The following is a 57,671-nucleotide window of genomic DNA, read 5'->3' on the forward strand; positions in this document are numbered from 1 at the left end:
CTTGTAAATTGCTGGTTAGGCGTTCGGTAAAAACTCGTCTAGCTTCAGGTATTCCATCAATATAAAAGTAATTACCATTACCTTTATTAGCAAACTGTTCCATCATTGAATCTTTATAGTTGCCCATTCCAAAGCCCATTGTAGTAACTGTAATACCTTTTTTAACATAATCTTGAATTTGGGTTAGTATTTGTGTTGGGCTAGTATTACCAATATTAGCATCACCATCAGAGCAAATAATTACACGATTAATGTCACCTCGCTTTGACTGATTTAATTGTGCTAAAGCTTGTTGGTAAGCAAGCTGAATACCTGATTCCATTGCTGTCCCACCACCTCCTGTTAATTGATATAAAGATTTGATAATTAACTCTTTATTGGCTGCACTTGTTGGAGGTAGCACAACGCTTACACTACCTGCATAAGTTGTAATAGCTACGGTATCTGTTGGACGTAAATTTTCTACTAGCATTCTTAAACTGTCTTTTACAAGGCCAATTTTGTCTGCTGACTGCATAGAGCCGCTAGTATCAACTAAAAATGTTAAGTGTGCGTTTGGGCGTTGTTGTGCTTCTACTGTTTTTCCTTTAATTCCAATTCTTAGCAAATGCCGATTTTGATTAAATGGAGATGCAGACGCTTCCATAGAAACAGAAAAAGGATGTTCTGTTGCAGGTTGAGGATATTTATATTGGAAATAGTTAATAAATTCTTCCACTCTTACAGATTGTGCTGGAGGCAAATAACCTTCATTTAGTTTACGGCGTGCAATTGTGTAAGAACCTGTATCAACATCAATTGAAAATGTAGATAAATTATCTTTTTTTGTATCAGTCATCTTATTAATGCTGTATTTGGTGTAATCTTCTGAGCCTGCATATTCTTGTTCTGGAACAGCTTGCGGTTGCGGTCTAGCTACTGAACTTGCGGCGGGGCTAGCAGCCATATTGACACTACTTGGGGAAGGAAGGCTTTTAGTTACATTTGATGAATATTCTGCTGGCGGTGGAGGTGGTGGATCTGCTGCTGGGCCTGTGCCACCAATCACGCCACCAATTACACCACCAGCAACGCCACCAACTACCTCACCTTCAACACCTGCATCTAAAGTGCTTTTTGATTTATCACGTTTAGCAACTGCTACTTTTTCATTCTTTGGAGTTTCCATGCTTAAAGTTTGTGGTTTAGGGGCTTCCATTTCTACAGGTTTGTTATCTTCTTTAGCAGGTTCGTTACTTGTTGGAGTGGTTGAGTTGGTTGTTTGTTGTGGGTTAGTTTTGGTGTCAGCAACATTTGGTGCTGATTGATTGCTACAAGCAATTTGTAAAAAAACTAAACTTAGAATTAAAGAGATAATAAAAAACACACGTCTTCCTTGCAACATATCTAATGCCTCCAATAATTTACGTTAATGTCTATTTGCAGGGGTTAGACGCTACTAATTTAGATTGGTTCCCAAAATCGGAAAAATATTCAGGAAAAATTTATTTACTTATATTGTCCAGTCTTAGGGGCTTTTTGTTTAGTATTTGTTTCTTGAATATTTGCGATTAGTTGTTGATTTCCATGCTTTTTAAGAAAATGCTTTTTCTAAAATTGACCTGAATTTTTAATTGTTTCTATCACATTCGATCTTCTTGGCTCTTTCTTCTATAGCAGTTTCTTAATTTCTTACTCCGTCTTTGCCTTCTGTAACGCTTTCAATTAATTGTTTATCTGTGCGGCTAGCGTGGAATTTTGGGTCTGTAAAATCTGGTGTGCTAGCATTTCTTGGCTCGCCGTCCGTGCCATGACAACCTCCACAGCGTTTAATATAAAGTTCTTCTACCTCGCTATCATCTGTTAAACTAGAGGTTAAATTAGAGTTAGTTGCATTAGAACGATTTGCAACACAACCAAAAACAACTAAAAACAATGGGACTAATTTCCAGTATCTTTTCACAACCTTCTCCCGATATAAATATTTTTTAGATTATTGGAATTTTAGGAAAATTTTTAGGAAAAACTTAAAAAATTTTAAGACTAAAATATAGCTTTGAAAAGTCTAATAAACTAAACAAGCTAAAAAGTATCATTAGAGTGCTAACAAAGCTAATAAAATCTTATATTTATGGTGGGAAAAACTTATGGATAAGTGTCTTTATATTAAGCGATTGTCTCAGGTTATATTTACTATTATTGTAGGGATTACCCTTATAGCCAATCCTATAGTTAGTTATTCACTAGAAAAAAATAAAAAAGCTACTGCCAAATATAACAATAACTTAAGCGCAAATGAAAAGGCATTGCATGTACTTAATCGTTTAGGATATGGCCCACGTCCCGGAGATTTAGAAAAAGTGCAACGTATGGGCATAGAAAAATATATTGAATGGCAATTAAACCCAGAAAAAATTGATGATCAGATGGTAGAAGCAAGACTTAAAGGTCTTACAACTTTATCAATGGATCCCCAAGAACTTGCCCGCGCTTATCCACCTCCAGCACTTCTTAAAGCTAAAAAAGAAGCAGAACTAAAAAATACTGGTGATGAAACAGTTGATAAAGCTAAAGCAGATAAATTAGCTCGTAAAAGATCCCGTATGGAAATTAACGAAGAAGATGTGATGGGTAGGCCTGGAGAAATTTTGATGGAACTCGCCCAACAACAAATCATTCGCTCAGTTTATAGCGAACGTCAACTTCAAGAAGTAATGGTAGATTTTTGGACAAATCACTTTAATATTTTTTGGGCTAAGGGTGCAAATAAATACTTGCTAACAGAGTATATTCAAGAAACCATTCGCCCTAATGCAATGGGAAGTTTTGAAAAAATGCTTGCTGCTACTGCCCATAGTCCTGCTATGTTGATTTACTTAGATAATTGGCTAAGTGTTGATCCTGATGCAGCAGAAAGAATTGACAAGCAAAGACAAGAGAGAAAAGAACGTCTTGAAGAATTTCGTAACCGCAGAAATCGTTTAGGTAATGGTCAAAATAATTCACCATTTGGAAAACGTCGTAATTTGGAACTTAATCCACAAACTAACACTATTCAGGTTGAAAACGGACAACCAAACAAAGCTAATAAAAAGCGAGGACTTAATGAAAATTACGCTCGTGAACTTATGGAACTTCACACCTTGGGTGTAGATGGTGGTTATTCACAAAAAGATGTTACCGAAGTTGCCCGCTGTTTAACGGGCTGGACAATTAAACGTGATGGAGAAACAGCTACGTTTTTCTTTAATGAGCGAATGCATGACAATGGGGAAAAAGTTGTTTTAGGTAATAAAATCCCTGCTAATGGTGGTCAAAAAGATGGGGAAAAAGTCTTGGAAATCTTGATGAAACACCCTTCAACAGCCCAATTTGTTGCTACAAAGTTAGTACGTCGGTTTGTTTCTGATACACCGCCGCAAGATTTAGTAAAGCGTGTTGCTAGCACTTTTACAAAAACCAATGGTGACATTAAATCTATGTTGCGTACAATTTTTACATCTTCAGAGTTTTTTGATAAAGAAAACTATCAAGCTAAAGTAAAAAGCCCTCTAGGGTTAGTAGTAAGTGCTTTACGTACAGCAGATGCAGACACAAATGTTGGGCCACAAATCCTACTGTCATTAAATAAAATGGGTCAACCACTATTTTTATGTCAACCTCCTACAGGCTATGGAGATACAGCAGATAAATGGGTTAACACTGCTTCACTTGTTGAACGTCTTAACTTTGGAATTGCTCTTTCGCAAGGACAAATTCGAGGGACTACCGCTAATTTACTGCGCAATAATACAGTTAATTCTGTAAATGAGTTAATTCAACTTGTTATTAATGGTCAAGTAGCTGAACCAACAATTAGAGCTTTAGAACAAGAGCTAGCAGGTCAAGAATTTACTAAAGATAAAAGTGCTAAATTAATGGGATTACTGCTTGGTTCACCAGAATTTCAAAAAATGTAAGAACTTGTCCACAGTAAAATAAATTAAGGAGACTATAAAGTTTATGATTACACGAAGATTTTTTCTTAAATCCGGTGCTTTGGCTGTGGCTAGTTTAGGAGCAGGTTTAGTTCTACCTTCTTTTTTACAAAGAACTGCTTTAGCAAGTCCACAAAATCGCAACAAAACCTTTATTGTAATTTTTCAACGTGGGGCTGTTGATGGGTTAAATACTGTGGTTCCTTTTGGTGATGCGGCTTATTATCGGGCCCGGCCAACACTTGCAATTGCTAAACCTAATTATAGCGATGATCAATCAGCAATTGATTTAGATGGATTTTTTGGACTTCACCCAGCTTTAAGTCCATTTAAGCCGCTTTATGATGCTAAGACATTAGCAATTGTCCATGCTGCTGGTTCGCCAGACTCTACACGCTCACATTTTGACGCTCAAGATTATATGGAAATAGGCACACCAGGAAAAAAATCTACTCCTGATGGCTGGTTAAATCGCTATTTGCAAGCTAATACAAATAGCAATAGTAAAAATGAAGCTTTACGCGCCATTGCAATAGGTAACAAGCAGCCTAGAGTGATGTCTGGCATAAGTCCTAATTTAACAATTGCAAATCTAAATAGCTTTGACCTACGCGGTGGAGCAAAAACTAGTAGCGCGTTTGAAACAATGTATGGAAAAAGTAGCGATGATATTATTGCTCCTGCCGGAACCGAAGCATTAGAAGCAATGGGAACAATTAGAAAAATCCGCTCATCTTTTTATAGCCCTGCTAATGGGGCTGTTTATCCAAGAGGTCAATTTGGCAATAGCCTAAAACAAATTGCCCAATTAATTAAATCTGATATTGGCTTAGAAGTTGCTTTTGCTGATATTGGCGGATGGGATACGCACACAGCACAAAAACCACGTCTTAATCAATTATTAAAAGAGTTTGGCGGAGGTATTTCAGCACTTGTTAAAGATCTAGGCGATAAAATGAATGATGTTGTTATAGTTACAATGTCAGAATTTGGGCGTACTGTCCGCGAAAATGGCACAGCAGGCACCGACCACGGACACGCAAATTGTATGTTTGTAATTGGTGGTAGTGTTAAAGGTGGTAAAATTTATGGCAAATGGCCCGGTCTTGAACGTGAACAACTTTATGAAAACCGAGATTTAGCTATTACTACAGATTTTCGTACTGTTTGTAGTGAAGTTATTACTAAACATTGTAAAGCCAAGGATTTAACAAAAATCTTTCCTAATTTCCAAGCTAAAACTGATTTATCCCTACTTGCTTAATAATTAGCATTTTGTAGCGTAAGCAATTGAAACGCGTTTAATTACTTACGCTATATTTTAATCATTTCTTAAAAGTCTAGAGTAGTTTTTCAAAAAGCATTACATCCCAAATTTGACCGCGTGCGTCTGAAAGTTGCCATAAACCTAGATCTTGATAGCCTAGTTTTTTATAAAATGCTAATAATTTAGGGTGATTTATAGCATCAAAGCGCAGTGCTTTACATCCAGCTTGACAAGCAATAGCTTCTATTTGCTCCATACACCAATTACCCAGTCCATTACCTTGCATCCTAGGCAAAATCGCTAAGCGGTTATGATACATTACTTTACTAACGGGATTTTGCCAGCGTGTTAAGTCATAATTTGCTACTGGAGTTATGCCAAGTGTAAAAGTTCCAATTATTTCTTCATTTTTATAAACTAAGTAAACATCTCGCTCAAGAATGTTTTTTTCTATAGATTCCTTTGGATATGGTGGAAACCAATGTGTTAGCCCAAGGTTTGTTGCTAAATGTTCTCCACAAAGTGACAAGATTTTGTAAATTGCTGCTAAGTCAAGGACTTCTGCTTTTTTAATTTTTAATGTCATAGATTTTATTTACGCTAGTAAACTTATAGTAATTTTTAAATTTATAAATATTATGTTTTTAGAATCTGGAAAAAATGATAAGGAATAAAATTTAACTCTTTAGACATTAATTCTCCTAAAATGGTTATTTGACAGCGCAAGACCAAATTAGTATGATTTGAGGAAACTGCTTTGTAAAGTCGCTAAATCCTCAAAAAATAGCTAGTTTCTTAAATTTATCGGTAGTAAATTTTAGTTATTTTGTCATATGCTGGTAAAATACTTTTTATTTTCTGTTGGGAGAAAATATGTCTGTTCAGATAGATGAGTTGTTAATGATTGCTTGTTCAAAAGGTGCTTCAGATTTACATATTAAAGCTGGTAGTTATCCTTTTATCCGAATTAATGGAGAATTACAGCCTATTATTGAGTCCCAACGCTTAACCCAAGAAGATACTTTAGCAATGGCTTTCTCAATGATGTCAAATCGTCAAAAACAACGATTTAAGGAACATTACGAGGTAGATATTGCTTATGGAGTATCTGGATTAGGCCGCTTTCGCTGTAATATTTTCCAGCAACGTGGAACTGTGGGGATGGTGCTACGTGTTATTCCTACAGCAGTTCAAACAGTTGAAGAGTTAAGGCTACCAAAAATAATAGAGACTATATCAGAAGAGCGACGAGGCTTGGTTTTAGTTACAGGCACTACGGGATCAGGTAAGTCAACTACTTTAGCGGCAATGATTGATTATATTAACTCTACTAGAACTAGTCATGTTATCACAGTAGAAGATCCTATAGAATTTCTTCATAGAGACAAAAAAAGCTATATTAATCAAAGAGAAGTAGATGTAGACACTAGAAGTTTTTCTGAAGCCTTACGTGGGGCATTGCGCCAAGATCCAGATGTAATATTAGTTGGAGAAATGCGAGATTATGAAACAATAGAAACGGCTTTAACCGCAGCAGAAACAGGACATTTAGTAATGTCTACACTTCATACTTTAGATGCTACAGAAACTATTACTCGGATAGTTTCTATTTTCCCTCCCCATCAACAAAAGGCTATTCGTCTTCAATTAGCTTCTGTACTAAAGGCTGTAATTTCAATGCGGCTAATTCGTTGTGCTGATATGACAGCACGGGTTCCAGCAGCAGAAGTTTTAATTTCCACTCCTTATATTCGTGACTGCATTTGCAACCAAGAAAAAACTAGTTTGGTTAGAGATGCAATTGCTCAAGGGACTTCACAATATGGTATGCAAACCTTTGATCAATCTTTACATGAGCTTTATGCTAAGGGTTATATTGGTTTTGAAGAAGCTTTAGCAGGTGCTACTAACCGAGATGAGTTTATTCTGCGTATTCGAGGTGTTCAATCTTCAGCCGATCAAGCACGTGAAGAACTTGCTCGCTCTTTTCGTGCAGATGATCAAGTCAACAGATATTAAATAAATATTTTTAGGGTAAATAATTTATAAAATTGGGATTTTTTTGATCCTAATGGGTAAGTTTTTTCGTTGCTGATATCAGACTCTCCAAAAAAATAAAATAAACTATATAGCCTGATAAATTTATAAGAGGTAAGATCATGGGAGCAGAAATTATTGCTATAACTAGTGGATTGGATTATGAAACAAATAACTCAGAACATGGTCTAAGTGTCTTGATTGTTGGTGATATAGAAACGGTTAGAAAACAATTGGTTAAGGCACTTGAGAAACTAGATTACCAAGTAACAGATGAACAACCTCTTACTGCCCGTAGAAATGCTAGCAATGAAGCAAAAAACTATACATCAACTAATATTTTAGATTATCCAATTAAGCTCACTGTTGGATTAAAGACTATAGATGATAATACAAAAGCTAGTTTTAATTATGAGATTAAGTATCCTTGGGTAGGTAAAGCAGAAAAACATTTAATCCTTCTAGAGGTTAAATCTATTTGTGCATTGGCAAATCAAGGAGATGCTACTAATACTTGCCTTTCTTGTGGGACATTGGCAACTACAGATTCTCGCTTTTGTCGTCGTTGTGGGACATTGTTAGCACTACCTGAACCCGCAGAACTAGAAGTTTTGGTTTTAACTGCAAAGGTAAAAAACGCTTATGATTACTTAATGTTTGGTACTATTTGTCTTGTTATAGCTTTAATTTGTTTACTAATAGTAACTTTTGTTCCTGTAGCTAGTCCAAAATTATTAAAACTATTTAAGGTATTAAAAGTTTTTGGAGTGATAGCTTCAGGTGGAATTATCTTTGATCTATTTTGGACATATAAGCTAAGAGAGCTAATTCGTGGGAAAGTTAGCATTAAGCAAAATAAAAAATTACCTGTTAAAGAAGTAATCATGCTGCCTGTTAAAAGGACACTAGAGCCTACATACAGACTTGATCCTAAAAATAACAAAATAGGGCGTACTACAGGAGAATTGGTTTATCGCCAACCACCTCCATCAGTTACTGAACATACTACAGACTTGTTGCCAGCAGAAAGGACTAATATTAGTAATAATTACTGATATAAATGATATTTTTACAAAAATTTATTAAATTTTTGTAAATTTTATTTGAAAACCTATCAAAATAAGTGTTACTATCCTTAAACACTAAGATAATGTTCCTAAGTAGTATGAAATCCTTGCCCGTTACTTAGTTTATAATACTGGTTTTATTTTTAATATATAACCTCTATTTCTAATTTTAATCTCTTTCCCCTCAAAATAATTATAAGTAAATAAAATTGCTAATATTTTGTATGTATTTTGGAAACAAATACGTCTTGATTAACAAAACTAAAATCTACTTAAAAGAGAGGGTAACGAGTATGAGTAGTGTTTATCAAAAAATTGGTGGTAAAAAAACAATAGATATAATTGTAAATAAATTCTTTGAGAAAAATTTACGTGATAGTAGGGTATCAACTTTACTAAACAAAGTTGATTTAGAAAGTCAAAAATTTAGGACAACTGTTTTTTTAGGGTTGCTAATGGGTGAGCGATTTTCTCATAAAAACAGTAGTGTTCATGGTAAATATTTACATCTTCAAGATTTAACAGAATTTGAATTAGATGCTTTTGAGGAAAATTTATACGTTGTTTTGAAGGAAATGAATTTGCTTGTTTTAGTTCCAACAGTTTCTAACGGATTAAAAGCTATCCGTCTTATGAGCAAAGTTTATCAAAACAACACAACTAATCATTGAGCGGCTAAATGTATGTATTGATATTTGGTCTTAGAGTCATTCATAATCTAGTTTTTAGCTTTAATTAGGTAGTTAAAAACTATTATGAGTAAGATTAGTTATGAAAAGACTCTAAGTCTAGCTCTTAGAATGATTAGCCGCCGCGCTCAATCTGTTTCACAACTTAGAGAAAAGTTAGAGGAGAAAAGTCCTGCTAGCGATGAAGTGATTGAACAAGTAGTTAATAGATTATTAGAGTTAGGTTATCTTAACGACGGCAATTTTGCTTATCAATATGCTACTAATAAATTGAGCGTCAAAACCTTTGGGCGTAATCGTCTTAAACAAGCTTTAGTAGAAAAGCAAGTTTCTGTAGAAGTTGTAGAACAAGCACTTTCTCAAGTTTTTGATGAACAAAGTGAAGATGAGCTTTGCGAGCAAGCAATAAAGAAGTACTTACGTATACATGGAAAACCTAGCGATATTAAAGAAAACAAAAAGATTTTTGGGTATTTAATACGTCTGGGTTTCCCTTATGACTTGGTAATAAAGAAAATTCGTGCTATTAGACAAGACATCTCACTAGAGGAGTAGCTTTTTCTAATGGCAACTTTTGATGAAATGATTCTGACACATAGGCTTTTTATGCGAGGGTATCCTTTTTCTCGCTATAAAATTGCTCCTATTTCTCACCCATTAACAAAACCTCTCTCACAAGCAAAAATAGCATTAATTACTACAGCAGGTCTTTATGTAGAAGGACAACCTAAGTTTAACTCTTCTATAAAATTAGGAGACCCAGATTTTAGAGAAATTCCAAACAACATTGATGTACAAAGTCTTAAAGAAGGTCATCGTAGTAGTGCTTTTGACCACAAAGCAATTGAGCAAGATAAAAATGTAGCTTTTCCCTTAGATCGTTTTCGAGAAATGGTAGCAGCAAAAGAAATAGGCTTGCTTAATCATCGTCATTTTAGTTTTATGGGTGCAATTATTGGCCCAGGAGATTTAATTAATAAAACTGCTCCAGAAGCAGCAAAATTATTAAAAGATGATGGGGTAGATATTGCCTTTTTAACGCCAGTTTGACCTATGTGTAATCAAACTGTAGGTTTGATCCAATCTGCTATTGAACAAGTAGGAATTAGCACAGTTTCAATTACTTTACTTAAGGAAGTAACAGAAGCTATCAAGCCTCCAAGAGCAATGTTTGTTCCTTATCGACTAGGCTTACCATTGGGAGAGCCTAACAATATTGAGCTACAAAAACAAATAATTAGAAGTGCTTTAGCTTTACTAACACGCTCAGATGTTCCAGTTTTAACAGAATTTTCTCCCGAAAAACCAACTTAAATTTTATGGGTATTTATTCAAAATATTGTTTTCCTTTCATAATGGATTTAGCTCTCTCTAGCAATGCAATTGCTCGGTATCGACAAAATTTGCTTTTAAGCGTAAAAGGTGACATTTTAGAAATAGGCTTTGGCACAGGGTTAAATGTAGCTAATTATCCTAAATCTACAGAAAAGATCGTTACTATTGATTCTAATGAGGGAATGAATAGTTTAGCTAAAAAGAGGATTCAAACTTCTAAAATAGAAGTAGAACATCACACTTTAACGGCTGAAACTCTGCCCTTTGCAGATCAGACTTTTGACACTGTGGTTAGCACTTGGACTTTATGTAGTATTAGCAATGTTGACCAAGCTTTAGTAGAAATTCACAGAGTCTTAAAAGTTGGAGGACAATTTCTTTTTCTTGAACATAGCTTAAGCAATGAAAAAAATGTCCAAGTTTGGCAAAATCGGCTTAATTCACTAGAAAAAATAATTGCTGATGGGTGTCATCTTAACCGGCATATTACTAATTTAGTAGCAAAACAGCCTTGGCAGATTAGCGAAGAAAAACAATTTTATATTTCAGGTGTCCCAAAAATTTTAGGTTATATGTATCAAGGTGTTGCAATAAAAAAGTTTGATAAAAAACAAATAGGTTAGAGTAATTACTTACTCTAACCTTCAATGTATTGCTGTGTTAGAAAAAATCTTAAAAACTAGAAAATATTCGTTTCATAAGGTCTAATTCCAGTGCTAGCCAAATCTCTTGCTTTATTAGTAGAAACACTTCTACCAAAAGTTTTATTTGCTTTTCCATTACAACTAAATTGTCCTGAATAACTAGACTGAAGCTTATCAAATAAAATTGTGTCTATATTGCGCTCTATATAAGTGCTTAATTTTTCTTTTATTTGGACATTTAATTTAGGAAATAATTTTCTATCAAGAGTTAAAATATAAGCTTGTGTAGTGTTAGATGTAGTGTTAGATGTAGTATTTGTTGTAGGTCTAGTTATAGGTATTATTGTAGGTCTAAAACCTATTAGACAATTTGATATTTTAGCAAATTTTTTAGCTAAAGTAGTATTACTAATTTTTTTAATGAAATGACTAGCAGAATCTATTAGCTTGGCAACATCTGTAACTATTTGACCAAAGTCTTGTATATTTAGGTTTTTATCTGTAGTAAGGCGTTGTGCTAAGGCTAAATTTTTACTAGCATCTTCAGTTGTGCGACTAGCATTATTAAAAGCAGAGGATTGATTAAGATTTTGTGAGGATAGATTAAGGCTATTACCTATTTTTAGGCTCATAAATACTCCTACAAAAAATGTACAAAATAATAATTATTTGCTAGTTAAAAATTATAAGATGAGGAGATAGATAGTTGCCCAACTTATCGTCAAATTGGATAGCTTTGTTGCCCCAGAATAGTAAAATCTTAATTTATCCTTTAGAATCAATATTTTATAAAAGGACATAAATTTTGAAAACCAAATTATTTATCTTAATACTATGTTTATTTGTAACTAATTTATCTTGTCAAACTAGTGAAAAAAACTCAGAAAGAAACCAAGCTGTAGTAAAACTTACTTTTCAAGCCAAAGGTGTAGTAAAAGAAATTAATTTAGAAAAGAAAAAGCTAAAGCTAGACCATGAAGAAATTAAAGGCTATATGGAAGCAATGACAATGGATTTTTATGTTAATGAAAAAGACTTACTAGAAAATATTAAGGTTGGTGACAAGATAAACTTTACTCTAAAACATGAAGCAGGGATAGATACTATTACAGAAATACGTAAAATACAGTAATTAAACAATCAAGTAATTAAAAGAAAATGTTAATAAAAAAATTAATCAATAATTAATAGACGCAAAAGCAAAAAGTCGAGTAAAATAACAGGCTTCAAAATCAAGGCAAAATTAATGATAGGCACTAAAATATCGCATTACACCATCTTAGAACATATTGGTGTTGGCGGAATGGGCAATGTATACAAAGCTTTTGACCCCCGACTTGATAGAATTATTGCGTTAAAAATACTTCATCCAACAGCTATGGCAGATGAAGCTAAACGCCAACGCTTTATGCAAGAAGCACGTATAGCTTCAGCCCTAAACCATCCTAATATCATTACTATTTATGAAATTGGTCAGGAAGCAGAAAACTGTTTTATTGCAACAGAATTTGTTGAAGGACAAACACTTAGACAAAAATCTCAAGGCAGTGCCTTACCCATACCTACCGTTTTAGAAATTGCTACACAAGTAGTTAAGGCTATGAAAGTAGCACATAAAGCAGGAATTATTCACCGAGATATAAAGCCAGAAAATATAATGATTCGCCCTGATGGTTATGTTAAAGTCTTGGATTTTGGATTAGCAAAACTCTTAGAAGTAGATTTAGCCGTAGGTGCTAGCATTCGCCGACCTGCACAAATTATTAAAACAGAAAATAGCTTAGTTCTTGGCACAGTTCGCTATATGTCCCCAGAACAAGTTCAGCATTTACCAATTGACCATCGCAGTGATATTTTTTCTTTCGGAATATTACTTTATGAAATGCTTACAGGACAACTTCCTTTTGCTGGACAAAAGGCTATTGATATTGCTTATGAAATTATAGGAGCTAATCCTATTCCCTTAAGTGAAGTTGCTAGCGTTCCTGTTAGCCAATTTCAATTTTTAATTAATCGCTGTTTAGAAAAAGATCCTGCTACTCGTTATCAGGATACAGAAGATTTACTTAAAGACTTAAGACAGTTACAACGTCGTTTAGAAGTGTCTAAATCTAACAATGAGAATGATTTATTATCAGAAGAAATAATAGCACCAACACTTAGTCGGCCATCAATTGTTATTTTATATCCCGATAATTTAACAGGTAATCCACTACTTAATTGGTATCGAATTGCTTTAGTAGAACTGTTAACGGCTCGTTTAAGTTGGAATGTTGCTTTAGATGTAGTTAGTCATCGGCAACTAGCCGATGTTTTTTACCAGCTTAGCTATGATTTAGCTCAAGATACTGACAAGCCTATTTCCTGGGAAACGGCTCGTAGAGTAGGGGTAGAAAGATTTTTTCTTAGCTCTTTTACTTTACTAGGAGGTTTTCTTACATTTTCCCTTCATTCCTATGAAGTTAGCACAGGGCAATTAGGATTTTCACTAACGCTAAGACGTATAGAAGAAGAATTATTTACACTTATAGATGAAATAGCTTTACGTATTGAACGAGAACTACAAGTAGATAAAGAGGATATTGAAGCTCCAAAGGTGATAGACCTAGTAACTAACTCTGTAGCTGCTCTTCAGAACTTTGAAACCGCCTTTTGTTTTTATCAAAAAAATGAATGGGAAAAAGCAGCAGAAAGTTTTCAACAAGCAATTAATTATGATAAACGCTTTGCTCTTGCCTATTATTATTTATTTCATATTAAACGAAGCCAAAATAAAACTGACTCTAACTTGTACTTAGATAGTGCTTTAGAGCATTGTGGCAGAGTAAGTGAAAGTGAACGCTTGTTGATTTTGCTAGAAAAAGCTTCAATACAAAAAGATTATACTAATCAATTAAGATTGGCAGAAGAACTAGTAGCACAATACCCAAGGGAAAAGGGAGGCTATTTGTTTTTAGGTCAAGCCTATCATTGGCGTGGAGACTATGAACGAGCTTTTGTTATTTTCCAACAAGCTTTATCTTTTGATAATCGCTTAATATTTTATAGAGCGCAAGTTTCTTTAGGTATTAGCCATGTAGCAGAAAGTTATTTAGATACAGGAAATTTTGATAGAATTGAACAATTAGCCAGAAATCATTCACAAAATAATTGGTTAACAGATTTGCTTTTAGGAGTGATTTCTTATTATCGCCGAGATTACTTAAGCGCAGAAAAATCATTTAGCCAGGCAGCAAAAGCCAGCAAAAGTATTATTCCTGGTATTTGGCAAGCAAGAATCTATCTATTAAAGGGACAAATTGAAATTGCTTCTGAACAACTACAAGCTTTATCAAAAGAGGCTGTAGGACAAGACTTGTCATGGTGCTTACGTGATTTAACTGAAAGCTTACGCTTGCAAGGACGTTTAAGAGAATGGCTAGATTTAGTTTTTATACACCAAAACCAATTAACTGCTCTAGTAGATGAAGATCCAGCAATGATTGCTCAATTTTGGCAAGCATATTTCTTTGAGCAAATTGGGGATATAGAGCAAGCACTAAAAATCTATGAAATGGCTTTAGAAGAACTTAAAATTAGTAAACCTTCTGTAGTTGAAATAGTTATGGAAGCTTGGGCGCGTCTTCATTTAGGAAGAATGTTAGCACTTTTAGGTAATTATGAGCGTGCTTCAGAGCTAGCTGAGCAAATAAAGCTAATTGGCCGGAATATGCCAAATACTAAGATTGAGCGATTAGCTTTATTTTTATGGGGAACAATAGAATTTTACCAAGGTAATTATGAGGTAGCAGCACAACTGCTAGAAAAATCTATTTGGTCATATACAAATGGTGCTAGTTTGGCTGTAAGAACTTTAGCCCAGTGTTTACGCCAATTAAAGCAATATCAAAAGGCAATAGAAATTTTAGAGAATTTACAGCCTTATGCTACCTTAAATAGTGCAAGCTATTTTTGTTCTGCTGCACAAATAGATTTAGAACTAGCTAAAACTTATGAGGCAAAAAAAGATATAGCACAAGCCAAACATTACTATCAAAAATGTTTGCAATATTGGCAAATGGCTGATACAGACTTTTTAGGTAAACTAGAAGCAGAAACAGGGCTAGAACTTTTATCTCGTTGATAATTATAGATAATAAATAGTTGTATAAATAGATCAGTAATTAAAATTTTTCTTAAGTAGTTGATAAAGCGGCTAGAGATATTGACATAAACTGTGTTATATTTCTTGCCAACTAAAAGTAAAATTTACCTTATTGATTGGAAATTCAACTATATAATCTAGGTTTTAATTAATAAATACTAACTTGATTATTTAGGGGAGGTCACCATTACTACCTCAAACGAAACACCACAAACAGAAACAAAAACAACTAGCGATCCATTGCTTAATAGCGTATTTGAGGGCAAGTATCGTATTGAGACAAAGATAGGAGAAGGTGGTATGGGTATGGTGTATAAAGCACACCATATTTTAATGGATCGCCCAGTAGCAATTAAATTTTTACACGCTGATAGAACGGCTGACCAAACTACTTTAGATCGTTTTAGACGAGAGGCTATGGCATCGGCAAAAATCAACCATCCTAATGCTTGTGCTGTAACAGATTTTGGTATTTCAGCAGATAATACATTTTACTTAGTGATGGAGTATTTAAGCGGTCGTAGTTTACGAGATAGACTAAAGGCAGAAAAGAAACTTTCTTTTGAAGATGCTGCCAAAATCCTCTATCAAATGTGTGCTGCTGTAGAATCGGCGCATAAACGTAACATCGTACACCGAGACTTAAAACCAGATAATGTATTTTTGCAAATGGAAGACGGCCAAGAAACTGTTAAGGTGATTGACTTTGGTATTGCAAAAATGACCAACACCGGTACTAAAACTATAGAAGGTTTAACTGAAGCAGGAATGATTGTTGGTACTCCTTATTATATGTCTCCTGAGCAATGCCAGTCTGATAACCTTGGGCCTAGAGCAGACCTTTATAGTATTGGTGTAATGCTTTTTGAGATGATTACAGGGCATCTTCCTTTTAGTGGTGAATCACCTTTATCTATTGCCTTAAAACATTTAAGTGAGCCTGTTCCATCACCTCGTAAATATTTACCTGATATTCCAGAAGAAGTTGAAGAAGTTATAATGAAATCTATGGCTAAAAAGCCAGAAAGCCGCCAAGAGTCTGTTTTGCAACTAGCTAGAGAATTTGCACAGGCTGTAGGAGTAAGTGGTACAGGAGCATTACTTAGTGGTGATTATGCCTCTTTAATGAATGCTGATACTGCGGATGAAGCTGCCACATTAAAGCTTAAAAACCGTCAAACTACCGAAGTAGACCCTTCAAATATAGACGAAAAATCTGCTACAACAGAAATTAATGCTGGTCGTAAGACTACTGAAATGGGTGGAAAGACAAAAAGTCTTGGAAAAAATGTTGACACTAATGAGCAGAAAAAATCTGGAAAAACTCCTCATCATGGTGGCACATTAGCTATGGGTAAGCAAAACTCCTCTGGTGGCACATTAGCTATGGGAAGTGCAAAACGCCCCGTAGAAGAGGATACAAGCCAAGAAGTTGTTTCTGCTCCTCCACCTTCACGTACACCACTTTATATAGCTATTGCAGCGGTTGTATTAGTTGTTGGTGTAGTAGGAATTTGGAAATTTACTAGCAGCCCAACACCAGTTGCAACTAATAGTCCAACACCAGTTGCTAGTGTTAGTCCTGTAGCTAAAGAGGTTCCTGGCATAATGGTTGAAATTAAAGGCGGAACTTTTAGAATGGGACGCGATGAAGGAAAAGACCAATTTGGTAATGATATTGAGCCTCAAGAAACTCCAGCCCATCAAATTACAGTTAAAGATTTTTATTTAGGTAAATAGGAAGTAACTAATCGAGAATACGCAGAATTTCTTCAAGCAACAAGCTATAAAACTCCACCAAATTGGAATCCAACAGTAGAAGGTGTAGGGGATCAACCTGTTGCTAATGTAGATTGGGCCGATGCAACAGAATATTGTAAATGGCGAGCAAAAAAAGATAATAAACCTTATCGTCTCCCAACAGATGAAGAATGGGAATATGCTGCACGTGGTACAGAAAACAGACTTTATCCCTGGGGATCTCTATGGGAGCCAGGCATTGCTAATACAAAAGAGCTAACAGGCGGTAATGGTACACTTCTTCCAGTTATTAGCCAATCTTTAACTAAAGATATTAGTCCTTTTGGTGTTATTGCTATGGGAGGCAACGTTTCCGAATGGACATCATCAGATGCTACATTGTATCCAGGAAATCCTAATGCTGTAGAAAAAGGCTTAAAAGTTGCTCGTGGGGGTAATTTTGGTAGTGCAAAACCTACTTCTGCTTCTACAACACGGCTGCTTAACCCACCTAATCTAAAAGATTCACATTTAGGTTTTCGTTTGGCAATGGATAAAAATTAATGCTTTTCTAAAACCTGGGGTTAATAATTATGAGAATAATTAAACTTATTTGGGCATTATTGCTGGTTTTCTCTTTAAGCTTTAATGTTGCTGCTCAAGGAAAAAAAATTGGTGCTTCTGGTGTTGGAACAGGGGATAAATCTGGTAGTAATTCAGGAGATAAACCTAAGAAAGTAATAGGTGCTACAGGTGTAATAAAAGGTGAAGACACCACAAATGCTAATATTTCAAAACCCCCTCCTCCCCCTCCTCCAAGCTTAAGTCGTATAGTTGTTATTGCTACTGGTGCTGCTGAAGCAGAAGTCTTAGTTAATAATAAACCTTATAAGTCTGATAAAGATGGGGCAACAAAATTTATTGATATAAAGCCTGGTACAGCAAACCTAATTGTTAAACATCCAGACTTTGAACCATTCACAGAATCACTTACTTTAGAAAAAGGTAAAGCTATCACTAAAGTAGTTAAATTAACCTCTAAATATGGAGATGTTAAATTAGGTGGTATTCCAGAAGGCTCAAAGATTTTTATTGATGGTGAAGAGAAAGCAACAGATTCTATAAAACGTGATGGTGAAGAAATTTCCTTAAGCCGGCTTCCTGTTGGAATTAGAAAGCTAAAAATTACTCATCCTGACTATATTACTCGTGATGAAGAAATAGAAATTAAGCCAGGCGAAGAATTGACCGATGCTAAAGGCTTAGTTTTAGCTACAGCAGATTTAACTTTAGCCTCTACAGCAGGTGCAGAAGTTTACATTGATGATGAGCCTAAAGGTAAAGTTTTACCGGATGGTACAGTAGTAATAAATGCTATAAAACCAGGTGAAAGAAAAATCCGAGTAGTTAAAGATGGCTATGAAGAAAAAATGCTGATGGAAAAACTAGCCATCGGGCCAAAGGCTTTGGAAGTTAAACTAGTCCCAATCCCTAATACAGGAGAATTTTTTGAAGCTTTTAATGAAGGATTAAAAGATTGGAATGCTCCATCAGATTGGGGACTAAATGCTGCAAAACTTATTGTTAAAGGGCAATCAAAGCTAGGTATTCCTAAAAATAAAATTTTTCGAGATCTAGATGGGGGATTTGCCTTAAAAATGCTTAATGGAAAAGGAATTGCTTGGGCTTTAAGAGTTAATAATAAAGATCAAAATTACTATCTATTTCATCTATCTGGCCCTAATGGTAAAACACCTAATGTGATGAGAACTTATATTTGTCAAGATGGTAAGTTAGACTTAAATAATTTTGCTAGATCAACCAAAGTTAATACTATTACTTTGAGTCCAGAGTATTTTTACAGAATTAGAATTTCTGTAAGAGGCAATAAAATAGAAACATTTATGACTGCCAACCAAGGCCCGGAAGCAGGTACAGAAATACCAATAGATGTTTTTGTAGATGAAAATAACACTTTTACTTATGGAAATATTGCTTTTACTACAATTGATGGTGAAGAAGTGATGATTGATGACGTAGGTGTTAAGCCTGTAGAAACAGCCGAAGAAAAAGCAGCTAAAGAGCAAAAAGCTAGTAAGTAAAAACTATAACATTCTATATTTGTAAGCTTTGTTAAAAGTTAAATAGGAGATGCAAAAGATTTTGTTTGCATCTCCTATTTAGTTTTAAGCAATCCCGATTGACTGCAAACCTTGAACTGTTAAAACAGCTAAGATGTATCCAACGGCTGTATAAAAAACTAACTGTACTAAAGCTATTTTCCATGAGTTAGTTTCTTTGCGAACAATAGCAACCGTAGAAATACATTGTAGAGAAAAGAAAAAATAAATAATCAGCCCAATAATTGTAGCAGTAGTAAAAATAGGTTTATTATTAGCAGAAAATGTAGCCGAGCGCATTTGCTCAAGTAAGCCTTGTTGTTGAGTTTCTTCGTCTTCACCTGGTACATGAAAAACTATTGCCATAGTGCTTACAAAAACCTCTCTTGCAGCAAAAGCAGAAATTAAGCCTACACCAACTCGCCAATCAACTCCCATTGGACGTAAAACAGGCTCCATAACTTTACCAATTTGAGCAGCAAATGAATTATCTAACTCTGATTTAACAATCAAAGCAGGTTTGCTATTTGCACTAGCTAAATTATCTATAGGTTGTTGTGAACCTAAACCAAAATTAGATAATAGCCATAAAATAGCAGAAATTATTACAATCGGTGTTCCTGCTTTTTTTAAGTAAGAACTAGAACGTGACCAGGTTAAGAAAAAAATAGGCTTCCATTGAGGGATGCGGTAAGCAGGTAGTTCCATTGCAAGCATTGACAAACTTCTACGACGATAAGCTAGACGACCAACTAAGCCAGCAATTAATGCAGAGAGTAGCAAACTAGCAAAATAAATTCCTGCTAAAACTAGCCCAGCTTGCCAGGAAGAATCTGTTGGAAAAAGTGCTGCTAAAAGTAACGCATAAACTGGTAATCTTGCGCTACAACTCATTAAAGGCAGAATCCAAATTGTTAGCAAACGCTCTCGTTTTGTAGGTATAGCACGAGTAGCAAAAACAGCCGGAATAGCACAAGCAAAACCAGAAAGCATTGGAACAAATGAACGTCCATGTAAGCCTAAAGCTGATAAAGGACGGTCAACAAGTGCTGCTCCACGTGCTAGATAACCAGAGTCTTCTAGTAAAGTCATTAGAAAAAATAAAATAACAATTTGTGGAAAAAATACTGCTACTGCACCAACACCTTGAATTAAACCTTCTGCTAGAAATTTAGTGGCTATATTGTCACCTAAAAGTAAAATTGTTTGGTCGCTTAACCACTTAAAACCATTATCAATGCCATCCATAAAGGGCTGAGCTAGCCAAAAAATAGATGCAAAAAGTAAACTTAAAATAATAAAAAAAATAGGAAACCCTAAATATTTATTTAATACTAGTTGGTCAAAACGTGCTGTTAAACTATCTTGAAGACGTAAAGCTTGAGGATTTTTTTTAGTGATTACCTCATTATCTACCAATATTTTTCTAATAGCGTTATAAGCAGCAATAGGTTCATCTGACAAGCTTTGAAGAGGATTTTCTAAAATAGGATTATTAATAACTTTATGTAAGGTTTTAACTAGTTCTGCCGCGCCTTCTCCAGTGCGTCCATCTACTGCAATTACTGGTACTTTAAGAGATTTTGCTAGTTTTTCTATATCTAATGACTGTTCTAAGCGTGTAAGTAAATCTACCATTGTAACAGCTATTACCATTGGCTTTTGTTGACGAGCAGCAAATCCAGCAAATTTTAAGTGACGTTCCATTTGACTAGCATCAATTACTAATACAAAAGCATCAGGTTTAACTAATGGATGTTTACCTGTAAGAACTTGACAAGAGAGTTCTTCTTCTTGGGATGGGGAAAAAGGGCTATGAACACCTGGCAGGTCAACAATTTTAAGCACTTCCCCAAAGGCTGATTTGCTTTTTCCTTCAGATAAAGTCACCGTTACACCTGGATAATTAGCTGTATGAAAACTACCGCCTGTTAGAGCATTCATTAAAGTAGTTTTACCAGCATTAGGCATTCCTACTAAACAAACTGTTAAATCTTTTTTTTCACTACTACTTTTATCATTAGAAAGAGTTACTGAACCCATATCCAGGCCGCCTCCCGTCGTCTTAACGCTAGGCGTGTTCCACGTACAGAAACCACTAAAGGATCTCCAAATGGAACTGCTTGCACTACAGCCACTTCTTCTCCAGGTGTTAAGCCTAAGTCTAATAGACGTAAACAATCTTCATCAGGCCCATCTAATTTTTCAATGGCTCGCCACTCATTATAAGGTAAGTCCGTTAATCGCATACTTTTTCCCATAACCAAACTACTTATTTAATTTAATTACAAAGTCAAACAATATAATTTAGTTAGCTATTTGTCTAGTTAAGCTTGGATAAGAAAATGAAAATCAGTTTCATTTATTTTTATAAAAGAAAGGTAGAGTTTAATAAATAAACTGTCAATATCCCTTTCCTATAGAGTGATATAGAGCAATTAGGCTAATTTATTTGGATTATTTTATCTAGTTGTTTGACATAAGTTAGAGGGAAAACTAGAATGAAGCTATGAGTCGAGCAAAAAACATTCAACCTGTGACTGTAGAATTATTAAAAGAGAGTTATTTAGCAAAACAAATGGCTATAAGAGCGCGTTTAGCAGAGTTCCAAGCCATTTATAAAACAGCCGATGACATAAAATTATTTGAAGAGCTAGTTTTTTGTATTTTTACTGCTGGAGCTAGTGCGCGAATGGGTCTTAAGTGTATTGAAAAAGTACGCTCGGTTTTGTTAAATGGCTCGGAAAGCGATATTTTATTAGCAATTACAGGTTCTCATCTTTATGCAAGAGATCGTGCAGGTTATATTGTTCATACACGTAATTATTTACAGCAAGAATGTGGCTTAAAAATGCGTCAAAAGCTGGAAAGTTTAACTGATAAGGAAGCAAGGCGTGATTTTTGGGCATCTAACAAAGGTGTTAAAGGTATTGGTTACAAGGAAGCTAGTCATTTTTTACGTAACATCGGGTATACAGATTATGCAATTTTAGATAAACATATTTTACGTAGTTTGCATGAGTTAGCAGTAATTGATGATCCAAAACCACCAACGAACAAAAAAAAGTATCTTGCAGTAGAAAAGCTTATGCAAGAATTCGCAGAAACAATAAAAATAAACTTTGATGAATTAGACTTGTTACTTTGGTCTAATAAAACAGGTGAAATATTAAAGTAGCAACTAGGGGTCAATCTTAAAACAGGTGAGGTTAAGTTATGAAAAAACCAACTATAATAACTTCTCGTCTACTTACTAGCTTAATGGCAATTATTTTGATTTGTCTAACGGCTAGTTTTAGTTATGCTCTTGGTGCAGATAAGCAACTACGTAAGGCTCAACAAGAATTTGAGCAAGGTAACTTTGAGCGTGCAGAAACACTTTACCAAGAGATAATTAACAAAGATGCTAAAGACATAAAAGCTTATATTGGGTTAGGCCAAGTGTATTTAAAGGCAAGAAACCTGGTTGGAGCATTTGAAATAGGACTAAAAGCCTTAGAGCTAGACGCTAAACATCCTCGCGCACGTGCTATTGTTGGTATGGCACTTCTTAGGTCTGGTTATATAGATAAATCACGGGATCAGCTTCTTTATGCTTTACAACTAAATCATCGAGATGATTTAGCTTTAGCTGCAAGTGCTGAAATAGATCTTTATGAAAATAGAGTTTCAGAAGCTTATCAGAAATTAAAACAAGCAACAGATATACGCCCATCAGAAGGCGATCATTGGTTAGTTTTAGCTCGTGCTGCTTCGCGTCAAGAATTTTTTAAGGAAGCTGCCGAGGCATTAAGACAATTTCTACAAAACTCTCCTAAAACAGATGTAGACCGTCGAGAACGTATTGAAGGCGTAATTAGATTTTATACTTATTTAGGCGATACTCATTTATATCAAATTCGTGGTAAAACAGCTTCTATTCCACTAAAAATAAAAATACGTCGCCCACATTTAGAAATAAAAGTTAATGGAAAAGAAACACTTCGCTTTGTAATTGATACAGGTGCAGGGCTTTGTGTTATTTCGCCTGAAGCGGCTGCAAGAATAGGTGTAAAAGAAGTTGCTCGTGGAGGTGAAGCACGTGCTGTTGGAGGTGATGGAGCATTCCCTATTGTGTATGGGGTGATTGATGAAATGCAGTTAGGTGATATAAAAGTTTCTATGATTCCAACCTATATTCGCAAAGTTCATTCGCCAGCTAATGCTAAGGCTGAAGATATTGCTGATGGCTATTTAGGTCTTTCTCTTCTAAGTAACTTTTTGATGATGATGGATTATAAAAATGGTCAATTACAATTGGATATTAATGAAAATCCTACACAAGCAACTAGCAATATTGATGCTAATTCTACAATAGTTCCTTTTCGCACTACAGAAAGTGGTTTAATTAGCGTAGAAACTAAGCTTAATGACGAAGTGACATTAAATTTTATTTTTGATTCAGGGGCAACTAGCTCTGTAATTTCACATAACATTGTTGAGTCGCAAAAGTGGCAAGATAAAGTTGCTTCTGAGACAGTTAAAGTAGTAGGAGCAGCAGGTTTTGCAGACAATATTAAAATACTTAATGCAGGTAAAATTCAATTAATGGATTTAATTAGAGAAAATCTAAGAATGCCAATACTTAACCTAGCACGAATTAATGAGCAAGCAGGTTTTGACCAACAAGGAATTTTAGGCGGTGATTTTCTTTATCACTGCCGGATTTTGATAGATTTTCAGCGTCTACAATTAACATTAACTCCAAATAGTTCTTTACTGAAAAAAATTAAAGAAACTTCTGTGTCAGAAAAGGCTAAAGAGTGAAGTTAAGTTTATATTTAGAAACTTCTGTTGTAGGAGCTTATTTAGATAATGATGAGCCTTTTCGTCGTGATTTAACTATGCGTTGGTGGGAGCATGAGTTATCAAAATATAATGCTACAATTTCTTTGCTTGTAGTTCGTGAACTAGAAAGACTAGCTGAACCACATCGCTCAGCTTACCTTAATTTAATTAAATCCTTACCACAGTTGGATATACCAGATGAAGCAGCAATCTTAGCAGATGGTTATATTAGTAGAGGGATTTTTCATAGAAAATATATTGCAGATGCTTTACATGTAGCATTAGCCTCAGTTTATAAAATAGATTTTTTTGTTACCTGGAATTTTGGACATATTGCTAATATTCATCGCAAAGCAAGAATAAAGCTTTTTAACACGGCAGCAGGATTTTTTGTCCCAGAAATTGTCACCCCAGAGTTCTTAATTTTAGAGCCATTGGACGGGAAAAAATAATGTATAGACGACCTCGATTTTTAGCACAACTTCATACAATTCAAGAAGAAATGGCACGGGAATGTGATTATGATGTAGATCTTTTTGCTGAAATGATTCGACGAGGAACGCCACCTCTTCACGGGCCTAGCCGAGTAATTCGCGGTCAACGAGTCACTACACCAGGACGTAATACCAATAATTTTAATACCAATAATAATTCCTCAAACACTTAAAAACTACAATAGATCAAAAATAAATAATAATTTTTACTAAAAATTGTTTTACTAAAACAAATAATTTTTACTAAAAATAGTTTTACTATTGATCTACTTTATTTATAACAAGATAAAGATAACTGTTAATTTTGTTTTCCTGCTCCGTGACAATGGTTTGGAAATAATTTTACAGTTGGGTTAAACTCTGCTTGTTATTGGTAACTCTATATTTAATGATATTGAAACAATGCTAAACTCTCATTTTAATATTAAGCAAGCTAACCTCATTTTTGAAATTCCAAAAAACACAATTATTTTATGTCTTACTAATAGATCTAATGATTTTTAGTAGGAAATAGGAAAAATGTTTTTCTATTTAGTTAGGAGAAAATTTATTGATGAGTAAAAACAAAACAACTAGAAACTTAACTAAAAATTTAAAAAATAGTGATAATTTATCTACTTCCAACAGTGACCCTAATAATGATTCAGTTGTTGCAAATACCGATGTTAACGAAAGTAATTTTATAGAAATACCAGCCAAAAAAAGTGCTAGTAAAAAATCAAAAGCTGCTGATACCAAAGAATTATCCACAAGTGACAGTAATGCTAAAAATGACAAGACTTCAAAAACTGCTAGTTTAGGAGAAGGAAAACCTATGGTAATAAAAGGTAAAAAGAATCAAGCCAAAACTACGATGCTTGATAATAAATCAGTTAGTGAAGAGAACAGCGTTAAAGCTACAACATATCTTTTACCAATGGATTCTAATGGTGAAGATATTGTTACTAGTAATGAGCTACTGTCTTTGGATGCTCATTTTAACAAGTCATTATTAGAAGATTTTTCTCAATTTTTTTACGTAGAGCAGAAGAGCGTTATACCAAACATCTTTCTCCAGACCAATTAAGACGCAATATTGCAGAAATGTTAGCTTTTATTTCTCAACGTAAAAGCGGTGAAATCAAAATTCGTACTATTGATATGAGCAAAGCAGGTCTTGATTCTAATGAAGAATTAGTAGCTATAGAAACCTGCATGGAAGACCAACCTTTTATTGTTGATACTACTAAACTTGCTTTTGAAGAAATAGGACTAAGCATTGTTTATGCTGTAGCCTTACTAGTTCCCGTACAACGTGACTATGAAGGAAGACTCTTATCACTGCATCCAGATGATCCAAATATTCAAGTAGAGTCTGTCACCAGATTTATTTTGTCAAAAGTTAAACATTCTCAACGTCGAGAACTAGTCAAGGACTTACATAATCGCTTAACTTTAGCTAGAGCTACTACTACAGCTTTTCTAAGAATGAAAAAATTAGCTAGAGAAATTATTAATGAGTATCACTATTTAGGGCAAATTTACTCATCTCAAAAGGAGTCTTTCCGTCAAGTTTCTCAATTTTTAGGATGGTTATTAGAAGAGCATTTTGTATTTTTTGGGGTTTCATTCTATGAGCCTAGTCTGCTTAAAGACGCTAGCCTTGGGTGTGCTTATGCGTTAAATACAGCTAATAATAACTCTATACCTGTAGCAGAGCGATTTTTCCAACCAAATCACTTTAACCGAGATCGCTTTAGTGAAGGGGAATTAATTAAATTTCATAAGAGCAATATAGATTCTAAAATTCATCGTGCTGGCAGAGTGATAGATGTAATGCTTAGGCGATTTGATGATGCTGGAAACCCAATAGGTGGAGTTATCTTTCATGGACTGTTAACACAAAAAGCTATCACAACTACGGCTGGTTCAGTACCAATGTTTTCTGCTCGATTGGATACAATGTTAGCAGGAGAAGAAGTTGGGCCAGAAAATCATCGTTATCGTGCAATGAGAAAAGCTTTTGATGTAATTCCTATAAAATTCTTGCTAGAAACTTCTCCTAATGGCTTAAAGGATTTAGTGGCTGCAATTATCAAAGCTGAATCAACAGGAGAAGCTGTTGCTCAAGTTGTACTTAACCCAGACCAACAATCTATTTCAGCTTTTATGTTAGTTCCACAAGATGTATTTACAGATAATTTAAGAGAAAATCTGCAATCCACTTTAATTCAAAATACACAGGCTAACTATAGCCATAGACGTGTAACTAGCGGGTATGGGCGTTTAATAGGCTTATATTTTTATCTTGCAGGATGTGAAAATTTTGAACTAACAGCCGAAGAATTAGAAAATCAATTATTAGCTCTTTGTACTCCTTGGACAGACCAATTAGGTCAAGCTCTAAGGTTGCGTTATGATTTAGATACTGCTAAACACCTACAAAGCTATTTTGCTTTTGCCTTTCCTGAATCTTACCAACGTACAACCAGCCCAGAACAAGCTGTTAGAGATGTTGCATTGTTGGAAATGTCATTAAATACTAATGAGATCCGTTTTGATATTTTCCAAGAACCAGAAGATATAGCCCATAACCATGCTAGGCTAAGGCTTTATCATAAGATCTCTGAAAAGGGCGAGCTATTTCTTTCAGATGTTTTGCCTATCTTAGATCATTTTGGATTCCGGGTTATTGATCAAGAAGGTATTTTAATAGATTTAGAAGATGGTGCCCGTATGCAAATGGACACCTTTAGACTAGCTATTGATGGTAAAGTTGAACCTCTTTTTGATCGTAAAGCTTCTCTTGTTAATGCTTTACGTGCGGTTTTCCGTGGAGATATGAGCAATGACCCACTTAATTGCTTGGTTCCTCGTGCAGGGCTAAAATGGGAAGAAGTAGATCTACTTAGAGCCTATGTTGCTTATGCACTACAAATTAGACCAACACTGGCTAGAGAAGCTATTAACCGTGTTCTAACACAACGTTTTGAAGTTACTAGATCTTTAGTAGATTTATTTAACACAAGATTCTTGCCAGATGAAACTCGCAACCTAAATGGAGTTACTACTATTCGTACCAATCGAATAGAACATGCTAGAGAGCGGCTTCAAGATAAACTTCGCTTTATTCAAGATGCAACAGAAGATCGTATTCTAAAAGCTTTAGCAAATCTAATTGAATCTACTAGCAGAACTAATTTTTATCGTTTTGATAAAAAATCTCATTACATTAGTTTCAAAATTGATTGTGCTAAGTTGGATTCTGTTCCAGAACCAAGGCCAAAATATGAAATATTTGTTCATGCAACAACTGTTGAAGGTGTTCACCTTAGAGGAGGAAAAATTGCTCGTGGGGGACTACGTTGGTCAGACCGTTCAGACGACTACCGCACTGAAGTTTTTGGTTTAATGCGTACCCAAATGGTCAAAAATGTTCTAATTGTTCCATTAGGTGCTAAAGGTGGTTTTACCTTAAAGATGGAAAAACCTGGTCAAGATCGACGTGCTTTTGCAGATCAAATGTATGAAACCTTTATTCGTGGTCTTTTAGATGTTACTGATAACATTATTGAAGGCCGCCCTGTTAGCCCTCCTCAAGTTGTTTGCTTTGATGAACCAGACCCTTACCTTGTTGTTGCGGCTGATAAAGGAACTGCCCATTTATCTGATACTGCTAATCGTATTGCTCAAGAATATGGTTTTTGGCTAAGTGATGCTTTTGCTTCAGGTGGTTCTATGGGTTATGACCATAAGATTTATGCTATTACTGCTCGTGGTGCTTGGGCTTGCGCTCGCCATCATTTTTCATTTTTAGGAATTGACCCAGAAAAAGATGTAATTAGCGTTGTTGGTGTAGGCGATATGTCTGGAGATGTTTTTGGTAATGGAATGTTGCTTTCTCGTACTATTAAATTAGTAGGTGCTTTTGATCACCGACATATCTTTATTGATCCAAACCCAGATCCAGAGGAATCTTTTGTAGAAAGACAACGCCTATTTAATTTACCTAGATCTTCCTGGGTCGATTATTCAAAGAAAGTTCTTTCAAAAGGTGGTGGAGTTTTTTCCAGAACAGATAAAGCCATAGCCCTATCTCCAGAATGTAAACAACTTTTAGGAGTAGAAGAGGACTCTTTAGCTCCAGAAATTGTTATTCAAAAAATGCTCACTTTAGATGTTGATATGATTTGGAATGGTGGCATAGGTACATTTATTAAAGCTAGCGAAGAAGAACACGCTGCCGTGGGTGATCGAATTAATGATGTTTTAAGAGTTAACGCTAAAGATGTTCGAGCTAAAGTTATTGCTGAAGGTGGTAATTTAGGTTGTACTCAAAAAGCAAGAATTGAATATGCTCGTCATGGTGGGAGAATCAACACAGATGCTATTGATAATTCTGGGGGGGTTGACCTTTCTGACCATGAAGTTAACCTAAAGATATTACTTGCACCTCTAGTTGCTCAAGGAACACTTTCATTTAATGAACGCAATAATTTGATAAGAGAAGTTGCTGATGAGGTAGGGGACAAAGTAGTGGCTAATAGAGATGAAAATGCTGTGCTGCTATAGCTAGATCAGCGTCGTAGTAAAAAAGATGCTTCAGATTTTATGCGTGCTGCTAATTTCTTAGCAGAAGAATCGGCTGGAATACCTCCTCAAGAAGACTTTCCTACTAAAGGCAACCTATTTTCTAGAGGGGTGCAATATGGTTTATTTAGACCAGAACTTGCCAAATTATTGGCTTATATGAAAATGTATGTCTATACTGAATTACTTAAGTCAGATCCTTTACGTTTTCCTGATAATGATCTTTTGTTACATGAATATTTCCCAGAACTTGTTTCTAAACGTTATCAAGACGCGATTTCAAGACATTTATTGTTACGAGAACTTTTAGCTACTTTACGTACTAACCAAATTATGGCGTTTGCAGGTTCAACATTTTTCCCAGATTTAATAATGGAAACTAACCGTTCTGTGTCTGATGTTGCTATAGCTTACTCTTTAGCTGCTCATTGGTTAGGGGCTGATAAATTACGTGCGCAAGTTTTTGCTGCTGAAAGTGTACCTGCGGATGCTCGTTATATGGCAATTATTGCTATTGAAGACAGTTTACGTGAGGCTACTAGTTGGTTATTACACTTTTTACCAGGTGAACTACTTTGGAAACGTGCTTCTGCTCTAAATCGCTCTCATGTTGCTTCAACACGTGTTGTTGCTCGTACTTCTTCCCGTTTAGACTCAACATCTAAAATCTCCAATTCGCTTTCTATAGTTGAATATGATAGCGCACTTCACTCTTTAAGAGAAATATTACCTAAAGCTGCCTTTAATGCTTGGAATCGAGTTGATACAGATTTTAGTAAGCTTCAAAGCCTGGGATTTGATTCTCAATTAGCTAGTGATATTGCTTTTACTAGTCAGTGGCCTAAAGTGTTTCCAATCGCTGAACTTTGTGAACGTTCACGTATGCCTGTTGCTGATGTTGCTACTACTTATTTATCTTTAGGGCAACTTACACATCTTAATGCTTTATTATTACGTATTAGCCGACAACCAGCAGCAGACTCTTGGGAAGCTTTAGCACTACGTTCTTTAAGAGCAGCCCTTTTAAGAATTTTACAAGACTTTGCCGCTAAATTACTTAGCTTCCGCGCACAGCCTGAAGAAGTTCTCTCTCGCTATCCTGTCTTTATGTCAATTGCTGATGATATTTCTCGCGCACAACCTAATCCTGAAGCAGCAGTTTCAGTTTCTACTTTAGTAGTTGTTTCTGAAAAACTGCGGAAAGCTTTGGATTCTATTTCTTTTGATTCTTCTTCTTTCTCTTAATTTTAACTTTTTCTTTACTTCTCTTTTTTGTTTCTTTTAGCTCTTCCTTAACAAAGGAAGAGCTATTTTTTATGGTTTAAAAATAAAAAAGCAGAACTCCTAGAAGTTCTGCTTTTTTATTAACGCTTTTTGGTAGAGGTTTTATCTAAAAGTGGTACATTGAGCATTCATTCTAGTAGTTTGACCAGTACTGAAGGTATTCATACAAGAATCATCAGTATAATCCATAAAATTGGTTATTGGGTCATTGCCTGCAATATTTCTGCAAGAATTACGACCAGTAGGACAACCATAAGCTGGGCTTTGTTCTGCTGGTGTATCTGCTACTGCATCACCACCGCTTGTAGCATTCCTACAACAGCCACCTTGGAAAGTGTGGAATAAACCAACCCAGTGACCAACCTCGTGTGTTCCTGTATCACCTAGGTTATATGGTGCTGCAGTTCCACCTGGTAAAGATGCGTTTAATAATACTACGCCATCATCTTTAGGGTTGCTGTTGTAGCTAGATGGGAAGGTTGCATATCCTAATATTCCGCCACCAATATTGTTACAGTAGATGTTAAGGTCAGCTTTTCCGCCTACACGTAAAGCATTTTTCATTTGTGTTTGAGCAGTTGTTCCTGGGCCTGCTGTATACCAAGTGTTATTTGCTGTAGTGTCAGTGCTAACTAAATTAAAAGAAAAACCTGTTGAAGCAAAAGCAGAGTTTAATACATTGATTTGATTTTGAATTTGAGTAGCAGTTACAGCACCGGCACCTGTTGTGCTAGTAATTGTATGCCAGAAAACATTAAATGTTCTTGGTGCTTGTGGAGCTATTCCACCATTAGCTTCTACTAAAGCTGCAAATTTGGTTTGGAAATCTTTTTCGGCTGCTTCCATTTTTTCGGCAGACATATGTGAACCACAACGACGGCCACTTTCAACGAAAGCACGTTGATTTACAAACTCAACACCGCCAATTAGGAATGGCACGTTTTCAGTAGGATCTTGCATTTCAACAGAAGGTTGATTATCTAGGCTTGGGCCTTGTGCATTTGGGGTTGCTTGACTGTTGTTTGCTAAGAAGAAAGCTCCTGTTAAGATTACTGCCATTAGGATTGCTACTATTCTAAACTTTGTCATTTTGATTTCCTTTTCTAATTTGCTAGTTTAATTTTTGATTTAATTTGATTTGTGCCTTTATCTATATCAACATCCGTGCCACAAATTAGAAAATTATTTTTACAACAAAAATTGGGGAAATATATATTAAGTATACATTTAATATTTTTAGAAAGATTTAATGTTTTATAAATAGGAAAAATAATTAGATAATTGTTTGATAATCAGTTAGTTAGTTGTTATTTTTATATATTTTATTGGAGACTTTTTTCTTAATAAATTTAGTATTATATGATTTTAAATTATTTAATAATTATTTTTTATCTTCTTTGCTACAAGTGCTTAATTTTGTAGAAGTTGGATACCTAGTATTCATTAAAAAATAGTTGTTTTTGATAACTTATTTATTCACTATAAATTAGCAACTGTTAACTTAATTTATGTATGTGTCAATTTGCTTTACAAAAGCAAAAAGGACAAGCTATTAGCTTGTCCTTTTTGTAACTAATTTTTAAGTTAAATTTATCTAAAGGTAGTACATTGAGCATTCATTCTAGTAGTTTGACCAGTGGTGAAGTTGTTCATACAAGAATCATCTACATAATCCATAAAGTTTGTAATAGGATCTAAACCAGCAATGTTTCTACAAGTATCTCGACCAGTAGGACAACCATAAGCTGGGCTTTGTTCTGCTGGTGTATCAGATACTGCATCACCACCGCTTGTTGCATTCCTAGAACAGCCACCTTGGAAAGTATGGAATAAACCAACCCAGTGACCAACTTCGTGAGTTCCTGTATCACCTAGGTTATATGGTGCTGCAGTTCCACCTGGTAAAGATGCGTTTAATAATACTACGCCATCATCTTTAGGGTTGCTGTTGTAGCTAGATGGGAAGGTTGCATATCCTAATAATCCACCACCAATATTGTTACAGTAGATGTTAAGGTCAGCTTTTCCGCCTACACGTAAAGCATTTTTCATTTGTGTTTGAGCAGTTGTTCCTGGGCCTGCTGTATACCAAGTGTTATTTGCTGTAGTGTCAGTTCTAACTAAATTGAAAGAAAAACCTGTTGAAGCAAAAGCAGAGTTTAATACATTAATTTGATTTTGGATTTGAGTAGCAGTTACAGCACCAGCACCTGTTGTGCTAGTAATTGTATGCCAGTAAACATTAAATGTTCTTGGTGCTTGTGGAGCTATTCCACCATTAGCTTCTACTAAAGCTGCAAATTTGGTTTGAAAATCTTTTTCTGCTGCTTGCATTTTTTCAGCAGACATATGTGAACCACAACGACGACCACTTTCAATAAATGCTCTTTGGTTTACAAATTCAACACCGCCAATTAGGAATGGCACATTTTCTGTAGGATCTTGCATTTCAACAGAAGGTTGATTATCTAGGCTTGGGCCTTGTGCATTTGGGGTTGCTTGACTGTTGTTTGTTAAGAAAAAAGCTCCTGTTAAGATTACTGCCATAAGAATTGCCATTACTCTAAATTTTGTCATTTTGATTTCCTTTTCAATAATGTTTGTTTAATTTTTAATTTGATTTGTGCTTTTATCTATATCAACATCCGTGCCACAAACTTTCTAATTTTAGAAAGAATTTGGTTTTTTTCAATTTTTAATATAAATATTTAAAATCGAATTAGTAGATTTCTTAGTAGTAATTTAATTTATTGTGATTTATAGAATTAATATTAATAGATTGATTATAAAGATATTATACTTTTTTCTTCAACAAAAGAATTAGTGCTTTATTTTTTGTATTTCTACGAGAATTAGAAAAATCTTAACAAAAAAATTATATTTATATTTTTTGAAATTCCATTTTATTTTGAAAAATTTTTTATAGGTTAGAATTACTCTGTATACTTAGTATATAAAATAATGGTTATAAACTGTAACTTACTCTGTTTATTAGGTTTAATGACTGTAAAATTTTGTATTCACCCTGTCAAATTTCTTTACAGTTAGGTTGGCTTATATTTATTTTACAAGTTTGGAAGATTATAAAAAGTGTTAGGAATAATAGGAATAACAGTCAAAAATTTTGGAAGTAAAAAGTTGCTTTCTTTAGTATGTTAGAAAAAATATGAGGCATTAATTTACTTGATTATTAAGAAATATTTTAATAATCAAGTAAATATTTAGGATTTTTTTGATTCCATAGTATGAAAAAATACATCTATAAGTACAGTGCAAGCTAAAATTAATAGCTCATCTTCTCCTTGATTAATTTCTATTCCATAAGTATCAGTTAGAGAAATCCAAGTTTTAGAAACTTTAGCAAGTTCTTTTTGAGTGTTAGTATTTGTAAAAGAGTATTCATACGACGCTATGTTACCTTCTAATTTTATCTCCGTCTCATTTTCATCAGCCATTGTTATAAGAAAACCTTTGTAAATCAATCCATCGCGTTTATATATACTGGCATAAGGGTTCCCATCACGTTTTATATAGTAATAATGTGAACTGCTTTCTTCTATAAGCAATAGCTCTTTTCCTTCTAGGTCTTGAAATGAAAAACTATCCCAAATAAACCCTTTGTTACATTTTACATAAAATTTGTTGTCACCTGCTTCGTTTGTTATATAAAAATCGCTTAGTAAACCAAACCATTTTTGTTTCATTACATAACGCATAAATATTTTCAACCTTATAAAGTGTGATAAATACTATTTAGAGACTTTAACTAGTTTGATGGCAAATTGTTTTAAGTAAATAGAAAAAATCGTTAAAAGGTATATTTTTCCTATAAGTAGGTTTTTTTGTCGCTTAAAAGACATTTTTATTTATGGGCATAAATAATAAATCCCCTTAACTTAAAGTCTTTAAGCTAAGGGGGTAAATATTGAGTAAGTGAAATTATGAGATAACTAATTTCTGGAATTAATTGGAGGTGGTGAATCTAATATTGTGGCAAATACATTTGTATTAGTTAAATCTCCATTTATTAAAGCTCCACTAATCCATGAGAAAAGACTATCTCCATTAGCATCTCTTATTCCTAAAACACCAAAGGAAAAATTAGAATTAACAGATAGTCTAGTTTTAGCTGAAAAACTTGCCCCACCATTTTGAGAACGAGCAAAAAATATATTGTTTATGTCTGCGCCTTCTTGCCAAGCAATATTTATATTATTGTTTCTATCTACAACAATGGCAGGAAACGCACCAATACTGTCTGCTATAGCTACAGGTTCACTAAATGTTGCTCCTTGGTCTAAGGATTTAGTAAATATAATTTGTGAGCCAGAACTAAAAGCGACAAAAATATTGTTTTGTGCATTAATAAAAGCTTTAGGGCTTGTAAAAAATCCTATTTCATTAGTTGCTATTACTTTAGGAAGAGCAAAATTTACTCCATCAAGGGATTTAACTAGATAAGTTGTAGCGGTAGAACCATCTGCATAGAAAAGATAAACATTTCTTTGGCTGTCAAATAATAAATTTGTAGGTATCGCAAATTCACCAATATTAGAAACTTGCTGAGGTTCAGAGAAGTTATTTCCTCCATCTGTTGAACGAGTTACTACTAACCCTGTAGATAAACTACCTGTAAAATAAGCAACATAGATATTGTTATTTGAGTCAATAGCAATTTTAGGTGCTTGGCCTGAACCTAAACTAGAAATCTGCTGAGGAATAGAAAAAGATAGACCATTATTAGTTGATTTAGCTAGAAAAATAGATCTTCCGCTTTGATTTACTCCTGACCAAATTACATATATTGTTCCATTAGTACCAACGGCCACATCAGGATTAAAAGAAGATAAAATCCTTTGTGAAATCAAAATAGGTCTTGAGAAAGATTGCCCATTATCTAAAGATTGTTGGTAAACTATAGAACTAGCAGCGGGCAAAGTTGCGTTTCTAGTATTACTACTATTGTCATAAACAAGATGTAGCATATTGTTAGATCCCATCTTAATAGAGTGACTATTTTTTAAACCTTGAATTTGTGTTAATTGATTTATTTGCTGTGCATTTGTATTTAAGGGTAATACTAAAGAAAAACATAGTGCAATAAGTATAAGTAATAGTTTCATTTCTGGCTAATCTCCTAAAGTATATTGGTTAGTTTATTTTTGCGTAAACAAACTAAACTAAGTTGATTAAAAGCTTTTGGAGTTAAATGATAGGTTTTAGGAAAACATTACAAGGATTTTGCAGAAAATTTGCAGAAGATTTATTTAAGGAGATTTGAGTTTATATCTAACCATTCCCTATTTTTTGAGGAATGGTTAGCTTTATTAGGAATTAAAAATTTTTCTAAACACGTTTCCAAATCAGCATCATACCATCACGAACTGTAAGGCAAACATTTTCTACGGCAGGGTCTTCAGTCACTTGTTTATTAAATTGGTCAATGGCTAAAGTGTCTTTGTCTTCAGGATTTAAGACTCTTCCACTCCAAAGTACATTGTCAACTACAATTAATCCTCCAGGACGTAGTATTTTCATACAATTTTGATAATAAAGAGGATAATTAGCCTTATCAGCATCAATGAAAATCATATCTTGCATTTGAGAAATGCTTGCAATAGTGGCTAATGCTGCCCCATTTGGATTTCAATTTTATGTCCATGAGGGCTTTTAGCAAAATAACTTTTAGCAATCGTTTCTGAATCTGGACTAATCTCACAAGTAATTAATTTTCCATCTTCTGCTAAAGCTTCTGCCATCATTAAAGCACTATAGCCTGTAAACATTCCTATTTCTAAAATGTTTTTTGCTTTTGTTAGACGAACTAACATTTTTAAAAACTGTCCTTCAATACGTCCTACTTGCATTTGAGGAGAAGCCATTTTTTTATAAGTTTCTTCTCTTAAATCAATAAATAAATTGCTTTCTGCTTTTGTATGATCATAGGCATATTGTTCAATGTTTTTTTCAATTAAGGGAATCATTTAGTATTTCTCCTAGATGTTTTAATAAAATAGTTTCACAGAAACAAAAAGTATCTTAATGAATAAAATTTCCATTAATAATAGTAAATTTAGTAAATTAAATTCATTGTTACGCTAATTTACTTAATGCAGTAAACTGATCGTAAGCAACTTGAGATAAAATTGTTTCTGGTAAAGCGTTCATTGTTTTGTAATGCTCAAGTATTTCGGTTAAACAATCTTGTAATGATAGAGGTTTACTAGTTTGTAAATTTCTACTTTTGCATATCCCAATAATTATATGTGGCAATGGACAATTATTTAATATTGATAGCTCAGGACTATCATTTATCTCTATTAATAATTTGTCACATATTGGTTTAAGTTGTATTAAAAGTTTTTTACTAAGAAATGTAGTATCTTTTAACCTTTCAGATTTTTTAACTGTAGGACTAGTTGTATATTCACTTGTATGACTAATTGTAGGTATAGATGTAATGCTAGATATATCTATTGGTGTAGTATCAATATTAGTTTTATTGTTAAGCGGCCAAAGGCGTTGGCCTAATTGAAAAGCAAATTTTGTATCCTCATCAATAGTTATATTAGCTTTTGCTCGTTTATAAAAAACTTCTTCTGGAGTAATAAGCTTGTACACAGGTGGGATTTTTCCTTGGTTAGCTTCTATTATTTCTAAAGATAATTTAACGATTAACTCATCTATAGCTTTGCGAACAGTTACATGAGATTTAATACCAGTTTTTTCTAGTAGTTGTTTTGTCCCAATGCGAATAATAGGTCGTCCCCTTTTACTAATTAAATCTGTAAGTAATTTATAAATAACTTGTGCTGAAGCAGAATGCGTTTCTTGTAGCTTATAAAAAAGCTCTTTTAATGTAAAAGATGATTCTATTTGATCTATTAGACTACTATTTATTGCTATATTTGTATCAATAGCTGTAGGTTGACTAATATTGCTAGATGTATGACTAGATATAGGTATAAATGTAGTGACAGATATATCAATAGCTGAATCATTTATTTTTTGAGTTTCCAAAGAAAAGTCATTTTTAATATTTGCACTACTACTTAATTTTTCTATTACTTCATTTATAGGTTCATTTGAAGTATTAACTATAGCTTTATCTATAGCACTAGCTATAGGGTCTTGTGTCGGTATATTTATTAGATTGCTAGTAGGACTAGTTTTAGATCCATCTGTAGCTACATTTGTTTGAACCAATAAAATATTATTTGAATTAGTTAGAGGATTAGCTATAGCTTGATCTGTAGCACTAGTTGTAGGACTAGTTAACAAATCTAAGTCCTCAATATTTTCAATTCCTTGTGAGCGAAGAGCTTCTAGGCGTTCGGCTGTTGGATGTTTTTCTAGCTTAAAAGCTAAAGTACGTTTAGGTAGTGGTTTTTTGGACACGGTTTATAACCTCTTCTGCTAAATTTTTATAAGCTAGTGTGGCACTAGAACTAGGTGAATACTCAATAAGAGTTTGTCTATAACCGGGGCTTCTTGAACTCTTACTGTTGCAGGAATAAATGTTTCTAAAACTAAATCCGTAAAGGTTTCCTTTAATGATTCATCTACAGACTCAGTAATTTTTAGCCGACGATCATAAAAAGTACGTAATACTCCTAGCAGTTTTAGTTCATGGTTAAATTCTTGAATAGAACCTACAGTATCTTGTAAATCTTCTATTCCATCTAAGCTTAAGTAATCACACCTTACAGGTACTAGTAAATGAGTTGTAGCCATAAGACAAGCCTCTACAATATTACCTAAAGCGGGAGGACAATCTATTACTACATGACTATAATTACCAGTTTTTTTTAATGCCCGGCGAAGTGCTGCTAAAGATTTTGAGGAATTGATCCGCTCAATTTTTGCTGAAGAAATATGTCCTGGAAGTAGATCTAAATTTTCTCGTACTTTTTCATGAATAATTAAACTAGGGTTAACAGCACTATCTATTGTTTCATCAAAAAGATGATAAAATGATCCAGCAACCTCTCGTTTGTCCATAAGTGAGCTAGTTGCATTAGCTTGAGGATCAGCATCTATTAATAAAACATTTTGTCCTAGTGCTGCTAAAGATGCGCTTAAATTTACTGCGGTGGTAGTTTTACCAACACCACCTTTTTGATTAGCAACCGCAATGACTTTCATAAATTTATGTTTTCGCAATAAAATTAAAAAACTTGTTTGCTATTATATGAAGCATTATTAGGATAGCAAGCTATCTGATCAGATTAAGCTTAATTAAAAGATAAAAATTTTCATTCTGTAACTCTAGTCTGATAACGTTATGATAAATAATAACAATGACAGCAGTAACAGTGATAATGATATGTTGGATAAATCAAACTCTTCTAAAGAAAATACAGCTAATAAAGTTACTAAGATGCCAGAAGATTTTCGCCATTTAGTACACCAACAACGTGCTAGAGCGCAAGCTTTAATGGAAAAACGCCGAAAACAAGCCTATCAGACTTTTATTACTGAAGAAGTAGAATCTGGCAAACGGATTCCAATGCCAAAGGATTTTTGGAAAGCGGTTGAAGGTGAAATTTCATTTGATGAAATTTCAAAAGAGGATTTTAACTTTAATTTAGAAAAAACTTCTGTTTCTGATAAAGTGGCAGAAAAACAAAATCCGGCTACCTTACCTCTTTGGAATAAAGAAGAAAATATTGATTTAATAGTGGAAGAAAAGTTAGAAGTTAGTAAAAAAGAGACAGAAAGTAATAAAGAAGAGAATGAAATTATTTATTTAGATCCAGATAGTATTGGGTTAAGTTTTCGAGAAGCAGCACAACTAATTTTAAGCCGAGAAAAGCGCGTAATGACAGCACGGGAAATTGCTACAATTGCTATTAATGAAGGCTTAGTAAGCAGTGCTGGTAAGACTCCAGATGCTTCTATTGCAGGACAAATTTATACTGACACCCGACGTAATCCAGAAAAAACTCCTTTTGTGATAGTTGGGCCAAGGACTTATGCACTAAAAGAATTTTGTGAGCAAGAAAATCTTTGGAAAAAACCTGTAAAATCTCAAGATATTGAAAATAATGTTGTTATTACCGGTAATTTTTCTACTCCATCTACAAACTTAGTTGAATTAACAAAGTTAGATGAGCAATTAGCAGCCAGTAGCCAAGCAACATTAGCTGATAAAATAGACTCTAATATTGTATCTGATGAAGATAATATAAAAATAACAGAACTTACTAATATAGAAATAGTTGATGAGATAATAAATAAAGAAAATGTGTTAGATAGCAATATAGAGATAGAACAATTAAACTTATCAAATAATTTATCAATAGAAGTAATAGAAGAAGAAAGTAATATAGTATCAAAAGAAAACAAAAGAATGGGCTATAAACAGGCTGCTATTTATTTGTTGCAACAAATGCAACGGCCTATGACAGCTAAAGAGATAGTTACTATTGCTATTGAACAAGGTTTAATAGATTCTAATAGTAAAAAACCAGACGCATCTTTGGCAGGACAAATTTATACAGAAATACAAAAATTAGGAGAGCAATCTATTTTTAGAATGGTTGCGCCTCGTACTTATGGCTTGGCGGAGTGGTATAAACATGAAGACTAAAATTTTTATCCTATTATTTAGTTTACTTTTTGTTTTATTTATAACTTTTCACTAACTAATATTAATGCTTACCAAAATAGGGATGAAGAAATAGTAATTAAATTAGATAAAAGGCTGCATTATAATAATTTAACAGATGCTAAAGCAGAATTAACGCCACAACTTTTAACACCGCCGGTTAATATTGGTACAAAAAAAGAGGAAGTTCACCGTAAATATGGTTTGCCAAAAGAAATTTACGGGTTTGGCACAGAATTTTACCGTATTAAAAATGCTAATTTGACAATTTCTTACACAACAGATGATCAAGGTGAGGTAGTGGTTAACTCACTGGAATTTCGTCCTAACAAAGAAATAGTGTGGGCTAATTGGCTAAAGCCAGTTGTAAAACTTCCTAATCCTCCAGCGACTTTTGATAAAAAGAGCAAAACCCCAGTTAGAATCACTACTCAAGTAAGAATTGATGACATAGGCAATAATAAAAGCTGGCAAATTACCTTAATTGGAAATCAAGTAGCGGTGACATACGTTAGCTGGAATTTAGTTTTATAATTTCAGGCAACCTTTTTAGGAGAACTTGTGTCCAAGCATTTGTATCAATTTCATACCCTGTTCTCCTAGCTGGTATCTTCTAAGTAGTGTCAGAGGCCAGCTAATTTTTTTTGCATACAAAATTTATTTATACCCCCTTTTAAAGTTTAAAAAAAGTTTTTAAGCAAAAAATTTTTTAGGGGGAATAAATGTTTTAAAAATCCCCCAAATTTTTTGGGGGGGGAAAAAAATTATGGGGTAAGAAAAAAAAAAAGGGAGGCGGGGGGGAGAAAAAAAATTTTCTTTTCTTCGGGAGGAGGGGGTAGGGAAAGGAAAAAAAATTTTTTTTTTTTTTGTTGGTGGAGGAGGATTAGAAGCAAAAAAAAAACGACGCGCCTCCCAACAAAAAAAAGAAAGAGGGGCCCCCCCCCCCCCCTCCTTTGGCCGGCGCCCCAACCCTCCCCCTTTTTTTTTTTTTTTGACTTTTTAAATCCCACCCCACCCCCCCTTTCAATTTTTTTTTTTTTTTTTCCCCCCCCCCCCCCTTGGGCTGTGGGGGGATTTTGGGGGATTTTTAGAAATTTTCTTTTTTTTTTTTTTTTTTTGATGGTTTTTTTCTTTTTTTTTTTTTTTTTTTTCTTTCCTTTTTTCAAAAAAGTTTTTTTTTTTTTTTTTTGGTTTTTTTTTTCCCCCCCCGGCCCTTTTTTTTTTTTTTTTTTTTTTTTTTTTTTTTTTTTTTCTTTTTTTTTTTTTTTTTTTTTTTTTTTTTTTTTTTTTTTTTTTTTTTTTTTTTCTTTTTTTTTTCTTTTCCCCTTTTTTTTTTTTCTTTTTTTTTTTTTTGTTTTTTTTTTTTTTTTTTTTTTTTTTTTTTTTTTTTTTTTTTTTTTTTTTTTTTTTTTTTTTTTTTTTTTTTTTTTTTTTTTTTTTTTTTTTTTTTTTTTTTTTTTTTTTTTTTTTTTTTTTTTTTTGTTTTTTTTTTTTTTTTTTTTTTTTTTTTTTTTTTTTTTTTTTTTTTTTTTTTTTTTTTTTTTTTTTTTTTTTTTTTTTTTTTTTTTTTTTTTTTTTTTTTTTTTTTTTTTTTTTTTTTTTTTTTTTTTTTTTTTTTTTTTTTTTTTTTTTTTTTTTTTTTTTTTTTTTTTTTTTTTTTTTTTTTTTTTTTTTTTTTTTTTTTTTTTTTTTGTTTTTTTTTTTTTTTTTTTTTTTTTTTTTTGTTGTTCTTTTTTTTTTTTTTTTCTTTTTTTTTTTTTTTCTTTTTTTTTTTTTTTTCTTCCTTTTTTTTTTTTTTTTTTTTTTTTTTTTTCTTTTTTTTTTCTTTTTTTTTTTCTTCCCCTTTTGTGGTCTTGTTTTTTCTTTTTTTCCCCCCGGCCCCCCCCCCTTCCCTCCTTTTTTTTTTTTTTTCCCTTTTTTTGTTTTTTTTTTTTTCCCCCTTTTTTTTTTTTTTTTTTTTTTTTTTTTTTCCTTTTTTTTTTTTTTTTTTTTTTTTTTTTTTTCCTTTTTTTTTTTTTCTTTTTTTTTTTTTTTTTTCCCCCCCCTTTCCTTTTTTTTTTTTTTTTTTTTTTTTTTTTTTTTCTTTTTTTTTTTTTTTTTTTTTTTTTTTTTTCCTTTTTTTTTTTTTTTTTTTTTATATAGATTACTCCAAAATTAAAATCACCTAATTTTTAAAATTAATACGTAAACCAAATTGGAATTGGCGAGGAGTAAAAGCATTACGAAACCGATCAGGTGTAACAGCAAACCTGCTTCCTTGTTTAGGTGGTAGATTAAAATTACCTTGTTTATCAGCAGTAAATACTCTATCTATTTCGCTAATGTTTACACGATTAAAAATATTAAAAGCTTCAAAAAAAGTTTCTATACGAATACTTTCTTTAAAAGTAAAGTTCTTTGTTAGGCGTAAATCTAAATTAGCAAAACCTGGAGTAATTCCCGTATTACGTCCTAAAAATGCTGGTCTATCGCCTGGCGGATTATCCCCATTTAAGTTAAGGTCTTGTCCAGCTAATAAGTTGTAAGGGCGACCTGATTCCAAATTAAGAATTGCAGAAATCTGAGTATTTTTTAACACAGGGTTATTTTTATAATCCAAATCAAATAATCCAGAAAAAACAAACCGACTTCTAACATCTTGCAAAGAAAGACCTCGTTCATTACCGGGTTTAAGTGGATCAACAGTTTCTTGTAAGTCAAATCTAATATCTAAAAAATTATCAATAGCTTTGGAAAATGTATAATGGGCAACAAAATCTACACGCTTACTAAATCTTTGACGGACTGCTACAGTTAGGCCATTATAATAGCTATCAAAAAGCTGACTCTACCTCAAAAATATCTCCTTTGCTAGGATCAACTCGCCCAGTTAACTGATTAGCTAATAAATCATTAGTAGTGCGTACTACGGGATTTATATTTCGTGGAGAACTAATTTTTAACCCTCTTACATAGTTATAAGTAACAGATAGTAAAGTAGTGTTTTTTAACAGATAGTCAAAACCTACTGTTACTTGTTGGCTGTAATTATTACGCACAGAAGGAGCATAATTAAACACAGTGCTTAGTTGAGGAACGAAATCTATTTCTTTAGGTAACTCATTACTTTCGGCAAATCTATGATTTGGCAAAGAATAAGGAACAACAGAAAAGGGAAAAGGCACAATAGGAATTTTTACTGATTGTTTTACAGATGTTAGCTCTACCAAAGCTGCAATTCCAAATAAAGGTGCGCCAAAAAATACTCCATAAGAGCCTCTTAAACTCAAGTTTTTCAACCTTTTAGGTTGGTAGGAAATAGCTATCCGAGGACTAAAATTACCATTATTTTTAGGAACAAATTTGGCTCTACTAAGGTCATAACGTAGCCCTATTTTGACTAAGAGATTTTCTTTTAATTTCATATCATCTTGAAAAAATAGTGAATATTGTTTTTGGTTGACTGACACTTTAGTATCACCAAAACCTTGTGCATATGCAAAAGGTAAAGGAAGGTCTTTTAATGGTAAGTTTTGTGGAAAACCAGGAAAAAGTAAGGGGGCTTGAGCCGAAGCTATTTCTAGGAAAGCAAGTTGTTGAGGGGTTCTAATTGTTGGATCAAATGCTTCAAGTCCACTAAAAATAGGCAAATCAGGAAATCCTGTTAAAGCAGTAAAGTCTAATGGTAAAAATAATGCAAATCCTCCTGCTAAAATAGGAACTGTAGACTTATTATCTGGGTCAGCAGAATAAAAATCACCTCCAAATTTAATTTGATGTTGGCCTCGCGCTAAAGAAACATTATTAACAAGCTGATAGATGGGTGTTTTGCGGGGTTGTGGTAGCAAGGTACTGCGACCAAATTGGACTAGCCCTTCTAGTGCGACTAATCTAATTTGTGGACTATCTTCAATTGGTAGAATATTTTGATTACGTTGTCCATAAAGAAAGCGTGTTTCATTAATTAAACTTCCTTGGCTATTGCTATAAGTATTACTAATAGCAATATTACTGTCTGTTAAGCGTTGAATACCTCCATTAGTTTCCCCAATTAAACCTCCAAAAGGCTCAAAAGCTCCATTATATGTACCAGAAAAATTGTAACGAATAAAAAGAAAATCATTTTTGTTAAGCTTTATATCTGCTCTTGTTAGTACAGATGAATTATTAAGAGCAAAAGCAATTGGGCCATTATTTAAGCCAAAACCTTGTTTTTTAGCTCCATTTACAGTTTCATCTCTTAATGTAACAAATTGGCTTTGCTTAATACTAAGTCTTTCAAAAGAGTTAAAAAAGAAAATTTTATCTTTTTTAATCGGGCCGCTTAAAGTTGCTCCAAATTGATATTGTTCATAGTTTGGTTCAAAAGGTGCAAAAGCGTCTCTAGCACTAATTGCATCATTACGGTTTAGTAAAAAAATACTTCCATGATACTGATTTGTTCCACCTTTAGTAACAATATTTACAACACCGCCTAAAGCACGGCCAAACTCAGCAGAAAAACTATCAGAAACTACTTGAAATTCTTGTATAGATTCCTGACTAAATGTTGAACGTACTGCACCTGTTGCAGTCTCGTTATTATCTAAACCATCAATTGTAATGTTATTAAATCGTGCTGCTTGTCCATTAAAAGACAACCCTGATGTTGCTGCTACTCCTTGTGTTGGCACGCGATCTTTAACTGCGCGTGGAGTAATTAAGCTAAAATCAAGAAAATTACGACGATTAATTGGGAGGTTTTGGATTTGTTCTTTACGTATATTATTGCTACTTTCTGTTTTAGACTCTTGTTTGAGGCTATCAGATGTAACTTCTATTATAGTTGTTGAATTAAACCCTATTTTAAGTGTGAAGTCTGAGACTATATTTACACCTAAGCCTAGTTCAATAAACACAGATCGAGAACTAAACCCTTCTTTATCAACTGTTAAAATATAACTACTAGGCGCAAGTTGAACCAATAAAAAAGACCCATCCTCATTAGCTATTGTTTCTCGATAAGTATTTGTTGCTACATTCTTGATATTAATACTGGCACCATCAATTACTGCTCCTTGTTCATCTTTTATTGTGCCTCTAATGGTGGCTGTAGTTGCCCCACCTTGTGCAAAAGTTAAAATAGCGGTGCTAAAAAAACAACAAGAAAAAATTGTCGCAATCAACAGAAATTTGTATTTATTGTCCATAGCAAATACTATTCACTCCTTAAAAATATAGCTTGATTATTAATTGTGAAGAATATTTAGGGCTTTATATTTGTTAATTATATTAATTAGTTGTTTTACTAGTATCTAGCTTGTCATAAGCCTAGTGTTTATACTTTATTTATGATCTATAACCATTAAAATCAATAAGTTATAAAATCATACTTAGTGTAAAAAAACTACGTTTGCAACTCTAAACACTTATTTATATCAAGACGAGAATTTGCACAAAAAATGTACAAAATAGGAGAGAATTTTTGCGGGGTTTCCGCTAGTGCTAAAACTTAGATTAGGATTATAGAATTTCTAGTAAGGAAATATGCTGTGCTTATTCTTTAGCACTAGTTTGTTTTAGTTGTTTTTTATCTATTTTTCCTCGGTCGTTTTTTGGCATATCCGCTACAAATTCAACTATTCTTGGGTATTTATAAGGGGCAATGGTTTGCTTAACAAATTCTTGTAATTCTTTAGCTAGCTCATCACTTGATGAAAAGCCTGGACGTAAAACAATAAAAGCTTTAGATTTAATTAAATTTTGTTCGTCTGTAACTCCTATAACTGCACATTCTGCAACAGAAGCGTGTTGTAGCAAACAATTTTCTACTTCACCAGGAGAAACAAAAATTCCTCCTACTTTTAACATGTCGTCTGTCCGGCCACAGTACCAAAAATAACCTTCCTCATCACGACGGAATTGATCACTTGTTGTCATCCAATCACCTGCAAATGTTACTTTTGATTTTTCATGAGCTTGCCAATAACAAAGTGCTGCACTATCGCCTTTAATTTGAAGTGTTCCCATTTCACCTGTCGCAACTTCTACACCATCAGCATTAATTATTCTTGCTTCATAGCCTGGAACTAATTTTCCTAAACTTCCAGCTTTTACATCTCCTGGATAATTAGAAATATAGATATGAAACATTTCTGCACTACCAATGCCGTCCAAAATCTCCACTCCATAGGCTGAAGTCCAACGGTGATAAAGTTCTTCTGGCAATGCTTCGCCCGCTGACAAACAGACTCTAATGCTACTTAAATCATATTTTTTCTTAGCATCTTCTATTTGCAACATTGCATTAATCATTGTTGGAACGCTAGTTAGAATTGTAGGACGATATTTTGTAATCATTTCAAACATTGTTTGTGCTGTTGAGCGTTCAGAAAAAATTGCTGCTGCTGCTCCAACCGCAAAAGGAAAAAGTAGATTTGTACCTGTAGCATAGCCAAAGAAAAGTTTTGGTACACCTAAAGTAATGTCTGTTTCCCTAATTTTTAATACCTGTTTTGCATAGCATTCAGTGTTGTAAGGTAAGTCATGATGAAAATGCACGGCTGCTTTTGGATGTCCTGTTGAACCAGAAGTAAAAAGCCAAATTGCAATGTCATCTTTAGAAGTAGGAGCAGTTTCTAGCTCTATAGATGCTTTTGGAACTAATTCATGGTAGCTTGGATGAGAATTAGCCGGCCAACCTACTACCAATAAATGTTTTAGATATCGAGCTTTAGAAAGTATTGGCTCAATCCGATCTAGCGTGCTAGCATCAACAATTGCTACTTTAGCTCTTGTATAATCTAAGTAATATTCATAGTCGCTAGATGGTAGCAGTGGATTTACCATTGTAATTACTCCACCTATTTTAGCTATAGCAAACCAACTAGTAACAAATTCTGGACAATCAGGAAGAACCATTAAAACCCGGTCTTCCATACCTATTCCTAAATTAAGTAAAACATTTCCTACTTGATTAGTTTCATTGACTATCTGTTGATAAGTGTAAGTTTGATTACGGTAATAGAGGCATATTTTGTCACCACGACCAGCTTCAATATTATGATCAAGAAAATAATTTGCCATATTAAATTTTTCTGGAAATTCTATTTTCATCTTACACTTAATGCTAATACTAAAGGTTAAATTAGCATTCTCCTTCTAGGTAGATTTTATTGTGTTTAAGAAAATGGATGATAAGACAAAGAATAGCTAATAGCAAGAAAGCAAAGTGCTTATTCCAAAAACTATCCGTTAAATAATAAAAGGCTTACTAAATTATTTAACTTAGTAAACCTTTTGTATTACTTAAAAAGTTTTAATACTTACAAAATTAGCTTTTATTAGCTTTATAACCTCGCTTAAAGCGAATAGCTCCAGCACTATTGTCTTTTAGTTGGATATTGACTTTACGATATCCTCCATTTTCTATTGGATTACTAGGATAATAGCCAACGATATAAACATAGCGCAATTCTTCAGCTATACGATGCCAAATATCTGGTAGACCATTACGACCGCCAGCATAATAGCTGTCTCCACCTGTTTCACGAACTAAATCACGTAAAAATACGGTATCAGGGTAACGACCAACTCCGCCGCCACGTCTACCACCACCCCCGCCACCAGGAAAAGTTGGAGGCATTCCTAAACCTGGGCTAGAACCAAATGTTCCAACATCTGAAGCAGGAAATTGTATAACATAATTTAAGGCACCACTTTCAAGCACTGCTTCAATTGTATTTCGCTCGCTTTCATCACTCCCTGTATCTTCTCCATCTGTAAGTAAAATAATAGCCTTACGACCTTCTTCAGACTTTATTTTTTTTGCTGCCAAATATAGTGCATCATAAAGACGTGTTCCACCACCAGCGCGAGTTGTATTAATGCTATGGCGGATTTTATTACGATCACTTGTAAATTCATTTAATACATTAACTCTACTATTAAATTCAATTACCATAACTTCATCATTTTCACGTAGTTCACGGACAAAATTTACAGCACTACGCTGAATAATTTCCATGCTATCAGAAATACTTCCGCTAGTGTCCATCACAAGAGCGACCTTAAAAGGAACTTTTTCTGAGGAAAGCAAAGAAACTTCTTGAGCAATTCCATCTTCAAAAACTCTAAAGTCTTCTGGTTTTAGGAATGGAACATAACGGCCATTTCTATCGCTGACAACCGTAGGTATAGTAACTAAAGTAGCATCTATTTTCAGTGTTGCATCATCTTCGCTTAATTCGCTAGGATCTGCTCTAATTACCTTTGGTTGAGGGGTGTTGTCTGTGCTATTTGTGCTATTTTCTGTGTTATTTGTTGTAGATGTTGGATTATTTGTGTTTTCTGGGGCTGGTTTAGATTTAGAACGAACACGTCCAGATTGAGCAGAACCAATGTCTGCTAAACTAATAAAAACTAACAAACTAACTAATAAGAAAGTTAAGCAGCGTTTCATGGTTTTTGCTCCTACATTAAAAACTTTTATTTACCAGCACGTTTAGGTTGTGCAACTTCTCCAGTACCTGTATTTGTTCCTTCTTTTTTAGCATAATATCCGCTACGTGTGCGTACTGCATACTGGTCTTTATTCTCTGTTAGTTTTACTTGGAGTTTGCGGAAAGTTCCATCCCGTCTAACATTACTTGGATAATAGCCAATAGAATATTGAGAACGTAGATCTGTGCCAATTTTTTGGGCAATAGGCTCAAGTTCTGATAAATCACGTGGAAAATAAGCTTGTCCGCCTGATTCAGTAGAAAGTTTATTAATTAAATCAACTGCCTTTTTTCTTGGTGAACGCTTAAATAATCCACCATCTTCAGCTACTTCTTCAGGAAAACCAATAATATAAAGCTGAACATCAAATTCTCGTAATTTATCTACGGCTTGATCTACGGTATATGTACTATCTCGCTCATCTCCATCGGAAATTACTACTAATGCTTTACGCCGATTTTTACCTTGTTTAGCATACTCGCTACAAACCGTAATCCCATCTAAAAGAGCAGTTCCACCACCAGCAACCATATTGTCTAAAGCATCATTAGCATCTTCTAGAGAAGTAGTAAAATCTTCCAATAACTCAATATTTTGAGTGTCTTTCATATCTACAATAAAAACTTCATCACCTTGCTTACTAAGTGCAAGTAATGTTTTAGCTGCTTTAATTACTGTAGCAAGCCTCTTACGCATTGACCCAGAAGTATCAATAACAATACCATAGCTAATAGGGACTTGTTCTTGTGTAAAAAATTCTATTTTTTGTGGGATTTGGTCTTCAAAAATTTGAAATTTGTTTTGGGTAATATCTTTTACAAACTTGTTATTTTTATCTAGTACACTTACATCCAAAGTTACTAGGTCTGTATCAATAACAATTGTTCCGCCATCATCCTGGTCAACATCGCCACGATTGCGTTTATTTTTTTCTTTTTCTTCAGGCGGAGGAGGAGGTGGTGGAAGGTCTTGAGGATTTTGGGCAAAACTAATAGGAAGATTGATAATGGAAAGTGCTAGTAAAATAATTAATGAAATAGTTAAGACTCGCTTTGTGTAACTCATAAATAGCTTCTCTCAAAAAAAATTTTTAGCCTAAATATGTTTGCTAACTAATCTGGATCAGGGAAAAAATCTTTACCAAATAATGCTCCTAAAGCAGTAATTCTTGCTTTACGTATTTGTTCATAAACTAAATTTGCTTCATCAGCATATTTTCCTGGTAATTCATAACGTAAAGATTCTAAAACTGTTAAATCTCGGCGTAAAGAAAGATCTAAGATCTTAAATAGCTTCTTTTTATCACCCTCTTTTTTTACTGAGGTATTGATATATTTAACTGTGTAATCTATCAAATCACCATAATTTCTAATTTCATCACTTGCTAGAGCAAAGTTTTCTGCTTGAAAATTAACTTGTGCTTGTCCCAAACGTCCTACACTTATTTTTATTAAAGCTTCTGTACGGTCTTTTTCTTTATTTTCTTTACTAATATTTTCACGCTCTGTTGTGGAAAGAAATTCTGGTAAAGAGCCAGGACTTTGGGCAAAAATACTGCTAGCACAACTTAATAGAATTAGTATTAAGAAAATAACTTTATATTTATGCAAAAATGTAGTTAACCGCATAGTTGTTCACCTAATTTTCAAGATTTTAGCAGATGAGCGCAACAAGCGGAAATTTTAGATTCGGCTACAAAAAGCTCTGGTGAGATGTTCTTAAAAAGAAACTCGATGTATCAAAAGAAAAGAATTTCCGCCCAAAATTTTTGCTTTAACTTAAGAAAAAACTTTTCCCAAAGCTGTATCAGTAAAGCAATTATGCCATAGCTTTACCAATATGGAAAAGCCTTAAGTCAAGCAAAAACTCTTATTGCGCACGAGAAGCATTTAAGGCACGTGTATGCGCCCAACTCTTAATATATTTGATTTGTTCGGTCATCGTCCTGGAAAGCGGAATAGTACGAGTAACAATACGTAGTATATGATTTTGTGACAAGGGCTGGTTCTCATTAAAAGCTTCTACGGCTGCTGAAAGCACTGCTTGTTCAATTTCCGCTCCGTTCCAATCAGCAGTTGATTTAGCAAGTATTACTAGGTCAAATCGGCTAGTGTCAACTCCTTTACGTTGTAAATGTACAGCAAAAATAGATTTACGTTCTTCTTCATCTGGTAAATCCAGGAAAAAAACTTGGTCAAAGCGTCCCTTACGTATAAACTCTGCTGGTAGTAAGTCAATACGATTAGCTGTAGCGGCAACAAAAACTAGAGCGTCTTTTTCCTGCATCCAGGTTAAAAAAGTAGCAAAAATACGGGATGCCGGGCCTGAGGCACCTTCTTTTACTCCAATCATCCCTGACTCAATTTCATCTATCCAAAGTACAGCAGGGCTAATGGCTTCAATCGTGGCAATTGCTCTAGCAAAAGCTTGTTCAGGCGGCCCAAAGCCCCCAGAAAAGACATTTGACATATCTAGCCGAAATAGTGGTAAATTCCACAAAGTAGAAACTACTTTAACTGCTAAACTTTTGCCACAACCAGAAATTCCCATCATTAATAAGCCTTTTGGTACAGAAACCCCCATTTTTTCGGCATCTTTATTAAAAATTTTAGAGCGTTTTGTTAGCCATTCTTTTAACACACCATAACCACCAACGTCTTCGACTCTAAAGCGAGGAAAGACAAATTCTAACAAACCTTCTTTTTTGGTAATTTGTTCTTTTTCTGTTAAAACTTGTTCAATCATTAAAGGATTAAATTGTTGTTGACCAAAAAATAAGGCATTAAGAACGTGTTGAATTTCATTAATGGTTAGCCCCTTTAAGCCAATAATCATGTTATTACGAGCTTTTTCATCTGTGATTGGACTTCTAAAATAGCGATTTGTCATGTAATCAAGTAGCGGCCCAATTTCATCATCTCCTGGTAAAGGTACTTCTATTAAGTGAACTTCCTTGCTTAACTCTTCAGGAATATAAAAGGAAGTTCCTAAGATCATAATAAATCTAGCTTTTTCTTTTAGCTGATAATAAGCATCTCTTAAACGGCGGGCTAAAGCCGCATTATCTCTAAGGAAATTATGAAAATCTTTTAGTAAGTAAAAACCTGGTTCGCCTTCTTTAATAATAAAGTCTAGTGCCTTTGTTGGTTCAGTTGTAGCTGGTACAATGGATTTAGAATCTTTTAAGCCTTCGGAAACTGTCCAAGTATAAATAGGTACGACCTGGGAAAAGCTTTTAGCTATGCTTTGGATCATTTTTTCTACTCGGTCTTCTTCCCATGTGCGTAAGTAAATTATTGGATATTGGGCTACAATAGCTCTTTTAATTCGATCTAGTGGTGAAAGGCGTACTCGATTTTGCATAAGTAAGTAATATAACTGAAAAAGCTTTAGACTGGATTTGATTGTATTGGCTAACAATGGTAACGAAATCTGATGAATTTTTCAATTTTTCTTCTGCCAGAAAACAGACAATTTTTAGTTCTATTTGTTTGCTATCTGTGTTTATAATAGTTTTTTTACTAAAACCTAACATAACAGCATTTTTATAATAAAAAATAAGGGTTTTAGACCTATAAAACCTACTTATGAAAATGTTTACAAATTTGCTTTCTAAATCCTAAAAAAAACGAGACTTAGTTTATGGTTAACCAAACGCATTTACAAATGTTGATTACTCCAGAGTGGAATAGCTGGCGTGATGCAAATAGAGTTAATACTCCAGATCTTACAGGGGCTGATTTACGAAATTTAGACCTTACCAATAGAGACTTATCTGGTGCTGACCTTACAAGAGCAAAATTTGATGGTAGTAACTTAACAGGTGCTATTTTTCGGCTATCAACCTTTATGGACACATCAATGCTAGGGGCAAATCTAACTAATGCTACTTTAGAGAGAGCTAATTTAACTGGTATAGATTTTCGTGATGCTAAACTAGAAAAAGCTAACTTAAAAAGTGCCATACTTAACCGAGCAACTTTAACTAAAGTCTCTCTTCGTGGAGCAATAATGGAAAATGCTAAGTTTGAAGCTACAAACTTAGAAGGGGCTGACTTTACTGGGGCATTAATGAAAGATGCTTCTTTTAAGGGGACAGGACTTGCAGGCTCTATTTTTGAAACCACTATTTTGGAAAATGTAGTTTTGGATAATATGGAATTAAATAAAGTAAATATGCGTAATGCAGACCTTACAGGAGCTAGCTTAAAATATACAAAACTAAGGGATGCAGATCTACAATCAGCTAAACTTTGTCGTGCCAAAATGATAGGGACGGACTTTGCTGGAGCAAATTTACAACAAACGGATTTTGAAGGCGCAGAATTAATAGAAGTAAAATTTGATAATGTTAGTTTACAAAGGTCTCGTTTTAATAGTGCAAGACTTGAAAAAGTAGCTTTTTCTTCTGCTAACATCAGAGATGCATGGTTTGAAAATACACGTTTTCAAAGTGTCAACCTACAAACTATGGATTTAAGAGTAGCCAAATTTCCTGGTGCTGAATTTACAGCTTCAAACTTAAATGGCATAGATGTTCGTGGGATGGATTTAAAAGGGATAAAATTAAAAAGCTGTAGCTTAATAGGAGCAAAATTTGCAGACGCTAATTTGGAAAGTGCAATTTTAGATAATTCTATTTTAAGTGGTGCTTCAATGCGTCAAGCAAATTTCTCTAAAGCTACTTTAGTTGGTGCAACCATAGAAAAGGCAGACCTTACAGGCATTAATTTAACAGCAGCAAACTTAAATAAAGTTAGTTTTGTTAATTCAGATCTAAGGTTTGCTAAATTAATGCGCTCTAATGTTACAGAAGCAAAATTTACAGATGCAAATATTGGTGGAATCAACATGACGGATGCTATTGCTAAAAAAGCTAACTTTTGGAAAGCAAAACCATCTAAAACTTCTAAAATCGTTTGTGATTTTTATTGGAAACCATTGCTAATGATTTTTCGCTTAACTAGCAAAGAGTAAATCTTAATGTCCAAGTGTAATACAAATTAAATCAGCAAGTTATTTACACTTGTACATGAGAAAGTCTTAAAAATTTCTTTTATTAATTTCTTCCTACTATTGTAATTCTTGGTGTATTACTGCTAGGGTGTTTATCCACAAACAAAGTGGTTTCAAAAACAGATTCTAAAGCATCTTTTGTTAAAACCTCTGAAGGTGAACCTTGAGAAAATATTTTCCCATCTTTCAAAAGCAAGATTTTATTAGCAAATTCTGATGCTAAATTTATTTCATGTGTTATAAGCAAAACAGTTAAGCCCTCTTGGTCGATTAATTTACTTAAAAGTTTTAATGTGGCTACTTGATAAGCAATATCTAAATTTGCTGTTGGTTCATCTAAAAGCAGTAGGTTTGGTTTTTGTGCTAGCGCACGGGCTAAAAAAACTCTTTGACGCTCGCCTCCAGAAAGCTCATTTAACTGCCTGGCTTTAAACTCTGTGATTGCAGTTAGTTCCATAGCTTGAAGGGCTGCGCTAAAATCTTTTTCTTGCTCAAAACCAACTCCACGACCATAAGCAAAACGACCTTGCAATACAAATTCAAACACTGACAATGGAAATTCAACCCTTGTTTCTTGAGCAACATAGCCAATTTCTTTTGCAAGTTCTCGTCGGGAAATAGTTGATAATAAACGGTTTGTTAGAAATATTTTTCCACTACTAGGAGTTAGCAAACCTGCTAGCATTTTCATAAAAGTAGATTTTCCAGAACCATTTGGGCCAAGTAGTACAACTAATTCATTTTCTTTTATATCAATAGAGACATTATTGATAACCGACTTTTGATAGCTAAAACATAAGTTTTCTGCTTTTAACATAAGGCTTTAATCATATTTTAAGTAAGCTACAGTTGCCCCCCAACTACCGCCAGTTAAATCTCCATTTGTAAAACTAGCAACATAAGGGCTACTACTTAAGATTTTCCTGACGATTTCTCTTTGTACTCCAATTCCTTTTCCATGAATTATCCGTACAACAGGAAATTTTAACTCATAACATTGATAAAGATATTCTTCTACTACAGTTTTAATTTCTTTGGGGGAAAATCTATGTAAATCAATAGTATCTTCAATCGGTAGTTCTATAGGTTCTACAGTTTTCAAAATCATCTTTATTCATAAGTATTAATAATTAGTTGGTTTTGTGTGAGGTGGTTTTAGCTCTTTAGTTGTATTTTCTGTAACGCTTGGAGGTGAATAAGGATAAGCAGCATTAGAATTATAGTTTTGCGGATTTGCAATAGGTGATATAAGTGGTTGTTGTGTTGCGGTGTTTAAGGGGCGATCTTGAAATAATGGTCGGCCCGGAGGCATTTGATAATCTAAATTTGTAGATTGTGGAGTAGGTAAAGCTGTTATTTGTGGGTTTTGTAGTGAGTTTGGATCTAGTACAATTACAGGTTTTTTTACTGAACCATAAATAAGCCTACGATAAATTAAAATCATAACACCTAATACAATAACTAATGCTCCAAGAGGAGCTAAATTACTTAAAAAATGTATATTTAGAGCATCAGAAATTATTTCTAAAGCTATAGCCATAAACGTCCCTGCACCCATAGATATTAGGCCAAGCTTTTTTAAGTCATGACGAGCTTTTTCTATTACTAAAGCTTGTTTAGTTAAATGGGGTTCTGACGACGGGAAGTTTTGTAAATTTTGCAAAGGCAATAACTGGGATTGTTGTATAGGAGTATTACTACTTACAATTTGTTGAATTGCTAAAAGATTAATACCGCAAACATTGCAGAAATTTCGATCACCTAAAACTTCTTTGCCACAACCTGGACAAAACATAACCGTCTCCTTGGTTAATTTTGCTATTTATATTAGATGTTTGATTGTAGCAAACGAACAACTTATCTAACAAGGTTGCAACAATATCCAACAAACTTGTAAATAGCTATTTTAGCTCAATTAGCATATTTGATTTACCTAGTTGTGTAGTGTTAATGCTAATGTTTAGAAATTTTTTGATCACCTCAATATTAGTAGTAGTATGTAAAGACAGTCCAAAAGTTGTAAAAGCACCTTGTCCGGCCAGGGCTAAAGGTATTAGCAATTGATCGGCTAAATATTCACCTACAGGAACATTAGCTGCTAGGTAATGTCTAACTTCCTTAACCGCTAAATCTGCAACAGCTTCTGCGCGTAGTCCTCTTTCACCAAATGCAGCAAAAACTTCTGTTAAATTTTCGCTTTCTATCTCAATAAAAACAACATTACCCGGGCCACGAGAATTATCTATTATTTCTGTATGTAGAAAAGATTTGTCCCAAGACATACGCTGTCCAATTAGACTTAATTCCCGAAAAAATCAAATGGCGGCGCGTTTGGGTTATGTGTACCACCTTCTAAAATTAGCTCTGATGGTTCATCAGCAAGTAAAAGTGCTGGCAAAATAGTTTGTAATACTAGCGTAGCACTGCCAGCCGTACCAACAGCAAAAGAATAATTTCCTGCTACTACTTTTTTAGGAATAAAAGTAAGTTGTGTTGAGCCAATAGTATTTCCAGCAACCTCAGCTTGTCCAATTTGAGCCGCAGCATTAACAGCCGTTAAATGCTGGCGTAGTAAACCTGGAGTTTTACGACCTGCACGAATTTTTTCAATCCTAAATGCAGTGCCAGTTACAAGTGATAGTCCAAGAGAACTACGTAAGATTTGTCCTCCACCTTCACCAAAAGAACCATCAATAATTATCATAATTTTCTATCCTAAAATGCCCAACTACCATTAACAAAAATTCTTGTAAAATGTAGCAATAAAATAAAAAAAATAGTACTTATTAAAGCTATTGCTACACGATTTTTAATTGTGGCTAGGGCAATAAAAATTGGAAACAGCGCGAAAGTAAAACGTGGTGCGCTAATTGTCCAAGTAAATGAAGAGAAAAATAGCACATAACTTAAAGCATAAATAGAATAATCCCAAGGCAATTTCCTATAAATACCTATAATTATTACAGCTAAAGCAAAAATAGTAAAAACTGCGCTCCAACCCAAGGTCATCATAAAAAATTCATCCCAAATACCGCTAGTTAAATTTCCAAGCAAAGTAGGCAAGCTAAAAATAGCTTCCTTTAGTGGAATAGGCGGAAAGCTAGGTGTTTGAATTGAGGCAGGATTATTTTCATGCTCACGAACAACAAAAAACGGACTCCCAAAATAATAAATATTTATCAGTAACTCAATCGCTAGCCCAAAGGGAGGCAAAATAACCAAAAATAGCTGTTTGTATGACCAACTGCGTCTATTTTGCCAAATTACCCATAAATAAGCTGGTAAAATAGTCACGCCAATATATCTAGTTAAAATGCTAGCTGCACCAAGTAAACCTGGTAGAAAAAAATATTGTAATCTTATTAAACAAAAAGATAGTAAAGTTAAAAATAAATATAAAGATTCTGTATAAATTGAATTAGTAAAATAAGAGGTTGGATAAAGATTAAAAAACAAGACACTTAAAACAGCCATTCGTTGATCTTTAAAATCTCGTTTTACTAGCCAATAGAGTAAGTAAGAATTAGCAATTGCTAAAGTAAAAGAAATTAAAAAACCGGCTGAATGAGGAGCAATAAAAAATAGTTTAGAAACTATTCTAATTAATAAAGGATAAAATGGTGGAAAATGGCTAATAAAAGCTTGCGCTTGCTCATCTAGCCCCACAGGTTTGTAGCCGCTAATAGCTATGGTTTTATACCAGTAAGCGTCCCAACGATCCCAAATGCTAAGAAAATTTTGGTCAGGGTTCGCCGCAAAATCAAAACATAAAAATCCCCAGCCAAATAAGCACACTTTAATCATAACTACTGCAAATAATAAGGATAGAATAATTTTTTCCTCTGACCAAAGCGTGCTATTTGTACTGGGTTTTTCGCATTATTTATGTTTGTTTTTAACCCTTTACACAGACTACTTGTTTAAGTGTATGAACAACTTCCACTAAATCAGATTGTGCTTCCATAACTGCATCAATATCTTTATAAGCTGCTGGAGTTTCATCAATTACATCTTCATCCTTGCGACATTCAATTCCAGCCGTAGCAGCTATATGATCAGCAATAGTAAATCTCTTTTTTGCTTCAGTACGAGACATTGCACGGCCTGCCCATGACTACAGGACATAAAACTTTCAGGATTACCTTTTCCACGTACAATATAGGATCTTGCGCCCATACTACCAGGAATAATCCCCATATCTCCTAGTCTAGCTCTTACCGCACCTTTACGAGTAACAAAGACGTTTTCACCATAATGGTTTTCAATAGCAACATAGTTATGATGACAATGGATTGCTTCTAAACCTGTTTCAAAACTTGGCAGTCCGCCAACACTTCTTATAGCATTAATTACATTTTCCATCATTAACTTACGGTTCCACATAGCAAATTCTTGCGCCCAATGTACAGCCT

The 57,671-nt window shown here is 33.9% G+C and carries 47 protein-coding genes and 4 pseudogenes (1 of these 51 running past the window's edge); 24 read left to right on the plus strand and 27 right to left on the minus strand.

The features are described 5' to 3' along the window. Positions 1-1,384 (minus strand): von Willebrand factor type A domain-containing protein (locus tag IPK14_00005; protein ID MBK7991827.1); only part of this gene is annotated, 1,384 nt, incomplete at its 3' end. Positions 1,385-1,663: 279 nt separating this feature from the next. After that, a complete protein-coding gene (locus IPK14_00010; GenBank protein ID MBK7991828.1) occupies positions 1,664-1,942 on the minus strand; it encodes a hypothetical protein in 279 nt (92 codons plus the stop codon). Positions 1,943-2,126: 184 nt separating this feature from the next. On the opposite strand from IPK14_00010, the gene IPK14_00015 reads away from it, so the two are divergent. After that, positions 2,127-3,938, plus strand: coding sequence for a DUF1800 domain-containing protein (locus tag IPK14_00015; protein ID MBK7991829.1), 1,812 nt, complete (start codon positions 2,127-2,129; stop codon positions 3,936-3,938). A gap of 43 nt (positions 3,939-3,981) precedes the next feature. Further along, positions 3,982-5,220 carry a DUF1501 domain-containing protein gene (locus tag IPK14_00020; GenBank protein MBK7991830.1) on the plus strand — a complete coding sequence of 413 codons (1,239 nt, stop codon included), beginning with the start codon at positions 3,982-3,984 and terminating at the stop codon, positions 5,218-5,220. 76 nt (positions 5,221-5,296) lie between these two features. On the opposite strand, the gene IPK14_00025 is transcribed toward IPK14_00020, so the two are convergent. Beyond that, positions 5,297-5,809 (minus strand): GNAT family N-acetyltransferase, encoded by a 513-nt coding sequence (locus IPK14_00025; protein MBK7991831.1) that lies wholly within the window; start codon positions 5,807-5,809, stop codon positions 5,297-5,299. 287 nt (positions 5,810-6,096) lie between these two features. Here IPK14_00025 and IPK14_00030 point away from each other — a divergent pair, with 287 nt between their 5' ends. From IPK14_00030 to IPK14_00060, 7 genes are all read left to right on the plus strand, one after another. Beyond that, on the plus strand, positions 6,097-7,242 hold the full coding sequence (locus IPK14_00030; protein MBK7991832.1) for a type IV pilus twitching motility protein PilT: 1,146 nt from the start codon (positions 6,097-6,099) through the stop codon (positions 7,240-7,242). Positions 7,243-7,382: 140 nt separating this feature from the next. Continuing rightward, positions 7,383-8,315, plus strand: coding sequence for a hypothetical protein (locus IPK14_00035; protein ID MBK7991833.1), 933 nt, complete (start codon positions 7,383-7,385; stop codon positions 8,313-8,315). A gap of 305 nt (positions 8,316-8,620) precedes the next feature. Then, the gene (locus tag IPK14_00040; GenBank protein MBK7991834.1) at positions 8,621-8,998 is read left to right on the plus strand and encodes a hypothetical protein; all 378 of its coding nucleotides are present in this window, start codon (positions 8,621-8,623) and stop codon (positions 8,996-8,998) included. Positions 8,999-9,082: 84 nt separating this feature from the next. After that, entirely contained in the window at positions 9,083-9,571 is a 489-nt protein-coding gene (locus tag IPK14_00045; GenBank protein ID MBK7991835.1) for a regulatory protein RecX, read from the plus strand. A 9-nt stretch (positions 9,572-9,580) separates the two neighbouring features. After that, a complete protein-coding gene (locus IPK14_00050) occupies positions 9,581-10,066 on the plus strand; it encodes a hypothetical protein (GenBank protein MBK7991836.1) in 486 nt (161 codons plus the stop codon). A 3-nt stretch (positions 10,067-10,069) separates the two neighbouring features. Then, on the plus strand, positions 10,070-10,330 hold the full coding sequence (locus IPK14_00055; protein MBK7991837.1) for a hypothetical protein: 261 nt from the start codon (positions 10,070-10,072) through the stop codon (positions 10,328-10,330). A 5-nt stretch (positions 10,331-10,335) separates the two neighbouring features. Beyond that, positions 10,336-10,974, plus strand: a complete 639-nt coding sequence (locus IPK14_00060; protein MBK7991838.1) for a class I SAM-dependent methyltransferase — start codon at positions 10,336-10,338, stop codon at positions 10,972-10,974. Positions 10,975-11,030: 56 nt separating this feature from the next. Here IPK14_00060 and IPK14_00065 read toward each other — a convergent pair whose 3' ends face one another. Next, the gene (locus tag IPK14_00065) at positions 11,031-11,627 is read right to left on the minus strand and encodes a hypothetical protein (protein ID MBK7991839.1); all 597 of its coding nucleotides are present in this window, start codon (positions 11,625-11,627) and stop codon (positions 11,031-11,033) included. A gap of 173 nt (positions 11,628-11,800) precedes the next feature. Between IPK14_00065 and IPK14_00070 the strand changes: the two genes are divergently transcribed. The 5 genes and pseudogenes from IPK14_00070 (at position 11,801) to IPK14_00090 (ending at position 18,981) form a co-directional block, all read left to right on the plus strand. Then, positions 11,801-12,127: a copper-binding protein gene (locus IPK14_00070; protein MBK7991840.1), complete on the plus strand. Its 327-nt coding sequence runs from the start codon at positions 11,801-11,803 to the stop codon at positions 12,125-12,127. 114 nt (positions 12,128-12,241) lie between these two features. Continuing rightward, positions 12,242-15,118 carry a protein kinase gene (locus IPK14_00075; GenBank protein ID MBK7991841.1) on the plus strand — a complete coding sequence of 959 codons (2,877 nt, stop codon included), beginning with the start codon at positions 12,242-12,244 and terminating at the stop codon, positions 15,116-15,118. Between the two features lie 327 nt (positions 15,119-15,445). Further along, on the plus strand, positions 15,446-16,879 hold the full coding sequence (locus IPK14_00080) for a protein kinase (protein MBK7991842.1): 1,434 nt from the start codon (positions 15,446-15,448) through the stop codon (positions 16,877-16,879). A gap of 3 nt (positions 16,880-16,882) precedes the next feature. After that, positions 16,883-17,443 (plus strand): annotated as a pseudogene (locus IPK14_00085) (SUMF1/EgtB/PvdO family nonheme iron enzyme). Positions 17,444-17,472: 29 nt separating this feature from the next. Further along, positions 17,473-18,981, plus strand: coding sequence for a hypothetical protein (locus IPK14_00090; protein ID MBK7991843.1), 1,509 nt, complete (start codon positions 17,473-17,475; stop codon positions 18,979-18,981). 84 nt (positions 18,982-19,065) lie between these two features. On the opposite strand, the gene IPK14_00095 is transcribed toward IPK14_00090, so the two are convergent. Continuing rightward, entirely contained in the window at positions 19,066-21,042 is a 1,977-nt protein-coding gene (locus tag IPK14_00095; protein MBK7991844.1) for a ferrous iron transporter B, read from the minus strand. Next, positions 21,030-21,248, minus strand: coding sequence for a ferrous iron transport protein A (locus tag IPK14_00100; GenBank protein ID MBK7991845.1), 219 nt, complete (start codon positions 21,246-21,248; stop codon positions 21,030-21,032). Before IPK14_00100 ends, IPK14_00095 begins: the two co-directional genes overlap by 13 nt. A 260-nt stretch (positions 21,249-21,508) precedes the next feature. Between IPK14_00100 and IPK14_00105 the strand changes: the two genes are divergently transcribed. The 7 genes from IPK14_00105 (at position 21,509) to IPK14_00135 (ending at position 30,134) form a co-directional block, all read left to right on the plus strand. Beyond that, positions 21,509-22,177: an N-glycosylase/DNA lyase gene (locus tag IPK14_00105; protein ID MBK7991846.1), complete on the plus strand. Its 669-nt coding sequence runs from the start codon at positions 21,509-21,511 to the stop codon at positions 22,175-22,177. A 38-nt stretch (positions 22,178-22,215) separates the two neighbouring features. Beyond that, on the plus strand, positions 22,216-23,805 hold the full coding sequence (locus IPK14_00110) for an aspartyl protease family protein (GenBank protein ID MBK7991847.1): 1,590 nt from the start codon (positions 22,216-22,218) through the stop codon (positions 23,803-23,805). Then, positions 23,802-24,278, plus strand: coding sequence for a PIN domain-containing protein (locus IPK14_00115; protein ID MBK7991848.1), 477 nt, complete (start codon positions 23,802-23,804; stop codon positions 24,276-24,278). The genes IPK14_00110 and IPK14_00115 overlap by 4 nt, the downstream gene beginning before the upstream one ends. Then, complete coding sequence (locus IPK14_00120; GenBank protein ID MBK7991849.1) at positions 24,278-24,493, plus strand: hypothetical protein; 216 nt, start codon at positions 24,278-24,280, stop codon at positions 24,491-24,493. Before IPK14_00115 ends, IPK14_00120 begins: the two co-directional genes overlap by 1 nt. Positions 24,494-24,873: 380 nt before the next feature. Further along, on the plus strand, positions 24,874-25,386 hold the full coding sequence (locus tag IPK14_00125; GenBank protein MBK7991850.1) for a hypothetical protein: 513 nt from the start codon (positions 24,874-24,876) through the stop codon (positions 25,384-25,386). A 17-nt stretch (positions 25,387-25,403) separates the two neighbouring features. Next, on the plus strand, positions 25,404-28,871 hold the full coding sequence (locus IPK14_00130) for an NAD-glutamate dehydrogenase (protein ID MBK7991851.1): 3,468 nt from the start codon (positions 25,404-25,406) through the stop codon (positions 28,869-28,871). 39 nt (positions 28,872-28,910) lie between these two features. Continuing rightward, positions 28,911-30,134 carry an NAD-glutamate dehydrogenase gene (locus IPK14_00135; protein MBK7991852.1) on the plus strand — a complete coding sequence of 408 codons (1,224 nt, stop codon included), beginning with the start codon at positions 28,911-28,913 and terminating at the stop codon, positions 30,132-30,134. 141 nt (positions 30,135-30,275) lie between these two features. Here IPK14_00135 and IPK14_00140 read toward each other — a convergent pair whose 3' ends face one another. From IPK14_00140 to IPK14_00170, 7 genes and pseudogenes are all read right to left on the minus strand, one after another. Continuing rightward, on the minus strand, positions 30,276-31,133 hold the full coding sequence (locus tag IPK14_00140; GenBank protein ID MBK7991853.1) for a zinc metalloprotease: 858 nt from the start codon (positions 31,131-31,133) through the stop codon (positions 30,276-30,278). 630 nt (positions 31,134-31,763) lie between these two features. Further along, positions 31,764-32,621, minus strand: coding sequence for a zinc metalloprotease (locus IPK14_00145; protein ID MBK7991854.1), 858 nt, complete (start codon positions 32,619-32,621; stop codon positions 31,764-31,766). Between the two features lie 773 nt (positions 32,622-33,394). Further along, positions 33,395-33,889 (minus strand): LURP-one-related family protein, encoded by a 495-nt coding sequence (locus tag IPK14_00150; GenBank protein MBK7991855.1) that lies wholly within the window; start codon positions 33,887-33,889, stop codon positions 33,395-33,397. Between the two features lie 234 nt (positions 33,890-34,123). After that, entirely contained in the window at positions 34,124-35,296 is a 1,173-nt protein-coding gene (locus tag IPK14_00155) for an exo-alpha-sialidase (GenBank protein ID MBK7991856.1), read from the minus strand. Positions 35,297-35,519: 223 nt separating this feature from the next. Next, positions 35,520-36,157 (minus strand): annotated as a pseudogene (locus IPK14_00160) (class I SAM-dependent methyltransferase). 109 nt (positions 36,158-36,266) lie between these two features. Beyond that, positions 36,267-37,571: a hypothetical protein gene (locus IPK14_00165; GenBank protein MBK7991857.1), complete on the minus strand. Its 1,305-nt coding sequence runs from the start codon at positions 37,569-37,571 to the stop codon at positions 36,267-36,269. Between the two features lie 33 nt (positions 37,572-37,604). Then, positions 37,605-38,318, minus strand: a complete 714-nt coding sequence (locus IPK14_00170) for a ParA family protein (GenBank protein ID MBK7991858.1) — start codon at positions 38,316-38,318, stop codon at positions 37,605-37,607. Positions 38,319-38,457: 139 nt separating this feature from the next. Between IPK14_00170 and IPK14_00175 the strand changes: the two genes are divergently transcribed. After that, the gene (locus IPK14_00175; GenBank protein MBK7991859.1) at positions 38,458-39,765 is read left to right on the plus strand and encodes a winged helix-turn-helix domain-containing protein; all 1,308 of its coding nucleotides are present in this window, start codon (positions 38,458-38,460) and stop codon (positions 39,763-39,765) included. 222 nt (positions 39,766-39,987) lie between these two features. Next, positions 39,988-40,317 (plus strand): hypothetical protein, encoded by a 330-nt coding sequence (locus tag IPK14_00180; GenBank protein MBK7991860.1) that lies wholly within the window; start codon positions 39,988-39,990, stop codon positions 40,315-40,317. A 230-nt stretch (positions 40,318-40,547) separates the two neighbouring features. On the opposite strand, the gene IPK14_00185 is transcribed toward IPK14_00180, so the two are convergent. The 8 genes from IPK14_00185 to IPK14_00220 all read right to left on the minus strand — a co-directional run bounded on the left by IPK14_00185 (position 40,548) and on the right by IPK14_00220 (position 51,606). Further along, positions 40,548-40,949, minus strand: a complete 402-nt coding sequence (locus tag IPK14_00185; protein ID MBK7991861.1) for a hypothetical protein — start codon at positions 40,947-40,949, stop codon at positions 40,548-40,550. Positions 40,950-41,947: 998 nt separating this feature from the next. Further along, positions 41,948-42,427, minus strand: coding sequence for a hypothetical protein (locus tag IPK14_00190; protein MBK7991862.1), 480 nt, complete (start codon positions 42,425-42,427; stop codon positions 41,948-41,950). 169 nt (positions 42,428-42,596) lie between these two features. Beyond that, complete coding sequence (locus IPK14_00195; GenBank protein MBK7991863.1) at positions 42,597-44,951, minus strand: TonB-dependent receptor; 2,355 nt, start codon at positions 44,949-44,951, stop codon at positions 42,597-42,599. 346 nt (positions 44,952-45,297) lie between these two features. Further along, complete coding sequence (locus IPK14_00200; GenBank protein MBK7991864.1) at positions 45,298-46,857, minus strand: benzoate-CoA ligase family protein; 1,560 nt, start codon at positions 46,855-46,857, stop codon at positions 45,298-45,300. Between the two features lie 217 nt (positions 46,858-47,074). After that, complete coding sequence (locus IPK14_00205) at positions 47,075-48,202, minus strand: VWA domain-containing protein (GenBank protein MBK7991865.1); 1,128 nt, start codon at positions 48,200-48,202, stop codon at positions 47,075-47,077. Positions 48,203-48,228: 26 nt separating this feature from the next. Next, a complete protein-coding gene (locus IPK14_00210; protein MBK7991866.1) occupies positions 48,229-49,308 on the minus strand; it encodes a VWA domain-containing protein in 1,080 nt (359 codons plus the stop codon). Between the two features lie 47 nt (positions 49,309-49,355). After that, entirely contained in the window at positions 49,356-49,871 is a 516-nt protein-coding gene (locus tag IPK14_00215) for a hypothetical protein (GenBank protein ID MBK7991867.1), read from the minus strand. Between the two features lie 241 nt (positions 49,872-50,112). Next, a complete protein-coding gene (locus IPK14_00220) occupies positions 50,113-51,606 on the minus strand; it encodes an AAA family ATPase (GenBank protein MBK7991868.1) in 1,494 nt (497 codons plus the stop codon). A gap of 279 nt (positions 51,607-51,885) precedes the next feature. On the opposite strand from IPK14_00220, the gene IPK14_00225 reads away from it, so the two are divergent. Then, positions 51,886-53,220: a pentapeptide repeat-containing protein gene (locus tag IPK14_00225; protein MBK7991869.1), complete on the plus strand. Its 1,335-nt coding sequence runs from the start codon at positions 51,886-51,888 to the stop codon at positions 53,218-53,220. A gap of 82 nt (positions 53,221-53,302) precedes the next feature. Here the strand turns inward: IPK14_00225 and IPK14_00230 are convergent, their stop codons facing one another. The 6 genes and pseudogenes from IPK14_00230 to IPK14_00255 all read right to left on the minus strand — a co-directional run. Next, a complete protein-coding gene (locus tag IPK14_00230; protein MBK7991870.1) occupies positions 53,303-54,076 on the minus strand; it encodes an ABC transporter ATP-binding protein in 774 nt (257 codons plus the stop codon). A gap of 6 nt (positions 54,077-54,082) precedes the next feature. Beyond that, on the minus strand, positions 54,083-54,367 hold the full coding sequence (locus tag IPK14_00235; GenBank protein ID MBK7991871.1) for a Smr/MutS family protein: 285 nt from the start codon (positions 54,365-54,367) through the stop codon (positions 54,083-54,085). A 15-nt stretch (positions 54,368-54,382) separates the two neighbouring features. Beyond that, a complete protein-coding gene (locus tag IPK14_00240) occupies positions 54,383-55,054 on the minus strand; it encodes a zinc ribbon domain-containing protein (protein ID MBK7991872.1) in 672 nt (223 codons plus the stop codon). A 106-nt stretch (positions 55,055-55,160) separates the two neighbouring features. Further along, positions 55,161-55,963: pseudogene (locus IPK14_00245) on the minus strand (RNA 3'-terminal phosphate cyclase). Between the two features lie 11 nt (positions 55,964-55,974). Next, positions 55,975-57,063: a glycosyltransferase family 39 protein gene (locus IPK14_00250; GenBank protein ID MBK7991873.1), complete on the minus strand. Its 1,089-nt coding sequence runs from the start codon at positions 57,061-57,063 to the stop codon at positions 55,975-55,977. A gap of 91 nt (positions 57,064-57,154) precedes the next feature. After that, a pseudogene (locus tag IPK14_00255) lies at positions 57,155-57,671 on the minus strand (RtcB family protein) (it continues 709 nt past the right edge of the window).

Source organism: Blastocatellia bacterium, from assembly GCA_016713405.1.
GTDB lineage: Bacteria > Acidobacteriota > Blastocatellia > Chloracidobacteriales > JADJPF01 > JADJPF01.

Excerpts from the sequence above, each read along its gene's own strand:
- IPK14_00015 (MBK7991829.1), top strand. The coding sequence starts at position 2,127 with ATGGATAAGTGTCTTTATATTAAGCGATTGTCTCAGGTTATATTTACT.
- IPK14_00020 (MBK7991830.1), top strand. The coding sequence starts at position 3,982 with ATGATTACACGAAGATTTTTTCTTAAATCCGGTGCTTTGGCTGTGGCT.
- IPK14_00025 (MBK7991831.1), bottom strand. The coding sequence starts at position 5,809 with ATGACATTAAAAATTAAAAAAGCAGAAGTCCTTGACTTAGCAGCAATT.
- IPK14_00030 (MBK7991832.1), top strand. The coding sequence starts at position 6,097 with ATGTCTGTTCAGATAGATGAGTTGTTAATGATTGCTTGTTCAAAAGGT.
- IPK14_00035 (MBK7991833.1), top strand. The coding sequence starts at position 7,383 with ATGGGAGCAGAAATTATTGCTATAACTAGTGGATTGGATTATGAAACA.
- IPK14_00040 (MBK7991834.1), top strand. The coding sequence starts at position 8,621 with ATGAGTAGTGTTTATCAAAAAATTGGTGGTAAAAAAACAATAGATATA.
- IPK14_00045 (MBK7991835.1), top strand. The coding sequence starts at position 9,083 with ATGAGTAAGATTAGTTATGAAAAGACTCTAAGTCTAGCTCTTAGAATG.
- IPK14_00050 (MBK7991836.1), top strand. The coding sequence starts at position 9,581 with ATGGCAACTTTTGATGAAATGATTCTGACACATAGGCTTTTTATGCGA.
- IPK14_00055 (MBK7991837.1), top strand. The coding sequence starts at position 10,070 with ATGTGTAATCAAACTGTAGGTTTGATCCAATCTGCTATTGAACAAGTA.
- IPK14_00060 (MBK7991838.1), top strand. The coding sequence starts at position 10,336 with ATGGGTATTTATTCAAAATATTGTTTTCCTTTCATAATGGATTTAGCT.
- IPK14_00065 (MBK7991839.1), bottom strand. The coding sequence starts at position 11,627 with ATGAGCCTAAAAATAGGTAATAGCCTTAATCTATCCTCACAAAATCTT.
- IPK14_00075 (MBK7991841.1), top strand. The coding sequence starts at position 12,242 with ATGATAGGCACTAAAATATCGCATTACACCATCTTAGAACATATTGGT.
- IPK14_00080 (MBK7991842.1), top strand. The coding sequence starts at position 15,446 with ATGGTGTATAAAGCACACCATATTTTAATGGATCGCCCAGTAGCAATT.
- IPK14_00090 (MBK7991843.1), top strand. The coding sequence starts at position 17,473 with ATGAGAATAATTAAACTTATTTGGGCATTATTGCTGGTTTTCTCTTTA.
- IPK14_00095 (MBK7991844.1), bottom strand. The coding sequence starts at position 21,042 with ATGGGTTCAGTAACTCTTTCTAATGATAAAAGTAGTAGTGAAAAAAAA.
- IPK14_00100 (MBK7991845.1), bottom strand. The coding sequence starts at position 21,248 with ATGCGATTAACGGACTTACCTTATAATGAGTGGCGAGCCATTGAAAAA.
- IPK14_00105 (MBK7991846.1), top strand. The coding sequence starts at position 21,509 with ATGAGTCGAGCAAAAAACATTCAACCTGTGACTGTAGAATTATTAAAA.
- IPK14_00110 (MBK7991847.1), top strand. The coding sequence starts at position 22,216 with ATGAAAAAACCAACTATAATAACTTCTCGTCTACTTACTAGCTTAATG.
- IPK14_00120 (MBK7991849.1), top strand. The coding sequence starts at position 24,278 with ATGTATAGACGACCTCGATTTTTAGCACAACTTCATACAATTCAAGAA.
- IPK14_00125 (MBK7991850.1), top strand. The coding sequence starts at position 24,874 with ATGAGTAAAAACAAAACAACTAGAAACTTAACTAAAAATTTAAAAAAT.
- IPK14_00130 (MBK7991851.1), top strand. The coding sequence starts at position 25,404 with ATGTTAGCTTTTATTTCTCAACGTAAAAGCGGTGAAATCAAAATTCGT.
- IPK14_00135 (MBK7991852.1), top strand. The coding sequence starts at position 28,911 with ATGCGTGCTGCTAATTTCTTAGCAGAAGAATCGGCTGGAATACCTCCT.
- IPK14_00140 (MBK7991853.1), bottom strand. The coding sequence starts at position 31,133 with ATGCAAGATCCTACTGAAAACGTGCCATTCCTAATTGGCGGTGTTGAG.
- IPK14_00145 (MBK7991854.1), bottom strand. The coding sequence starts at position 32,621 with ATGCAAGATCCTACAGAAAATGTGCCATTCCTAATTGGCGGTGTTGAA.
- IPK14_00150 (MBK7991855.1), bottom strand. The coding sequence starts at position 33,889 with ATGCGTTATGTAATGAAACAAAAATGGTTTGGTTTACTAAGCGATTTT.
- IPK14_00155 (MBK7991856.1), bottom strand. The coding sequence starts at position 35,296 with ATGAAACTATTACTTATACTTATTGCACTATGTTTTTCTTTAGTATTA.
- IPK14_00170 (MBK7991858.1), bottom strand. The coding sequence starts at position 38,318 with ATGAAAGTCATTGCGGTTGCTAATCAAAAAGGTGGTGTTGGTAAAACT.
- IPK14_00175 (MBK7991859.1), top strand. The coding sequence starts at position 38,458 with ATGATAAATAATAACAATGACAGCAGTAACAGTGATAATGATATGTTG.
- IPK14_00195 (MBK7991863.1), bottom strand. The coding sequence starts at position 44,951 with ATGGACAATAAATACAAATTTCTGTTGATTGCGACAATTTTTTCTTGT.
- IPK14_00200 (MBK7991864.1), bottom strand. The coding sequence starts at position 46,857 with ATGAAAATAGAATTTCCAGAAAAATTTAATATGGCAAATTATTTTCTT.
- IPK14_00205 (MBK7991865.1), bottom strand. The coding sequence starts at position 48,202 with ATGAAACGCTGCTTAACTTTCTTATTAGTTAGTTTGTTAGTTTTTATT.
- IPK14_00210 (MBK7991866.1), bottom strand. The coding sequence starts at position 49,308 with ATGAGTTACACAAAGCGAGTCTTAACTATTTCATTAATTATTTTACTA.
- IPK14_00215 (MBK7991867.1), bottom strand. The coding sequence starts at position 49,871 with ATGCGGTTAACTACATTTTTGCATAAATATAAAGTTATTTTCTTAATA.
- IPK14_00220 (MBK7991868.1), bottom strand. The coding sequence starts at position 51,606 with ATGCAAAATCGAGTACGCCTTTCACCACTAGATCGAATTAAAAGAGCT.
- IPK14_00225 (MBK7991869.1), top strand. The coding sequence starts at position 51,886 with ATGGTTAACCAAACGCATTTACAAATGTTGATTACTCCAGAGTGGAAT.
- IPK14_00230 (MBK7991870.1), bottom strand. The coding sequence starts at position 54,076 with ATGTTAAAAGCAGAAAACTTATGTTTTAGCTATCAAAAGTCGGTTATC.
- IPK14_00235 (MBK7991871.1), bottom strand. The coding sequence starts at position 54,367 with ATGATTTTGAAAACTGTAGAACCTATAGAACTACCGATTGAAGATACT.
- IPK14_00240 (MBK7991872.1), bottom strand. The coding sequence starts at position 55,054 with ATGTTTTGTCCAGGTTGTGGCAAAGAAGTTTTAGGTGATCGAAATTTC.
- IPK14_00250 (MBK7991873.1), bottom strand. The coding sequence starts at position 57,063 with ATGATTAAAGTGTGCTTATTTGGCTGGGGATTTTTATGTTTTGATTTT.